59 protein-coding genes (2 of these 59 running past the window's edge) are annotated in these 55,978 nt (G+C 59.0%); 30 read left to right on the forward strand and 29 right to left on the reverse strand.

The window, feature by feature from the left end; genetic code table 11:
- Together Tel_02860 and Tel_02865 are read left to right on the forward strand one after the other, a co-directional pair.
- Positions 1-860: the 3' portion of an ADP-heptose--LPS heptosyltransferase gene (locus tag Tel_02860; GenBank protein ALP52170.1), read on the forward strand. 163 nt of this gene lie to the left of the window's left edge; the window shows 860 of its 1,023 coding nt (coding positions 164-1,023); its start codon lies beyond the left edge, outside the window; its stop codon occupies positions 858-860.
- Between the two features lie 26 nt (positions 861-886).
- Positions 887-2,122 (forward strand): hypothetical protein, encoded by a 1,236-nt coding sequence (locus tag Tel_02865; GenBank protein ALP52171.1) that lies wholly within the window; start codon positions 887-889, stop codon positions 2,120-2,122.
- Here Tel_02865 and Tel_02870 read toward each other — a convergent pair.
- Entirely contained in the window at positions 2,119-3,153 is a 1,035-nt protein-coding gene (locus tag Tel_02870) for a hypothetical protein (protein ID ALP54709.1), read from the reverse strand. The two genes, Tel_02865 and Tel_02870, sit on opposite strands and share 4 nt — an antisense overlap.
- A gap of 77 nt (positions 3,154-3,230) precedes the next feature.
- On the opposite strand from Tel_02870, the gene Tel_02875 reads away from it, so the two are divergent.
- From Tel_02875 to Tel_02895, 5 genes are read left to right on the forward strand one after another with little or no spacing between them, the layout of a single operon-like run.
- Positions 3,231-4,232, forward strand: coding sequence for a hypothetical protein (locus Tel_02875; GenBank protein ALP52172.1), 1,002 nt, complete (start codon positions 3,231-3,233; stop codon positions 4,230-4,232).
- A gap of 40 nt (positions 4,233-4,272) precedes the next feature.
- Positions 4,273-5,043, forward strand: a complete 771-nt coding sequence (locus tag Tel_02880; GenBank protein ID ALP52173.1) for a glycosyltransferase — start codon at positions 4,273-4,275, stop codon at positions 5,041-5,043.
- Positions 5,043-6,200, forward strand: coding sequence for a hypothetical protein (locus Tel_02885; protein ID ALP52174.1), 1,158 nt, complete (start codon positions 5,043-5,045; stop codon positions 6,198-6,200). Before Tel_02880 ends, Tel_02885 begins: the two co-directional genes overlap by 1 nt.
- A complete protein-coding gene (locus Tel_02890) occupies positions 6,197-7,309 on the forward strand; it encodes a hypothetical protein (protein ID ALP52175.1) in 1,113 nt (370 codons plus the stop codon). Before Tel_02885 ends, Tel_02890 begins: the two co-directional genes overlap by 4 nt.
- Positions 7,306-8,160: a hypothetical protein gene (locus Tel_02895; protein ID ALP52176.1), complete on the forward strand. Its 855-nt coding sequence runs from the start codon at positions 7,306-7,308 to the stop codon at positions 8,158-8,160. The genes Tel_02890 and Tel_02895 overlap by 4 nt, the downstream gene beginning before the upstream one ends.
- Before the next feature lie 37 nt (positions 8,161-8,197).
- Here Tel_02895 and Tel_02900 read toward each other — a convergent pair whose 3' ends face one another.
- Together Tel_02900 and Tel_02905 are read right to left on the reverse strand one after the other, a co-directional pair.
- Positions 8,198-9,106 (reverse strand): hypothetical protein, encoded by a 909-nt coding sequence (locus tag Tel_02900; GenBank protein ID ALP52177.1) that lies wholly within the window; start codon positions 9,104-9,106, stop codon positions 8,198-8,200.
- Positions 9,087-10,190: a glycosyl transferase gene (locus Tel_02905; GenBank protein ID ALP52178.1), complete on the reverse strand. Its 1,104-nt coding sequence runs from the start codon at positions 10,188-10,190 to the stop codon at positions 9,087-9,089. Before Tel_02905 ends, Tel_02900 begins: the two co-directional genes overlap by 20 nt.
- Before the next feature lie 102 nt (positions 10,191-10,292).
- Between Tel_02905 and Tel_02910 the strand changes: the two genes are divergently transcribed.
- Positions 10,293-11,318, forward strand: a complete 1,026-nt coding sequence (locus Tel_02910) for a hypothetical protein (protein ID ALP52179.1) — start codon at positions 10,293-10,295, stop codon at positions 11,316-11,318.
- Positions 11,319-11,347: 29 nt separating this feature from the next.
- On the opposite strand, the gene Tel_02915 is transcribed toward Tel_02910, so the two are convergent.
- From Tel_02915 to Tel_02940, 6 genes are all read right to left on the reverse strand, one after another.
- Positions 11,348-12,235: a dTDP-4-dehydrorhamnose reductase gene (locus Tel_02915; protein ID ALP52180.1), complete on the reverse strand. Its 888-nt coding sequence runs from the start codon at positions 12,233-12,235 to the stop codon at positions 11,348-11,350.
- Complete coding sequence (locus Tel_02920) at positions 12,232-12,777, reverse strand: dTDP-4-dehydrorhamnose 3,5-epimerase (protein ID ALP52181.1); 546 nt, start codon at positions 12,775-12,777, stop codon at positions 12,232-12,234. The genes Tel_02915 and Tel_02920 overlap by 4 nt, the downstream gene beginning before the upstream one ends.
- Positions 12,774-13,664: a glucose-1-phosphate thymidylyltransferase gene (locus tag Tel_02925; GenBank protein ID ALP52182.1), complete on the reverse strand. Its 891-nt coding sequence runs from the start codon at positions 13,662-13,664 to the stop codon at positions 12,774-12,776. Before Tel_02925 ends, Tel_02920 begins: the two co-directional genes overlap by 4 nt.
- Entirely contained in the window at positions 13,661-14,725 is a 1,065-nt protein-coding gene (locus Tel_02930) for a dTDP-glucose 4,6-dehydratase (GenBank protein ID ALP52183.1), read from the reverse strand. The genes Tel_02925 and Tel_02930 overlap by 4 nt, the downstream gene beginning before the upstream one ends.
- A 15-nt stretch (positions 14,726-14,740) precedes the next feature.
- Complete coding sequence (locus Tel_02935; GenBank protein ID ALP52184.1) at positions 14,741-15,142, reverse strand: hypothetical protein; 402 nt, start codon at positions 15,140-15,142, stop codon at positions 14,741-14,743.
- Positions 15,143-15,309: 167 nt separating this feature from the next.
- Positions 15,310-16,104, reverse strand: a complete 795-nt coding sequence (locus tag Tel_02940) for a glycosyl transferase (protein ALP52185.1) — start codon at positions 16,102-16,104, stop codon at positions 15,310-15,312.
- Positions 16,105-16,118: 14 nt separating this feature from the next.
- Between Tel_02940 and Tel_02945 the strand changes: the two genes are divergently transcribed.
- The gene (locus Tel_02945) at positions 16,119-16,901 is read left to right on the forward strand and encodes a hypothetical protein (GenBank protein ID ALP52186.1); all 783 of its coding nucleotides are present in this window, start codon (positions 16,119-16,121) and stop codon (positions 16,899-16,901) included.
- Positions 16,902-16,940: 39 nt separating this feature from the next.
- On the opposite strand, the gene Tel_02950 is transcribed toward Tel_02945, so the two are convergent.
- From Tel_02950 to Tel_02970, 5 genes are all read right to left on the reverse strand, one after another.
- Positions 16,941-18,227, reverse strand: coding sequence for a hypothetical protein (locus tag Tel_02950; GenBank protein ALP52187.1), 1,287 nt, complete (start codon positions 18,225-18,227; stop codon positions 16,941-16,943).
- Complete coding sequence (locus Tel_02955) at positions 18,211-19,143, reverse strand: hypothetical protein (protein ID ALP52188.1); 933 nt, start codon at positions 19,141-19,143, stop codon at positions 18,211-18,213. The genes Tel_02950 and Tel_02955 overlap by 17 nt, the downstream gene beginning before the upstream one ends.
- A gap of 91 nt (positions 19,144-19,234) precedes the next feature.
- Positions 19,235-20,572 carry a hypothetical protein gene (locus tag Tel_02960; GenBank protein ALP52189.1) on the reverse strand — a complete coding sequence of 446 codons (1,338 nt, stop codon included), beginning with the start codon at positions 20,570-20,572 and terminating at the stop codon, positions 19,235-19,237.
- Positions 20,573-20,577: 5 nt separating this feature from the next.
- Entirely contained in the window at positions 20,578-20,898 is a 321-nt protein-coding gene (locus Tel_02965) for a hypothetical protein (GenBank protein ALP52190.1), read from the reverse strand.
- A 49-nt stretch (positions 20,899-20,947) separates the two neighbouring features.
- Entirely contained in the window at positions 20,948-21,604 is a 657-nt protein-coding gene (locus Tel_02970) for a protein-L-isoaspartate O-methyltransferase (GenBank protein ID ALP52191.1), read from the reverse strand.
- A gap of 347 nt (positions 21,605-21,951) precedes the next feature.
- On the opposite strand from Tel_02970, the gene Tel_02975 reads away from it, so the two are divergent.
- Entirely contained in the window at positions 21,952-23,841 is a 1,890-nt protein-coding gene (locus tag Tel_02975) for a thiamine biosynthesis protein ThiC (GenBank protein ID ALP52192.1), read from the forward strand.
- 998 nt (positions 23,842-24,839) lie between these two features.
- On the opposite strand, the gene Tel_02980 is transcribed toward Tel_02975, so the two are convergent.
- Entirely contained in the window at positions 24,840-25,232 is a 393-nt protein-coding gene (locus Tel_02980; GenBank protein ID ALP52193.1) for a hypothetical protein, read from the reverse strand.
- Between the two features lie 168 nt (positions 25,233-25,400).
- Here Tel_02980 and Tel_02985 point away from each other — a divergent pair, with 168 nt between their 5' ends.
- Positions 25,401-26,000: a hypothetical protein gene (locus Tel_02985; protein ALP52194.1), complete on the forward strand. Its 600-nt coding sequence runs from the start codon at positions 25,401-25,403 to the stop codon at positions 25,998-26,000.
- Here the strand turns inward: Tel_02985 and Tel_02990 are convergent.
- Entirely contained in the window at positions 25,984-26,655 is a 672-nt protein-coding gene (locus Tel_02990; protein ID ALP54710.1) for a 3-methyladenine DNA glycosylase, read from the reverse strand. The genes Tel_02985 and Tel_02990 overlap by 17 nt on opposite strands.
- Before the next feature lie 39 nt (positions 26,656-26,694).
- Here Tel_02990 and Tel_02995 point away from each other — a divergent pair, with 39 nt between their 5' ends.
- The gene (locus tag Tel_02995) at positions 26,695-27,480 is read left to right on the forward strand and encodes a sulfur acceptor protein CsdL (GenBank protein ALP52195.1); all 786 of its coding nucleotides are present in this window, start codon (positions 26,695-26,697) and stop codon (positions 27,478-27,480) included.
- 68 nt (positions 27,481-27,548) lie between these two features.
- On the opposite strand, the gene Tel_03000 is transcribed toward Tel_02995, so the two are convergent.
- Both Tel_03000 and Tel_03005 read right to left on the reverse strand, forming a co-directional pair.
- Entirely contained in the window at positions 27,549-28,619 is a 1,071-nt protein-coding gene (locus Tel_03000) for a homoserine O-succinyltransferase (GenBank protein ID ALP52196.1), read from the reverse strand.
- Between the two features lie 5 nt (positions 28,620-28,624).
- On the reverse strand, positions 28,625-29,464 hold the full coding sequence (locus Tel_03005; protein ID ALP52197.1) for an ATPase: 840 nt from the start codon (positions 29,462-29,464) through the stop codon (positions 28,625-28,627).
- A gap of 65 nt (positions 29,465-29,529) precedes the next feature.
- Here Tel_03005 and Tel_03010 point away from each other — a divergent pair, with 65 nt between their 5' ends.
- From Tel_03010 to Tel_03020, 3 genes are all read left to right on the forward strand, one after another.
- Entirely contained in the window at positions 29,530-30,357 is an 828-nt protein-coding gene (locus Tel_03010; GenBank protein ID ALP52198.1) for a 3-mercaptopyruvate sulfurtransferase, read from the forward strand.
- Between the two features lie 277 nt (positions 30,358-30,634).
- Positions 30,635-31,081: a hypothetical protein gene (locus Tel_03015; protein ID ALP52199.1), complete on the forward strand. Its 447-nt coding sequence runs from the start codon at positions 30,635-30,637 to the stop codon at positions 31,079-31,081.
- A 365-nt stretch (positions 31,082-31,446) separates the two neighbouring features.
- Positions 31,447-32,373, forward strand: coding sequence for a hypothetical protein (locus Tel_03020; GenBank protein ID ALP52200.1), 927 nt, complete (start codon positions 31,447-31,449; stop codon positions 32,371-32,373).
- Between the two features lie 44 nt (positions 32,374-32,417).
- Here the strand turns inward: Tel_03020 and Tel_03025 are convergent, their stop codons facing one another.
- Genes Tel_03025 through Tel_03035 form a run of 3 tightly spaced genes read right to left on the reverse strand, consistent with a single transcriptional unit; the run spans position 32,418 to position 35,862 of the window.
- Positions 32,418-34,361 carry a hypothetical protein gene (locus Tel_03025; protein ID ALP52201.1) on the reverse strand — a complete coding sequence of 648 codons (1,944 nt, stop codon included), beginning with the start codon at positions 34,359-34,361 and terminating at the stop codon, positions 32,418-32,420.
- Positions 34,362-34,364: 3 nt separating this feature from the next.
- Positions 34,365-34,907: an NUDIX hydrolase gene (locus Tel_03030; GenBank protein ID ALP52202.1), complete on the reverse strand. Its 543-nt coding sequence runs from the start codon at positions 34,905-34,907 to the stop codon at positions 34,365-34,367.
- A 49-nt stretch (positions 34,908-34,956) separates the two neighbouring features.
- Complete coding sequence (locus Tel_03035; GenBank protein ID ALP52203.1) at positions 34,957-35,862, reverse strand: hypothetical protein; 906 nt, start codon at positions 35,860-35,862, stop codon at positions 34,957-34,959.
- A gap of 105 nt (positions 35,863-35,967) precedes the next feature.
- On the opposite strand from Tel_03035, the gene Tel_03040 reads away from it, so the two are divergent.
- From Tel_03040 to Tel_03065, 6 genes are all read left to right on the forward strand, one after another.
- The gene (locus Tel_03040; protein ID ALP52204.1) at positions 35,968-36,528 is read left to right on the forward strand and encodes a hypothetical protein; all 561 of its coding nucleotides are present in this window, start codon (positions 35,968-35,970) and stop codon (positions 36,526-36,528) included.
- Between the two features lie 41 nt (positions 36,529-36,569).
- Positions 36,570-36,980, forward strand: a complete 411-nt coding sequence (locus Tel_03045) for a hypothetical protein (GenBank protein ID ALP54711.1) — start codon at positions 36,570-36,572, stop codon at positions 36,978-36,980.
- Between the two features lie 262 nt (positions 36,981-37,242).
- Positions 37,243-37,944 (forward strand): hypothetical protein, encoded by a 702-nt coding sequence (locus Tel_03050; protein ALP52205.1) that lies wholly within the window; start codon positions 37,243-37,245, stop codon positions 37,942-37,944.
- Positions 37,945-37,982: 38 nt separating this feature from the next.
- The gene (locus Tel_03055) at positions 37,983-38,627 is read left to right on the forward strand and encodes a hypothetical protein (GenBank protein ID ALP52206.1); all 645 of its coding nucleotides are present in this window, start codon (positions 37,983-37,985) and stop codon (positions 38,625-38,627) included.
- Between the two features lie 40 nt (positions 38,628-38,667).
- A complete protein-coding gene (locus Tel_03060; GenBank protein ALP54712.1) occupies positions 38,668-38,970 on the forward strand; it encodes a hypothetical protein in 303 nt (100 codons plus the stop codon).
- Between the two features lie 32 nt (positions 38,971-39,002).
- Positions 39,003-40,319: a hypothetical protein gene (locus tag Tel_03065; GenBank protein ID ALP52207.1), complete on the forward strand. Its 1,317-nt coding sequence runs from the start codon at positions 39,003-39,005 to the stop codon at positions 40,317-40,319.
- 356 nt (positions 40,320-40,675) lie between these two features.
- Here Tel_03065 and Tel_03070 read toward each other — a convergent pair whose 3' ends face one another.
- Genes Tel_03070 through Tel_03080 form a run of 3 tightly spaced genes read right to left on the reverse strand, consistent with a single transcriptional unit; the run spans position 40,676 to position 42,978 of the window.
- Entirely contained in the window at positions 40,676-42,016 is a 1,341-nt protein-coding gene (locus tag Tel_03070) for a sodium:alanine symporter (GenBank protein ALP52208.1), read from the reverse strand.
- 19 nt (positions 42,017-42,035) lie between these two features.
- The gene (locus Tel_03075; GenBank protein ALP52209.1) at positions 42,036-42,740 is read right to left on the reverse strand and encodes a hypothetical protein; all 705 of its coding nucleotides are present in this window, start codon (positions 42,738-42,740) and stop codon (positions 42,036-42,038) included.
- Between the two features lie 25 nt (positions 42,741-42,765).
- Positions 42,766-42,978: a hypothetical protein gene (locus Tel_03080; protein ID ALP52210.1), complete on the reverse strand. Its 213-nt coding sequence runs from the start codon at positions 42,976-42,978 to the stop codon at positions 42,766-42,768.
- A 93-nt stretch (positions 42,979-43,071) separates the two neighbouring features.
- Here Tel_03080 and Tel_03085 point away from each other — a divergent pair, with 93 nt between their 5' ends.
- From Tel_03085 to Tel_03105, 5 genes are all read left to right on the forward strand, one after another.
- On the forward strand, positions 43,072-43,563 hold the full coding sequence (locus tag Tel_03085; GenBank protein ALP52211.1) for a hypothetical protein: 492 nt from the start codon (positions 43,072-43,074) through the stop codon (positions 43,561-43,563).
- Positions 43,560-43,889, forward strand: a complete 330-nt coding sequence (locus tag Tel_03090; GenBank protein ALP52212.1) for a hypothetical protein — start codon at positions 43,560-43,562, stop codon at positions 43,887-43,889. The genes Tel_03085 and Tel_03090 overlap by 4 nt, the downstream gene beginning before the upstream one ends.
- 253 nt (positions 43,890-44,142) lie before the next feature.
- Complete coding sequence (locus Tel_03095) at positions 44,143-45,159, forward strand: hypothetical protein (protein ID ALP52213.1); 1,017 nt, start codon at positions 44,143-44,145, stop codon at positions 45,157-45,159.
- A gap of 94 nt (positions 45,160-45,253) precedes the next feature.
- Positions 45,254-45,568 carry a hypothetical protein gene (locus tag Tel_03100; GenBank protein ID ALP52214.1) on the forward strand — a complete coding sequence of 105 codons (315 nt, stop codon included), beginning with the start codon at positions 45,254-45,256 and terminating at the stop codon, positions 45,566-45,568.
- 176 nt (positions 45,569-45,744) lie between these two features.
- Complete coding sequence (locus Tel_03105; GenBank protein ALP52215.1) at positions 45,745-45,951, forward strand: cold-shock protein; 207 nt, start codon at positions 45,745-45,747, stop codon at positions 45,949-45,951.
- Positions 45,952-45,999: 48 nt separating this feature from the next.
- On the opposite strand, the gene Tel_03110 is transcribed toward Tel_03105, so the two are convergent.
- The 5 genes from Tel_03110 to Tel_03130 form a co-directional block, all read right to left on the reverse strand.
- Positions 46,000-46,815, reverse strand: coding sequence for a hypothetical protein (locus Tel_03110; GenBank protein ALP52216.1), 816 nt, complete (start codon positions 46,813-46,815; stop codon positions 46,000-46,002).
- Positions 46,816-46,868: 53 nt separating this feature from the next.
- A complete protein-coding gene (locus Tel_03115; protein ALP52217.1) occupies positions 46,869-48,143 on the reverse strand; it encodes a hypothetical protein in 1,275 nt (424 codons plus the stop codon).
- Between the two features lie 95 nt (positions 48,144-48,238).
- Entirely contained in the window at positions 48,239-49,384 is a 1,146-nt protein-coding gene (locus Tel_03120) for a ribonuclease D (protein ID ALP52218.1), read from the reverse strand.
- Between the two features lie 180 nt (positions 49,385-49,564).
- Positions 49,565-50,683, reverse strand: coding sequence for a hypothetical protein (locus Tel_03125; GenBank protein ID ALP52219.1), 1,119 nt, complete (start codon positions 50,681-50,683; stop codon positions 49,565-49,567).
- A gap of 1 nt (position 50,684) precedes the next feature.
- The gene (locus tag Tel_03130; GenBank protein ID ALP52220.1) at positions 50,685-51,224 is read right to left on the reverse strand and encodes a hypothetical protein; all 540 of its coding nucleotides are present in this window, start codon (positions 51,222-51,224) and stop codon (positions 50,685-50,687) included.
- Positions 51,225-51,478: 254 nt separating this feature from the next.
- Between Tel_03130 and Tel_03135 the strand changes: the two genes are divergently transcribed.
- From Tel_03135 to Tel_03150, 4 genes are all read left to right on the forward strand, one after another.
- Positions 51,479-52,288 carry a UDP-2,3-diacylglucosamine hydrolase gene (locus tag Tel_03135; GenBank protein ALP52221.1) on the forward strand — a complete coding sequence of 270 codons (810 nt, stop codon included), beginning with the start codon at positions 51,479-51,481 and terminating at the stop codon, positions 52,286-52,288.
- Positions 52,276-53,466, forward strand: coding sequence for a glycosyl transferase family 1 (locus tag Tel_03140; GenBank protein ALP52222.1), 1,191 nt, complete (start codon positions 52,276-52,278; stop codon positions 53,464-53,466). The genes Tel_03135 and Tel_03140 overlap by 13 nt, the downstream gene beginning before the upstream one ends.
- Positions 53,467-53,533: 67 nt before the next feature.
- Positions 53,534-54,943: an MBL fold metallo-hydrolase gene (locus Tel_03145; GenBank protein ALP54713.1), complete on the forward strand. Its 1,410-nt coding sequence runs from the start codon at positions 53,534-53,536 to the stop codon at positions 54,941-54,943.
- On the forward strand, positions 54,943-55,978 hold the 5' portion of the coding sequence (locus Tel_03150; protein ALP52223.1) for a hypothetical protein. 374 nt of this gene lie beyond the right edge of the window; only the first 1,036 of its 1,410 coding nucleotides appear in the window; the start codon lies at positions 54,943-54,945; its stop codon lies off the right edge, out of view. Before Tel_03145 ends, Tel_03150 begins: the two co-directional genes overlap by 1 nt.

Here is a 55,978-nt window from a genome sequence, read left to right on the forward strand (position 1 = left end):
ATGTCGAGCTGCCGCTGGGGCATGGCCAATTCGGCCTGGGCGCGCGCGTTCGTCTCGGCCGGGCGCTGCGTGGTGAGCGTTACGATCAGGCCATTATCATCCCGCGCTCCTTCAAGACTGCGTTGCCTCCTTTCTTTGCCGCTATTCCCCGGCGCACCGGCTACAAGGGTGAGATGCGCTACGGCCTGATCAATGACATGCGGCCGCTGGATAAATCCGTGCTCACCCAAACCGTGCAGCGCTATGTGGCCTTGGGTATGGACGCGGATACCGAATTGCCGCCCGCGGAGATTCCGCAGCCTAGACTGGACGTCGATATTCAGAACCAGCAGCGTTTGATGGATGAATTTAAGTTGTCCCGCGACAGGCCGATTGTGGGGTTTATGCCGGGGGCGGAGTACGGTCCGGCCAAACGCTGGCCGCCGGAGAGCTTTGCCCGGCTGGCGCAGCGCATCATCGACAGCGGCAGACAGGTGTGGTTATTCGGTTCGGACAAAGATGAGGCGATCTGCGATGATATCGCCACCGAGGTGGATCGGGTCGAGGTGGTCAATCTGGCGGGTCGGACTCGCTTGGTAGATGCCATTGATCTAATTGCTGCGGTGGATATGGCGGTGACCAATGATTCTGGTTTGATGCATATCGCGGCGGCCACAGGGGTGGAGGTTATCGCCATCTATGGGTCGTCGTCGCCCGCCTATACGCCGCCGCTGACCGAACAGGCCCAAGTGGTCTATCTGAATCTGGACTGCAGTCCCTGTTTCGAGCGTGAATGCCCATTAGGCCATTACCGCTGCTTGCGGGACATTGCCGTGGAAAGGGTGTTTAGTCATTTAGAGGGGCGCAGGTGTCAGCAATAATGTCGGATGACGTTACGCCATCCAGGTTGGGGGTGTTCAAGGAACGTTTTATCCATGTCTTGATCTTTCTGTTTCCCATCGCCGGGGTCGGGGTGCGCCACTGGTTTAGCGGCATCTTTGTGATACTGGCGCTGATGTCGTTATGGGATTTATTTAAACGCAAGGGCCGCCCCGCCCTGTTTGAACCGGAAAAGATCTGGCTGTGGTTATGTGCCGGTTTTTTTATGAGTATCGTGGCGTCGGGTGTGGTCAACGGCTGGGGTGAAACACAAAGTAAATCGCTAGGCGTGGATATTCGCTACCTGCTGATTGTGCCCATGTACTTCATGCTGCGCCAATATCCCCATGCTTGGCGTTGGCTGTTGGCGGGATTGCTGCCGGCGGCGGTCTATGTCGCGGGACATGCCTATTACGAAGTGGTCGAGCTGAATAAGTTTCGCGCCGACGGGGTATACAGTCCAAATCTATTCGGCCCGGTCGCGGCGCTGATTGCCATTTGGTTGCTGGCCAGTTGGGGATTGTGGGGACGATTGAGATGGCTATTGCCGGTGCTGAGTGCGGCCGCCCTGTGGGCAGCCCTGATGTCAGGTTCGCGCGGGGCCTATATGGGGCTTGTCGCCATGACCTTGGTATGGATTCTGGCTCGTTTCCGGGGCTGGTCGCGGCTGTTGCTGGTTGGTCTGCTAATGTTGGTGGCGATGCTGTGCTATCAGGCCAGCGACCGGGTCGCTGAGCGGGTAAACACAGCGGTCACGGACGTCCAAATCTATTTCGAACGTTTAGAGCAGGGAGCTTCACAACAGACCTCCGGCACAGCCATTCGCTTCGAAATGTGGCGTGCCGGTTGGATGGTGTTCCAGGATAACCCGGTCTTTGGGGTCGGGTGGGGAAACTACAACAAGGCCGTGCAGCCATATATCGATGCTGAACGATTATCCAAAAACGTGGCTCGCCATGATCACGCTCACAATGCCTATGTCGAAGTATTGATGTCGTTGGGCTTGGTGGGATTCATGCTGTTTCTGGGGATGCTCTTCTACCCGATCTACCACTTCATCAAGACATACACCCTGTCGCCCGAGTCGGCGCTGTTCGGGCTATTGCATGTGACCGGCATCGCTGTCTTTTCTCTGACGGATGCCTCAATTCTGCTGAAAGGTAATTTTGTCGCTATATATCTGTTGTGCCTTTCGGTATTTTTGAGTTGGCACGCCGCGGCTATCTACAACCGGCAATCAGACGCGTCGACAAGTATAAGTTAACTGTGCAGAAAGCGCTCGCTGACCCGCATCGCTGCTGCAGACACGTCGATGCTGGACATGTCCTCCGCGTCGGCCCCCTGCGGCGGTGAAAAGGCAAGCCGTTTATCTTTACTATTGACGGTCTGCCAACGCAAGGCGGTGGCCGAGCGCCGCCGGGTATAAAAGGCCGCGGTATTGCAATTTAGTGCCCCAGCGATATGCAATGGGCCAGTGGAGCCGCTAATAAATACATCGGCGCAGGCGATATGGCGGGCGAAGCGTACCAAACCTTCTGTGGAGTGATAGATGCTGTGGGGGGTGTCGCACAAACTATCGGCGACCCCTGTGGCCTGTTCTAGTTCGCCGGGTCCGGCACTGACCACAATATGATGTCCCCCTTTCGAAGTCAGTTGCCTGCCTAGTAGGGCGTATTGTTCCGGCATGAGATTGTTGGCCGAGCCGCCGCTGCCGGGATGGATGAACACGAGCTTTTGTGCAGCCGGGATTTGGTAAGCTGCGCAGAATTCTTGGCGCAGTTGCTGCGTCTCCGTCGATTCAAAGTGCAGATAGGGCGGCTCCGGCTCCGCTATGTTGGTGATGCCGCTTTCGTGCAGGTAATGAACGACCAGGTCCCGGTTGTAGGCATGTTCGGGTTGTTCCGAGCGTGAGCGGCGTTGCTTGAGGCGCCTGTGATAAAATAGCTGCGCGATTTTGGTCGCCGGCGCCAGGCGGTAGGGGATGCCCGCCAACAACAGCAGCCAGCCGACGCGCGTAGTCGAGAACAGCGTAAGCGCGGCGTCATAGCCCGATTGTTTTAGCTGTTTGGCAAAGGCTAGCTGGCTGTCGAGAGCGGCGTCCGCGCCGATGTCGGGAATGACCCGGTCGATGTCGGGGCAGAGCCGCGCTATGTCGGCGGTATAGGGGTTGACCAGGGCGTGTATCTCGCAACTCGGCAGGGACTGTTTCAGGGTGGCCAGTGCAGGCCAGGTCAACATAAAGTCTCCCAGCTTGTCGTTGCGGACGACCAGGATTTTTTCGGGATTGATGTTCATTTGAAGCAGCATTATACGCGCCACACAGCGATTTTGTGCGCATCCATTACGTATGCGGCAGGCGAAAGAGAGTAAGTATGAAGCTTTGGTTTAAAAACGGTGCGTGGGCCAAGCGTAGAGCAACGATTGTAGCCGATCGCCTGGCGCCAGAAGATATCAAGCGCGTCGCGGTGATTCGCCATGCCGCCGTCGGGGATATGGTGCTGACTCGACCGTTCCTGGTGGAGTTGCGGCGCTTCTTTCCCAATGCCGAGATCACCCTCAGCCTGGTTACCAATTATACCCGCGGCGCGCCTTTGGATCTCGTGGATCATGTGCACATGGCCTATGGGCGTGATCAGCGCACAGTGCCTTTGAGCCAACAGATCAGGCGGGGCAGGGAATTGGGGCGCCATGACCTGCTATTCGATCTGGCTGCCACGGCACGTTCATTCTGGCTATGCAAACTGACGCCGGCGAGCTTGAAAATCGGTTTTCCCTATCATACCCTTCAACGCCCGGCATTCTATGATGTCGCCATTTTACGTTCCGATCTGCGTTTCGAGGCCGAAACCTTGTTGGATATGCTCAGTATATTGGGCCACGTCCACGAGCATCCGCTGCGTTTCGATATGGGTGTTACTCCGTTGCAACGTGACAGGCCCTATGTGGTCTATTTCCCCAGCGCCTCGACGCCGGATAAGTGCTGGCCCCATGCCCACTTTGCGGAATTAGTCGGGCGGATGGCCGAGGACTATCCCCAATATGAGCATGTGGTTCTGCAGGGCATAGCCGAATGGGAGCGTATCGACGAAATTATGGCCCCCCTGCAAGGACAGGGGAATGTCACCGGCTTGAGGCTGGATGATTTCGATGAGACGGTTTCGCTAGTCAAGGGCGCCGATTTGCTGGTCGGCAATGACACGGGTATCCGCAATATCGCCATCGCCTGTGAAACATCGACGGTAGGAATATTCTTCAGTACCGAGCCGTTTCGTTATTGGCCGCGTGACGGTGGACATGAGGCCGCCTTTTGTGTGGATGCCTCAGTACCCGCGGTGGATCAGGTTTATGCCTTATGCCGCAAGCTGCTTGCCTGAGCTATCGCAGTAATTTACACGGAATACTAAGGAATCCTAGATGCCAACGCTGTCCATTGTGATGATAGTCAAAGATGAGGCTGAGAATCTTCCCGACTGTTTGAATACGGTGGAATGGGCTGATGAGATCGTTATATTGGACGCGGGTAGCGAGGATTCCACCCTCGACATCGCAAGGCGTTACACCGACAAGGTGTATGTCGATGCGGATTGGCAAGGATTTGGTGTCCAGCGCCAGCGTGCCCAAGCCAAGGCAAGCGGAGACTGGATATTCATGCTCGATGCCGACGAGCGAGTGACGCAGGCGCTAAGGACCAGTATTGAAGCGACTGTTGCGGCTGATGAGCGCGACGTGGTGTATGCAGTGGCACGCCTGTCTTGGGTCTTTGGTCGCTTTATCCGCCATAGTGGTTGGTATCCGGATTATGTGCCGCGCCTGTATGCGCGTGAGCGTGCCGGTTATCGTGCCGACCGGGTCCACGAAAAGCTGGTCCTCTCCGAGGGGATGCAGGAATCCGTGCTCAGTGGTGATTTGTTGCATTACACTTATCGTGATCTGAATCATTATCTCATTAAGTCCGCCCATTATGCCGCGGCCTGGGCACAGCAGCGCCAGGAGCATGGCAAGCGGGCGAGCTTGTCTCAGGGCCTTTTCCATGGCATCGGCTGTTTCGTGAAGATGTATCTGCTGCGTGCCGGTTTTCTCGATGGGCGACAAGGACTGCTGCTGGCCCTGCTTTCGGCCCATTCCACCTTTGCCAAATACGCCGATCTGTGGGTACGCAGCCAGTCCACCGCGGAGGCCGATTGATGCGGGTTCTGGAACTCTGTACGTCGCCGGATAGCGGTGGCCTGGAGCTGTATATGGTGCGGACCAGCGCCGCGCTCAAGGCGGCGGGGGACGAAGTGTTGGCCATTGTCGGTCCGGCCAGTCGTATTGTTGAAGGTCTGCGCAGGCATGAGATCGACACGGAGGCGATTAAGGTGCTGTTCGCGCCATTGCCGCTAGCGGCCGCCAAGCGTCTCTCCAAGTTGATCGACACCAAGAGAATAGATGTCGTGCACGTACATTGGGGCAAGGATCTTGCCCTGGCGGCCTTGGCCAAGCGTTCCTCGACACGTGCACCGCGATTGGTCTATACCCGGCATATGCAGATTACGCGCGCCAAGAAAGATATTTATCATCGCTGGTTGTATGCCCAGATTGATCGCTTGCTGACCATTACCGATGCCATGAATGCCAAGGTACGTCAGTGTCTTGCGCCGAGGATGGCTGAGCGTGTACACACCCTATATCATGGCGTGGCGGGTGTTGATTCCCCTATTACGGCTGAGCAGCGTCACCGCTTGCGCAGCACTTGGTTTGTGCCGGATGCTGCGATCTTGGTTGGTGTGTTTTCACGTCTGGAACGACCTAAGGGCCAGCATTTGTTGCTTGAGGCGCTATGTCAGGCGCGTGATGAGGGTTTGCCGCTGTATGCCCTGGTGGTCGGTCACACCATGGATGCGCAGTATGTCGCCGAGCTGAAGTCCCGTGTGCGTGAATATGGGCTCGATGACCGAATTCATTTTGAGGGGTTTACAGATAATGTCCAGTGCTGGATGCAGGCCTGTGACATCGTGGCCTTGACCACCTGGGAAGAGACCTTTGGTTTGGTGCTGGTTGAGGCGATGCGGGCCGGTGTCGCCGTGATCGGCAGTGATCGGGGCGGCGTTCCCGAGATCGTTCATCATGATAAGAATGGTCTATTGTTTCGATCTTTTGATGCGGATGATTTCTATATTAAAGTTCGACGCTTGGCGGTGGATGCGGACCTGCGCAAGCGTCTGGCCTTGGCTGGAAAGCGGGATGCCGATGAGCGTTTCAATCAGGAAGGCCATTTTAATCTGTTACGTAAACACCTACACGGCCACCCTGAACCGGTCCCGGGGGCGTCTATAGGCTTCGGCACAAAGAGTGATGCATGAGCAATAAAACGTACTATGGCTATTCCATTGAACAATCTGAGTTGGCTTCGGTTCAGAGCATCTGTGTGCTTTGTTGGGGATTGCTCGGTGACGTATTCATGCGTGTTCCTGTCATTGAGGCGTTAAAGAGGCGTTTTCCGGCTGCGAATCTGGTGGTGGTCACTGATCCCGGCAGCACCAAGGTCTTTAACAACCATCCAGACATTGCCGAGGTTGTATCCTTTGATCGTAAAAAGAAACCGCTTTTCCGGTACCTCAGCTCGTTGAGACGGCAGGTGAGCTATCTGCGGCGAAAGCGTTTTGATCTGTGCGTGGATCTTTATGCCAGTGATTCCAGTGCCCGCATCAGCCGTTGGATAGGCGCCCGTATTCGGCTGGGATATGACCATCGGCCCGCGCTGCGTAAATGCAATAATCTTTTGGTTAGGTCGCCTAAGTTTTGTGGTTACTGGGTGCATGCTCTGGCCGAGATGTTGCTCCCTTTGGAGGTGAAAAAAGATCAGGTGCCTGCGGGGCCCAATTATTATGTGAGTGACGCGGCGCGAGCGGCGGCGAAGGACTATGCCGGAGATATTTCGTCGCTTAGCGTGATCTACAACTTGGGGGCGGGAGCCCCCGAGAAGATGTGGCCCGTGGATCGTTATGTCTCTCTGGCATGCGGTTTGAATAAACGCTATGGCGCGGTACCGGTTGTGCTGTCCAGTCCTGGTCATGAGGCGATTACAGAAGTCTTTATCGAGGGGTACAAAAAACATTCGGAAGCCTGTGTGCGAGTGCCGAGAGTGGATTTCGATGTCGAGGCCGCAGTGGTTGAAGGTGTGGATCTGATTATTACGCCCGATTCAGGTTTGAAGCACTTGGCGGCCGGGGTTCGAACACCAATCGCCGGACTGTATCTGGCGACACGACCGGAGTATACCGCGCCGCAGAATGTGCCGTTCGTCGCCTGTATGGTTGAAAGGCGGGAGACGGCCGATAGGTGTGGCTATCCGCTATTGGAGCGTGATTTGCCCGTCGGCTTGGTATTTAATAAGGTTTGTGGTTTTGTTGAGATAGTGCTTGGCTGGTCTCCACTGGAGAACACTGTAGCGCATAAGGAAATTATATGAAATTCTCAGGGACCCACAAGATCAGCGATTTCGTCGCGGCATTCATTAAGCACCATCAGGCGGAGATACGCAGTAAGACCGTGGTGGACCTGCCGGCGGGAGAGGGGGTTTCGTCCGGGCTCCTGCGCGATGCCGGTGCCGAAGTCCATGCCTATGATCTGTTCCCCGCGGTTTTTAAGGCACAAGGGGTGGAGTGCCAAAAGGCGGACCTGATGTCCGCCTTGCCTATTGGGGATGGCTTCGCCGACATGGTATTGTGCCAGGAGGGGATTGAGCATTTGCCCAACCAACACCTCGCTCTCAAAGAGTTGAGTCGTATACTGAAACCCGGTGGGCGACTGATCCTGACTACACCGAATTATTCCAATATGCGATCGCGCTTCAGTTACCTATTTTCCGAATCGGAGATGTACAAGCTCATGCCCCCCAATGAAATCGATTCTGTCTGGTTCTCCGATCCCAGGTCAGGGAGTAGTCAGATCTATTTTGGGCATGTCTTTTCCATTGGGATTCAGAGGCTCAGGCTGCTTGCTCTATTGGCGGGGTTGAAGATCCGCAAGATACACCACCACAGGGCCAATAATACTTCCGTCGTTTTGTTGCTGTTGACTTACCCGTTTGTGTTTTGGGTGAACTACGCGGCCTATCGGCGCGCTATGCGTAAGCGTAAGGATATCGAATATGAGAACAGGAAGCGGATCTTCGGAGAGGTGTTTCGCTTGGGGATAGACCCCAGAATACTGGTAGAAGCCGATCTGTTTGTGGAGTTTGAAAAGGTGACGGATGCAGACGCGGCATTAAAGGAGATTCAGTACTTCCACAAGCTCGGGGTGTCGTCCGCGAACGATTAATATACAGTGCCCACAACCTTGGACCGGCTAGGCCATGTTAGCTGGTGGCCTTGAGTGTGTTCGTCTTTTGCGCGACATCGACGGTGATTTCTGTAGCGTTGTGTTTGATCGTGTTGCAGAATGGCTCAACACATTCCGCAGGGCAAAAAATGTATTCCTGCTCGAATCCCGCGCCGAAGGCAGAGGCGGTGTCTACTTGCGTTAGCAGCGGTCGGTCTTTTCGAACTCCGAGCACGGCGTAATCCTTTGATGTGACCAGCTGATAGATCTCTTGGGTGCGCTGTTCTCTGGTTTTGTCGCCGTCAGGGGCGATGACTTCGCAGTATATATAAGGTCGATGTCTGTCGATGGTGGTGCTCAGTCCGCGCAATACGAACAGCTCCGCCTCTTCTACATCAATCTTGATGGCGCAGATGTCTTGAGGCTTCAAAAGATTCAGCATCTCATCGCCGGTATTGGTTACAACATCGAAAGAGTGATCCAGTGGTTCATGCGCCTTATGCTCATATACCAGGGAACCTGTCTTGTCTCCGATCTCCGTGGCGTAAAAGCGAGCCGTTCCAGTGTTGTCGGACAGAGCTACAGGGAAGATACGTGCCGCTTCAAATTGGTTCAGCCGAATGAGTTCTTGTGTATACAGATTGCAGGATGGGTTTGGTTCAAATCCGATGTATTCACGTTCAGTGGATAACTGTCGCAGCTTGACTAGGTAGACTCCCGCATTTACGCCGATGTCTATTACAGCCCCAGCTTTCGTTTCGAGAAAGGTCTTTAAGCATTGGCCCATCCATAGCTCCGCAGGGACGATGAAACCACTGTTCACTACTCCTTGCACAACCGGAACCCGCAGGGGCATGCCCAGATAGTCGGACTTGACCTGTCTCAAGCCGAGTTTGGCTAATCCCTTGACCAGCTCGCGTTTTAGTTTAATGGAAAGATTGCTCATTTTTTGAATTTTCCTGAGGTTGTTCATTAGGTCTGGTGCTTAGGTGCTGATCCAGCTTTGCGATGACATCCTCGCGCCTTATGCTGGCCATGGCGCTCGCGGCACGGGCGCGGGTGCCCCAAGGCATATCGGCCACGGATTTCCCGTATTGGTTTCGGATCGCCTCGGGGTATTTGTTCACCACCAGATCGGCACTGAGATAGGGGCGGGCGCGGTCCGGATTGGTGGCGGCGTAGAGGCCGATGACCGACGTGCCTACGGCGGTCGCCAGATGGGCGGGGCCGGAATCCGGGGCGAGCACGAGCTCAGCTTGCGCCAATAGGGCGACGAGTTGCTTGACGCTGGTTTGACCGATCAGGTTCAAGGGTCGGTGGCGACATAGCGCTGTAACCCTTTCGCCGTACTCCAGTTCAATGGGGCTGGGACCGCCGCACAGGATTACCTGCATATTATAAGTTTCGCTGGCATAATCGGCGACCGCGGCGTAACCCTCGGAACTCCAGTTGCGATAGCTCATGCTGGAGCAGGGGCTGATGATCAATGCCTTTCTGTCTGAATCCAGGGTCATTGTCGCATATTGGCGCGCGTCATTCGGTATAGGAATGTTCCATTCCAGGACGTGCTCTTTGATCCCCAGCGCCTCGGTAAAACCGAAAAAGCTGTCGATGACATGCTGTCTGGGTCTGTGTTCAATCTTGTGGTTGGTGAACATCCATTGTAGATCCTTGGCCCTTTGGCGGTCGAAGCCGAGTCGGATCCTAGTCGGGATCAGTAGGCTGGCCAGACTGGCACGAAGGGACATCTGCATGTGCAGTAAGGCATCAAAGTGACGAGCGCGCATTTGCTTGCGTAGTTTCTTGTAGGCAGCCAGGCCTTCGTTTTTATCGAAGATGATGAACTCGATTTCGGGAATGTCGCAGACCAATTGGTGTTCCAGCTTGCCGATTACCCAGGTAATTCGCGTTTCCGGCCAGTGTTTCTGAAGCGTGCGCAATACCGGCAGCATGTGGCTGATATCACCGAGCGCCGAGAGGCGCAGCAGGCATAGGTGTTGTGGCGGGCGGGTAAGGGGCAATTGCGTCATGGTGTATACTTTTCAGCAGCGAATTTTGCGGCATATTGGTTTATCTACGAATTATAACTGGAAAAATACGTGAGACCTCATCAATTAGGCAGGCTGCTCGATATGGGGCGGTATCGAACCTTACACAAGGATTTTAAAAACCCATTGCGCGCATTGTATGCGGCCTCAGGCGCACCGAGGGCACCGCAGACGCTTATCACCAAGGAGGGTAGTGAAATAAATGTGGACAGGGGGGATGTGCCGATTTGGGAGGCCTACTTTTCTTCGCGCACCTGTCGGGTGGAAATAGAGACGTCACTGTTTAAAATCATTCCGAATCACCCGGACCATCCTCCCTATTATATCCGAGGTTGCGCACAAGGGTTTACCCACGAGCCTGAACGATGGTGCAAGCGAGAGGCGCGCAGTCCGTTGATTGCCGCTCTGGAGGCGGCGGAGGCGAGTATTTATTCTCAGCACGGCGAAGACGGGGTGGTGCAACGTCTGCTTGAGCATATCCCGGCGCCACACAGGTGCGTTGTTGAATTTGGTGCTTATGACGGTATTTGCATGAGCAATAGCCGCCACTTGTTGTCCGATAAGGGGTGGGGCGGTTTTCTAATTGAGGCGGACAAGCGCTTTTTCGCGGATCTCTCCAAGCTCTATGGGGGAAACAACAAGGTAACGCTTCACAACGGTTTCGTAACCGAGGAAAATATTAATGATCTTTTTCGCCAGGCTGACGTGCCTGTTGATTTTGAGGTCCTGTCCATCGACATCGATAGCATCGACTACTACGTCTGGCGTGGCTTGACGGAATTCCGGCCCAAGATTGTCATCATAGAGTACAACTCAAGTATTCTCCCCGATAAGGAGTATGTCGTGCCCAAGGCGGACGCCGCCAGGTTGGGCGCCACCAGCAAAGAGGGGGCGAGTATTTTATCCCTGTATAAACTGGCCTTGGCGAAGGGGTATCGCCTCGTGTACGGCGAGTTGAGTGGTGCCAACCTTTTCTTTTTACACGAATCATGCACCGAGCATCTGGATTTGTCTGGAATCGAGTTGGTGGACACATATCAGCCGCCGCAGTTTGGAGTACTGGCCGGGGGGGAGGCGCCTAACGGGCGCGGTTATCCCGCTCCCAAGTGAGTCCGGCGTGAGCCTCTGGTGGTGAAATTTCAGGGGGATTCTGAAATAAGTTGCACGCCTAGCTCCCAAGATGGCATTTGTAGCTTGAAGGTGCCTAAAAGCTTTTCCGTCGACATGACGGAATAGGCGGGGCGCGTAGCCGGCGTGGGATAGTCGGCCGTGCCGATAGCCTTCAGTCTCTTTAGCGTCTGTTGTTCCCTGTTTGGATCGAGCTCGAGAAAACGTTTGGCAAAACCATGCCAACTGACCTGGCCGTTTGAGACCAAATTGTAGATGCCCCTACACTCGTCAAAGTAATCGCCACCGGCTTGGGTTAGTTGTTGCGCAATCAGTTGGGCCGTCGTCTCGGCGATGCTACGGCTCCAGGTGGGGCAGCCGATTTGATCATCGACAATGCCCAGCTCTTCGCGCTGGTGGGCCAGTCGCAGGATGGTGTTGTAGAAGTTTTTGCCGTGTTTGCCGTAGACCCAGCTGGTGCGCAGGATGAGGTGCGGCACGTCGACGGCCTGGATGGCCCGTTCGCCGGCCAGCTTGGTCTTGCCGTAGACGCTGACCGGATTGGGGGTGTCGATTTCCAGATAAGGTGTGGTCTTGCTGCCGTCGAAGACATAGTCGGTGGAGTAATGGATCACGGCCGCGCCGATGCGCTTCGCTTCTTCGGCGATAATGCCGGGGGCGATAGCGTTGATGCGCATGGCTGTTTCGGCATCGCTCTCGGCCTGGTCGACGGCGGTATAGGCGGCGGCGTTGACGATGAAGTCAGGCTTGATGGTTTGTATTTGTTGGCGAATCTGCTCGGGCTGGCCCAGGTCCAGCTCATGCCGGTCCACGGCGATGATCTCACCCAGGGTCACGAGGGTACGCCTCAGTTCATAGCCCACCTGGCCATTGCGCCCGGTGACCAGAATGCGGCTCACGGATAGACCTCGGCGGCGGTGAGCAACTGGCCGTCGCGATCCTTTGCCGCGAGGATCGGCGCGCCGTCCAGGGGCCAGTCGATACCGATGGCCGGGTCATCCCAGCGGATGCTGCGCTCGTATTCGGGGGCGTAGAAGTCAGTGGTCTTGTAGAGAAACTCGGCCATGTCGCTGACCACCAGAAAGCCATGGGCGAAGCCGGCCGGCACCCAGAGCTGGTGGAAATTGTCGCCGCTCAGCATGACGCCGACCCATTGGCCGAAAGTGGGCGAGCTGCGGCGGATGTCCACGGCCACATCGAAGACCTCGCCGCTGATGACGCGCACCAGCTTGCCCTGGGCCTGTTGGATCTGATAGTGCAGGCCGCGCAGGACGTTCTTGGCGGAACGCGAATGGTTGTCCTGGACGAAGCTTTCCGTGATACCGGCGGTCTCTGCGAGTATTCGTGCGTTATAGCTTTCATAGAAAAAACCGCGCTCGTCGCCGAAAATCTTCGGTTCGATGATCTTGACCTCGGGAATCTGGGTTTCGATGACTTTCATGAAAACACCGGCTCCGTCATCACGCGCATCAGATACTCGCCATAACCGCTGTTGAGCAGGGGCTTGGCCAAGGCCTCCAGCTGCTCGGCGCTGATGAAGTTCATGCGAAAGGCGATCTCTTCCGGGCAGGCGATCTTCAGGCCTTGGCGTTTTTCGATGGTCTCGATGAAGCTGGAAGCCTCCAGCAGCGAGGAGTGGGTGCCGGTATCGAGCCAGGCCATGCCGCGGCTCATGGGCTCCACCTGCAGTTGTCGCTTGTCCAGATAGAGCTTGTTGATGTCGGTGATTTCCAACTCGCCGCGGGCCGAGGGCTTGAGATGCTTGGCCATGTCCACCACCTGCTGGTCGTAAAAATAGAGCCCGGTGACGGCGTAGTGTGACTTGGGTTGTTTGGGTTTTTCCTCGATTGAGATCGCCTTGCCTTGCGGATCGAATTCCACCACGCCGTAGCGTTCAGGATCGCTCACCGGATAGGAAAACACACTCGCTCCGCCGGTACGGGCGTTGGCATTTTGCAGCAGCTCGGATAAATCGTGACCGTAAAAAATGTTGTCGCCCAGGATCAGGGTGCTGGGGTCATTGCCGACGAACTGCTCGCCGATGATGAAGGCCTGGGCCAGACCCTTTGGCTCGGGTTGCACCGCATACTGGATGTTGATGCCCCACTGACCGCCGTCCCCCAGCAGTTGTTCGAAGCGCGGTGTGTCCTGCGGCGTGGAGATGATCAGGATGTCGCGGATGCCGGCCAGTAACAATACCGAGATGGGGTAATAGATCATGGGCTTGTCGTAGACCGGCAGCAACTGCTTGGAGACCGCCTGGGTCACGGGGTACAAGCGCGTGCCTGAGCCGCCGGCCAGGATGATGCCTTTGCGTGATACGTTCATTTGATCAACCCCAGGCGTTCGCCCTGATAGTCGGCGGCGGTGACTTTCTTCCAGTTTTCCGCATTATCGATATACCAGTCGACGGTCTGTTTCAAACCGCTGTCGAAGCTCTCCTGCGGCGTCCAGCCCAGCTCACGCTGGATCTTGCCCGCGTCGATGGCATAGCGCTGGTCGTGGCCCGGACGGTCCTGCACGAAGTGGATCAGCTGCTCGTGCGGTGCGTGGGGCGAATCGGGGAAACGCTGATCCAGATAGGCGCAGATGGCCCTAACCACCTCCAGGTTGGTCTTTTCGTTGTGTCCGCCGATGTTGTAGCACGCGCCCACGTCGCCCCGCTCCAGCACCAGGCGCAGGGCCCGGGCGTGGTCCTCCACATACAGCCAATCACGCACATTGTCGCCGCGACCGTAGACCGGCAGCGGCTTACCCTCCAGGGCGTTGAAGATCATCAGGGGGATCAGCTTTTCGGGATACTGATAGGGGCCGTAGTTATTGGAACAATTGGTCAGCAGGGTCGGCAGGCCGTAGGTATGATGCCAGGCCCGCAGCAGATGGTCCGAAGACGCCTTGCTGGCCGAGTAGGGTGAGTTGGGGGCATAGGCGGTCTGCTCGGTGAACAGCCCCGTGTCGCCCAGGCTGCCGTAGACCTCGTCGGTGGAGATATGGTGAAAGCGGAAGCGCTCGTGCTTTGCGCCGCTCAGGCCCGACCAGTAGTCGCGCGCCGCCTCCAGCAGGGTGTAGGTGCCGACGATGTTGGTCTCGATAAAGGCCGCCGGCCCTTCGATGGAGCGGTCCACATGGGATTCGGCCGCCAGGTGCATCACCGCATCGGGCTGATATTTGTCGAACACTTGCTTGATGGCGGGCGCATCGCAGATGTCTATTTGCTCGAAATGATGGCGCGGGTGCTCCAGCGCCTCGCCCAGGGTGGCCAGGTTGCCGGCATAGGTCAGCTTGTCCACATTGACGACGGTGGTCTCGGTCTCGGCGATGAGCTGACGGATCAGCGCTGAGCCGATAAAGCCCGCGCCACCGGTGACCAAAAGCGTGTTGATCGACATGGAGCTGTCCTTTAATTAAGCGTCTGGGCGCCGGTAATCGGCGTAGGATTTCTCTTCCACCAACTCGGAACCGACCTTGAGATTGATCTTACGCTTTACCGCGGCGCGCTCGTCATTGGTGAAATAGACCGAGCGGGCCAGTTCGATGAACCGCGCGTCGAAGGCACCTTCGGCCTCCTTGTCACGGATGTAGTCCTCGATCTCCCACAGCTTCTCATTGATCTGTTTCAGTTCCGCGACCTCGGCGCTGATATCCTGCTGCGAAAACGGCGAGGCGTCCCAGCTGCGGCGCAGGGTGCTGAGTTCCTTGCGGATGTTGTCCAGCTTGGCCGTATCCTTGATGCGTTCCGACTTGATTTCGAGAATGGTGATCTTGTCGAGGAATTCACCCACTGAGATTTCTGCAGACAGGTTCATAGGCGTTCACCGAAGGTCATGTAGTTGTTTGATGTATAAGCGATATTGGGGCGCTAGTTTACTGGATGGGCAGTCAAAAGGCCACTTCCGCTGATGGCAGCGGGCGCCGCCCAAAGGTGGCCCGGTGGTTGGGTGTGCTGTGGCGGTGTTCCTCACGGCTTGTGAATCTATTTTCTGATGATGTCGATTTTGTGCTGGGCCTTGGTCCATTTGCCTTCGGGCTTGTCGACGTACTGAAAATATTCGTTGGTGAAATTGCCCTGGTTGCAGGTGTAGCGATAACTGGTGGTGTTGACCTTGCTGTTGTCCAACACTTGGTTGAAGACGCCGGGACCGGTGAGGTCATACACATTCTCCGAGCGGCGATGTTTGATGTTGTCCAACACCACGTCGATCATTTGCGCTAAATGTGGGTTGTCTTTCTTGCTGGCGATGAAATAGTTGCTGATGTCGCCGCGCTTGGTGGTGACGTACAGCTCGTCATAGTCGGGCTTGACGATCCCGCCCAGCGGCCAGACGAAATGGGCATCGATATCCAGGTAGACGCCGCCGTATTTCTGTAGCACCAGCAGGCGCCAAAAATCCGCCTGGGCCGCGCCGATTTGGAGCTTTGAATAGTTGTCATATATATCTGCCGCATAGTTCGATTGAATGAAATCCGCCCGCGCCTCGGTCACCATGAAGCGATATTCGAAACTGGGTGACAGCAGGCGGTTGAACAGATAATTCAGGTAGAGCGGCAGGGTGACGCGGTCGGTGTAATTGGTTTGCCAGATGATCCTGGAAATTACCGCAGGGCCGCGCTTGCTGAAGATCGGCGCGGCCCGTTGGGGCAGGGTGAATCTTTTGTTGGGAAACAGGAAATGAAAGACGTAACATAACAGCTTGGTAAGATTCGCGATGATTTTTATGATGCGACTAACAAAAAGAATCAAGAATTTTTTCACGTACTGCGTTCCCATGGCGCGTGGTTGGTATGCATAGTGTGAACCAGGCGCGACGCGGTCGCAATAACGGGGTGGGGCAGGTGAGCATACAGGCGCAGCAATTCAGCCGGCAGGGCGTGCATATTCTGTTTGACGCCGCCTGTATCGAGCGCCCTGCGGTCGAGTTTTTCGAGCCCGATCACTGGCGTGAGCAAGAGGCTCTGCTCGGCGTGGCGCAGGGGCGCGGCGCCGCCTGTATTTTTCGTTTTCGGGATCAGGTGTTTGTTTTGCGTCACTATCGCCGCGGCGGCTGGATGGCCAAGTTGAGCCATGATCGTTATCGATGGTCGGGGCTGGCCGACACACGCGCCTGGCGCGAATGGCATCTGCTCGCCGAGATGTATGAGCAGGGTCTGCCGGTGCCGCGGCCGGTGGCGGCGCGGGTGCGGCGTCACGGCCTGTTTTACAGCGCCGATCTGGTAAGCCTGTGCCTGCCCGGTGTCACGCCCCTGGCCGATGTGTTGCGGCAGCGGCCCTTGGCTGAGGCGCAGTGGCGCTCAATCGGGGCCACCATTAAACGTTTTCACCGGGCGGGTGTTTATCACGCCGATCTCAATGCCCGCAACATCCTTTTGGACCAAGACGGCCAGGTCTTCGTGATTGACTTCGACAAGGGAGCGCGGCGGGCGCCTGATTCGAGCTGGCAACAGGCCAACCTGGCGCGGCTGCGGCGCTCACTGGGCAAGTTCAAACAGCAACAGGGGCCGTTTCATTTCGAGGCACAGGCCTGGCAATGCGTGTTGACCGGTTATGCTGCTGTGTCCTCCCTTTGAGCCTGGCGCCAGCCGGCGAATTCCCTGCGGTCGCCCTATTCAAAGGGGCGTGTGGGGCGCGGTACCGCGTGGCGAGACCAGGTAAGACTCCAGCGCTTGCGCGTAGCGTTGTGCCACATCCGCTTTTGTGCCTACCAGTTGTTGCGCCCGTGCACCCATGGCCTTCAACTGCCCAGCTTGATGCAGTAGTGTTTCAATTTTTTCGATCAACGCCTCTGCATCGCTTACCTGCACCGCGGCCTGGTGTTGCAGCAGCAGATCACGTTCGTCGGCAAAATTTTCCATGTGCGGGCCAAATAGGGCCACCTTGCCCAGTCGTGCCGCCTCGATGAGGTTCTGGCCGCCGCGAGGGATGAGCGAGCCGCCCATGCACACCAATTCGGCCCCGGCGATAAAGCCCTGCAGCTCACCGAAGGTGTCGGCCAGGTAGATTTGCGTGGCGTTTGTGACCGTATCCTTGTCGCTGCGTATCGCCAATGCGTCGGTCAGGGGCCGCAGTTGCTGCAGAATCGCGGCCTTGCGTTTGGGGTGGCGTGGCGCGATGACGAGTAAATATGTCTGGCCCAGATCAGAGGCAAGCCAGGCGCGGCTGAGCTGCAACTCTTCATCGTCATGGGTGGAGGCCGCCAGGATATAGGGGCGCGGCAGCTCGATGGGGGCGATTGGCGGTTGCAGCGCTGGCGCGGCGAACTTGATGTTGTCGATCACCTGGATCTTGTCCGCCGCGGCGCCCAGTGTCTGAAAGCGCTCGGCATCGGTCTCGGAGCGGGCCAGGATGCGATCGACATTTTGCAGCGCCTGTCGGTAAACCGCGCGCATCCACCTCGGTTTATTCATGCTGCGCCGCGACAGGCGGCCATTGACGATGATCAGGGGAATGTCGTTGCGCCGGCATTGATAGAACAGCCGTGGCCAGATTTCGGTTTCCATGATCAGGGCGCAACGCGGTTTGATGTGCTCAAAAAAGCGGTGCACTGCGCGTTTGAAGTCCAGCGGCAGGTAGACGTGCTCAATGTCCGACCCCAACTTTGTTTGGGCTGTGGCGGCACCGCTGGGTGTGAAGGTGGAAACGATCAGGGGGAGCGCCGGGTAGCGTCGGCGCAGCTCCATCACCAGGGGATAGGCGGCATTGACCTCACCCACCGAGGCCATGTGAATCCACACCGGCCGGTCGTGACGCTCGGGTAGGTCCTTGCCCAGTTTCTGGCGCGCCATGCGCGGGTCTTCGGCCCGGCGGGCCTGGGCGATGCCGTGCCAGGCCAGTACGGGTGCCAGCAGCGTGAAAAGCACGCGATACCGCCAATCCGGCTTAACGGCGGTAGACATCTGCTTCCCCCTTGGGCCGGCTCTTGAAGCGGCGGTGCATCCATAGATACTGCGCCGGCGCCTTGCGCACTTCATTTTCGATCAGGGCATTGGTGCGCGTGGCGTCGGCCTGGTCGTCGCCGCTGGGGAAGTCCGTAAGCGCCGGCAACAGGGTGAGCTGATAGCCGCGGCCGTGGTCCAGGCGGCGTACGAAACAGGGCACCACGGCGGCGCCGGTAAGTTTGGCGAGGCGCGAAGTGGAGGTCAGGGTGGCGGCGGGAATGCCGAAGAAGGGCGCGAACACGGCATTGACCGTGCCGAAGTCCTGGTCCAGCGCATACCAGCAGACATGGCCCTGCTTTAGGGTTTTGAGCATGCTGCGCACGTCGCTGCGTTCGATGGCACCGAGAAAGCGGCGTTCGCGGCCGTCCTTCATCACCGCCTCGAACAGCGGATTGCGATGATATTTGTACATGACGTAAAAAGGCGCGTGCCGGGCCAGCAGCCGGCCGCCGATCTCCAGGCAGGTGAAGTGGGCGCTGAACAGGATTACACCCTTGCGCTGTTGGTGCGCGGCCTCCAGATGCTCCAGGCCGTCGATATGGCATAGCGGTGCCAATTTACGTTCACTGCCCCACCAGCACAGACCGATTTCAAACAATGAGATACCGGTGGAACGAAAACTCTCGTTGACGATGGCCTGCCGTTCGGCCTCGCGGAGATGGGGGAAACATAGTCGGATATTGGTTTCGGCGATGTGGCGGCGGCGTGGAATGGCCAGTTGCATCAGTCTGCCCAACAGGCCGCCCAGGCCCAGTTGCCAGCGATAGGGCAACAGGATAGCCAGTCTCAGCAGACCGAAGCCCAGCCACAGCGGCCAGTACCGCGGCGCGAGATACGGACGCGGATCAAGTCTGGCTCTGCTGCGGTTGCTCAAAAGAAAAATCGTGCTTGATTATGGTTGGGGCGCGTCGCAGCACACAAGACGGTGATTCCTGAGCCGGGGGCAATGCTGCGCACGGCGCCCCCTAAGAAGAGGTCTCTAACCAGGCGTTCACCTTTTGCACGTCTTCCGCACTCAGCATGCCGCCGGCCTGTTTCAGGCGCAGGCTGGCGAGGATGTAGTCGTAGCGTGAGCGCGCATAATCGCGTTGGGTGCGAAACAGTTCGCGGCGGGCGTCGAGCACATCGACCGTGGTGCGCGTACCCACTTCATAGCCGGCTTGTGTGGCCTGCAAGGCGCTTTCGGATGAAGCGACCGCCTGGCGCAGCGCCTTCACCTGGCTGATACCGGCCAGCACATTCAGGTAGGCCTCACTGGCTTCGCGCTGAACCGTGCGGCGTTGCTGTTCCAGCAGATCGCGGGCTTGCATGTGGCGGGCCGTGGCGCTGCGAATGCCGGCCGAAATGCCGCCGCCCTGATACAGCGGGACGCTGAGTTGCAGGCCGATGGAGTTGGTTTCGGTTTCGCGGCGGCCGAAACTGCCGCCGCCAACATCGTTGAAGTCATGGCCGGCCACCAGGTCGAGGCTCGGATGGCGGTCGGCGCTTTGTTGTGCCACGGCCTGGCGCGCCACTTCCACATTGGCTTCCGCGGCCAGCAGGGTGTAATTGTTTTGCAGGGCTGTTTCGACCCAAGCCTCGATATCGGTGGGGTCGGGCGTGGCCAGTTCCATGTCGTTACCGAGGCCCAGCAGGGGATGCTGCGGCAGGCGGCCGGTGAGTTCACGCAGGCCCTGACGGGTCACGGCGAGGTTGTTCTGAGCGAGGATCTCGGCGGCGATGGTCTGGTCATAGGCGGCCTGTGCCTCCTGCACGTCGGTAATGGCGATCAGGCCGACCTCGAAGCGCTGTTTGGCCTGTTCCAGTTGGCGCTCAACGGCGTTTTTTTCCGCCTGCGCGAATTCCAGACTGTCGCGTGCCGCCAGTACCTCGAAATAGGCCTGGGCGACGCGCAGAATGATTTCCTGATAGACCTGATTCAGCCGGGCCTCGGCCTGGCGCGTGGTGGCCTCGGCCTGGCGCAACTGAGTGACGTAATCGCGGCGATACAGCGGCTGACGCAAGTTCAGCGCATAGCCTTTGGCGGTATAGTTGTTCTCGCTCGACGGAATCAGGCCGCCGGAAGAGGTAACCTCTTCACGGACCCGACTGGCATCGGCGCTGAGGGTGATGTTGGGATAATAGAGAGCCTTGGTCTCACGTTGATCGTAGGCGGTGGCCTCGAAGCCGGCTTCTTCGGCGCTCAGCGTCGGGTCGCTGTCCAGCGCCGCTTGATAGATCTGCATCAGATCTTCGGCCTGGGCAGCCGGCGCGAGCATGGTGCAAGCGATGAATGTCGCGAATGTGCGTTGCAGCGTATTCATGTTGATTAGTAACGCTTCATCCCTGAGTCTACATTGCAGGCCCAGGCGTCGATGCCGCCGACCAGATTGATTAGATGTTCAAAGCCGTTGGCGGCCAAGATGACACCGGCGCGCTGACTGCGCATGCCATGGTGACAGATTAAGACATATTCCCGCTCCGCGTCCAGCTCGTCCACGGCTTCGGGGATTTGGTGGAGCGGAATATTGATCGAACCTTGTATGGCGCAGATCTCGACTTCAAACGGTTCCCTGACATCAAGCAGTACCGGTTTGGGCTCGTCTTGGTTAAGCAGTTCGAGAACCTGCTGGGGGCTCAATTGGCGCATGAAAACCTACCTTCGTGGCACATAAGCGCGTAATGGTATACGGTTTGCCCTAGAATACAAACCGTTGAGGTTTTATGGCATTTTCCAGGTGCTTGATATCGGTCTCGAACAGGGTCTCCTGACTCCATTCATTGATGCCGGTGCGGGTGATTAAGACGGCTTCCATCACCGGTGAGTCACCGACGATGGCCACCAGACGTCCGCCGCGGTTGAGTGATTTCTGGAATGCCTCGGGGAGTACCGGCAACGAGCCGGTGATGAAGATGGCGTCATAAGGGCCGTGCGCATCCCAGCCCTGGGCGGCGTCGCCCGTTTCCAGGGTGATGTTGGTGATGTCCAATGTCGCCAGGTTCTTGGCCGTGGTATCGACGAACGCCTGATGTATGTCGACGCTGTAGACTTCCCGGCAGGTCTTGGCCAGCAGGGCGGTGACATAACCGGTCCCACAACCCACTTCCAGCGCCACGTCACCCTCCTGAAGATTGAGCGCCTGCAGCATGCGGCCCACGTACTTGGGTGCCAGCATCACCTCGCCGTGGCCGATGGGGATGTCGATGTCGGCATAGGCCACGTTCTGATAGGCCTGCGGGACAAACGCCTCGCGCGGCATGGCCTCCATCAGTTCCAGTACCTGAGAGTCCAACACATCCCATGGGCGGACCTGCTGCTCCACCATATTGAAACGGGCAAGCTCTACATTTGTCATCTTCTGCTCCCTAGCTTAAGGACCGACACAATTCACAACCGCCTAAGGGTAAGCAGTTTGGCGTATCGAAGCAAGCGTTTATGTTTATGGAATTGCTAAGGTTTTGCCGTAACAACGGCGGAAATTATAAGCCTGTCCGGTACTTGCGCCTTGAAAAACGCAGGCCAATGGGCTAATTTGAACTCTCTGACGCTGGGGGTGCCCATACCTTAAATTCACGGGCTGAGATCACACCCTTTGAACCTGATCCGGTTAGTGCCGGTGTAGGGAAGGCAAATGTCCTCATCACGACGATTCTTCGTGCTCCCCGGCAGACTTGTCACCCTATCATCCATAGAGGCAAAGCTATGAGCGCGATACCAGAAGAGTTTTTGAAACAGACCGCCCGGATGTCGGATGAAGTTACCCGGCCGTTCACCAACTCAAAAAAGATATATATAGAAGGATCGCGTCCCGATATTCGTGTGCCCATGCGCGAGATCAGCCAGGCGGTGACCCATAGCGACAGCGGCGTGGAGGAGAATCCGCCCGTCACGGTTTATGACACCTCCGGTCCCTACACCGACCCGGCGGTCAAGATCGATCTGCTTAAAGGCATGCCCGATGTGCGCACGGCCTGGATCGAAGAGCGCAATGACACTGAAATCCTGAGCGGGCCGACCTCCGCCTTCGGTCGGCAACGCCAGAACGCCCCCGAGCTGGCCCGGCTGCGCTTTGAACACATCCGCACGCCGCGCCGTGCCCAGGCCGGCAAGAACGTCAGCCAGATGCACTACGCCCGCCAAGGTATCATCACGCCCGAGATGGAGTATGTCGCCATCCGCGAAAACTGCCGTCTGCAGGAGCTGCGTCAGGATCCGCGCTACACAAAACTACTGAAACAGCATCCGGGTGAGCCCTGGGGCGCCAACCTGCCGGACGAGATCACCCCCGAATTCGTCCGCGACGAGGTGGCTCGCGGCCGCGCCATCATCCCGGCCAACATCAACCATCCCGAGCTGGAGCCGATGATCATCGGCCGCAACTTCCGCGTCAAGATCAACACTAACATCGGCAACTCCGCCGTCACCTCGTCCATCGAAGAAGAGGTGGAAAAGATGGTCTGGTCAGCACGCTGGGGCGGCGACACCCTGATGGATCTCTCCACCGGCAAGAATATCCACGAAACGCGCGAATGGATTCTGCGCAACGCCCCCATGCCCATCGGCACCGTGCCCATCTATCAGGCCTTGGAAAAGGTCGACGGCAAGGCTGAGGAGCTGACCTGGGAGATCTTTAAAGATACCCTCATCGAACAGGCCGAGCAGGGCGTGGACTACTTCACCATCCACGCCGGTGTGCTGCTGCGCTACGTGCCGCTGACCGCCGAGCGCCTCACCGGCATCGTCTCGCGCGGCGGTTCCATCATGGCCAAGTGGTGCCTGGCGCATCATCAGGAGAACTTCCTTTACACCCACTTCGACGAAATCTGCGCGATCATGAAGGCCTACGATGTCTCCTTCTCGCTGGGTGACGGTCTGCGCCCCGGTTGCCTGGCCGATGCCAACGACGCCGCCCAGTTCGGCGAGTTGGAGACGCTGGGTGAGTTGACCCAAATCGCCTGGCGGCACGACGTGCAGGTGATGATAGAAGGCCCCGGCCACGTGCCGCTGCAGATGGTGAAAGAGAATGTGGACAAAGAGCTGGACGACTGTTTCGAAGCACCGTTCTATACTTTGGGCCCCTTGGTCACCGATATCGCCCCCGGCTACGACCACATCACCTCCGGCATCGGCGCCGCCAACATCGGCTGGTACGGCACCGCCATGCTCTGCTATGTCACGCCCAAGGAGCATCTCGGCCTACCCAACAAGCAGGACGTGCGCGACGGCATCATCACCTACAAGATCGCCGCCCATGCCGCCGACCTGGCCAAAGGCTTTCCGGGTGTGCAGTTGCGTGACAACGCCTTGAGTAAAGCGCGTTTCGAATTCCGTTGGGAGGACCAATTCAATCTCGGTTTCGATCCGGAAAAGGCGCGTGAATTTCACGATCAGACCATGCCCAAGGAGTCGCACAAAGTGGCACACTTTTGTTCCATGTGCGGGCCGAATTTTTGCTCAATGAAGATTACCCAGGACGTGCGTGATTTTGCCGCCAAGCAGGGTGTTTCTGAGCAGGAGGCTTTGCAGAAGGGGATGGAAGAGAAGGCGGTTGAGTTTAAGAAAACCGGGGCGGAGATATACCAGAAGGCTTGATTGCTGCGCTGGTATTCCTTCTCTCTTCTAAGCACCCGCAGGGCATATAGGGGGTACTCGCGGAGCATAAAAGGGTTAGGGGTTAAAATTCCTGCGTTTGTCGCAGGTTTTTTGTTTGTATCGCTCCGCGATGATTGATTTCGATGCGGTTCCCGGACCGCGGCCGGGTTCATTTCTTTTGCGCGGCCAAAAGAAACGAACCAAAGAAAAGGCCGCCCGGATGACTTGCCGGATTGGCCAACCCCGCCAATCCGGTGCCCTGCGCTCCTCGCCCATAGCGGCGCGCTCTAGAACTCGCCCGCTCGCTATCGCTCCCGGGCTCAGACAAAGAGCGCTTGTTTCCGCTATGGGCTGCGGTGCTCGGCGGCGTCATACGGGATCTTCCAACCCACCTTAGCCCCACCGGTTGGAAGAAATCATTATGTGGTTTGGAAAACTGTCCTATTCCAACCTTGAGGGGCCACCGTCGTTGAACCTTGCCCGCCAATCCCATCCGACGCCGCCGAGCATCGCAGGCCGAGACGGGTTAAGCGCGCAACTGAAGCGTAGTTTGCGCCTTTGCGCGCGCCGTCTCGGGCGAGAAGCAAAGGGGTGAGACGGAAACAGGCGATCATCCAGTGAATGATCGCCCCGTCGAACGGGTGCGCCGCTTTTAGCGCACCCTGGGCACCATTCAAGGGTCTGGCTGATGGGGCAAGTCGCCGGGAGCATTTCTTTGGTTACTTTCTTGTTGCCACAAGAAAGTAACTCGCCTTGCGGGGCGAAATCCCGCATCAAAATTAATCATCGCGGTAGCGATACAAACAACAAAACCTGAGACAAACGCAGACTTAGTTAATGAACCCCTCACCCTCGCCCTTTTATGCTCCGCGAGTACCCCCTATATGCCCTGCGGGTGCTTGAAGGGGAGAGGGGACAATAAACCAAAGGTAGGAGAAATAAAAAAGCCCATGCATCACTACGCAAGCTTTTCCAATCAACGAGCTGAACCCCAGGCCTTAATCCTCATCATCCCCGTCATCAAAAAAATCATCATCCACATCCCCGATCCCGATCTCCTCCAGCGCTTCTTCCTTCGGTTTTTTCTTGGGTGCGGTCGTGACAGCGGGGGGTGCTTCCAAAACAGCCGATGGCTTGCCGCGCGGGGTGAATTCCTTGACGATCTTTTTGAAGGCCTTTTTCAGCTCTTTGGTGATGTCGGCCTCATTGCCGTTGAGCGGCCTCAGCTTGGGTTCAACAATGTCGCGCTTGTATTCGATAATGGCGTTGCGCTGTAGATTGAACAGATAGAGGGTGTCGGTCTTGCCGGTGGAGAGTTTCGGGTCCTGCGCTACGGGACTGCTTTTGTCTCCGATTTCCAAATAACCAAACCAGAGTGATTCTTTGCTCATTGCGACTCGTCCTCTTCGAGTTGTCCGGGGTCGTAAGGTCCTGTTGGAGTTGCCTCAGGCGAAATATATATCCATTTTTTCGGATTTGTCTTCCTTTTTTTTAGGGCTCGGTGCGGTCGTGGCCAGGCCTCCCGGGCCGCTGTCGGAAGGCGTGTTAAAATTCCAGTTATGACAGCTAGTTACCCAACCCCCACCGAGACTGTGGAGGCGGAGATCGAAATCAAGAAGAGCCGCTTTATCGCGCGCGCCGCCAAGGTGACTGAGCGCGCGGCGGCGCTAGCGTTTGTGGAGCAGGCCAAGCGCGATTTCCCCGACGCCCGGCATCATTGCTGGGCCTATCTGCTGGGTGATCCGGACTCGGCCGCCAGTGCGGCGATGAATGACGCCGGTGAACCGTCGGGCACGGCGGGTAAGCCGATCCTGAACGTGATCCAGCATAAGGGGGTGGGGGATGTGGTTGTGGTGGTGATCCGTTATTTCGGCGGTATAAAGCTGGGAGCGGGTGGTCTGGTGCGGGCCTACAGCGGCGCGGCGCAGGCGGCCATGTCTATCCTGCCGCTGGCGCAGGCGCGGCCGGTGGAGGCGGTTGAGCTGAGCCTGGATTTTGCCAAGGAGCAGTTGCTGCGTCATTGGGCCGAGCAGCATGAGGCGGAATTGTTGCAGGTGGATTATGGTGAGCAGGTGCAACTGCGCCTGAGTGTGCCGCAAGATGCGCTGGATGAATTGGGGGTCTTTTGCGCCGCCCAGGGGGTTACGCGCCGATCGTGAATGCCAATACCTTGCTGACGTGGGCCAGCGGTCGGCCGCTTTCTTTGCACCATTGATTGAAGGCCTGTTGCACCAAGCGTAGATCGCGTTGCGATTTCGGATCGGTCGTGACGACCCCTTCCCGTTTCAGTGCTGCAATCACGTCACCGCTGAGAATGAATGAGTCTTTACCCATAAAGCGCAGAAAGTATTGCGCCGAGTTGCCGCCCAGGCGACTGGCCCGTTTTTTCAGCAGGATTAACAGCTCTGCATAATCCTTCGCTGGCCAATCGGCAAAGAAGCGCGCGGCGCTGCCGTGCGCTTCGGCCAGGTCGCAGAGCAAGGTGGCGTTGTCGCGTACGGCGAGGATCTTTTGGGCGTGACGGATAATGCGCGTGTCTTTGAGTAGATGCTCGAAATCCGCGTCGGACATGAATTTCCAGCGCAGCGGATGAAAGCCGGCGAAGGCGGCCTCGAAACCGGGCCATTTTTTGTCCACCACACTCCAGTTGAAACCGGCGTTGAAGATGCACTTCGACATCATGGCGAGCCAACGGTCGTCGGGAATGGCGGCCAGCTCTGCGGCTGACAGTGGTGTGGGCAGCAGCGCCTCCAGCGCCGCTGCGCCACCCTTGCGCCGGGCGGCCTGTTCATACAGGGATGCAAAGCTTGTCATGATAAAATGCCGTGTTTTTTCCAAGGCGGATTGAATGGGATGAGTGACGATTATAGCCGACGCTTCGGCGGGATTGAGCGCCTCTACGGCAGTGCCGCCGTGCCGGTGCTGCGTGACATGCATGTCTTCGTCGCCGGTGTGGGCGGGGTCGGCTCCTGGGTGGTGGAGGCGCTGGCGCGTAGCGGCATTGGCAGGCTGACTTTTATCGACGGCGATACGGTGGATATCGGCAATGCCAATCGTCAGCTGCATACGCTCAGCGCGACCTTCGACCGGCCCAAGGTTGAGGTGATGGCCGAGCGGGTGCGACAGATCAGTCCCGATTGTCAGGTGGCCGCCGTTCACCAGTATTTGAATATGGAAAATATGCAGGCCTATCTGGAGAATGATTACGACTATGTCATCGATGCCCTGGATAGCATCAAGTTCAAGTCCAATATCATTGCCTATTGCAGGCGTAACAAGGTCCCCATCGTCGCCACCGGCGGGGCGGGCGGTCTCACCGATCCGACCATGATCCATGTGGCCGACCTGAGTAAGACTTATAACGATCCACTGGCGGCCAAGGTGCGTGGCCGCTTGCGCGGCGAGTTTGGTTTCAGTCGTAACCCAAAACGTTCATTCGGGGTGGAATGCGTATTCTCATCGCAGCAGCAGGTCTACCCCAAGGAGGACGGTAGGGTGAGCCATGAAAAGCCGGGCATTCACGGGGTGTCGCTGGATTGCCGATTCGGCTACGGTTCGGCCAGTTTCGTCACCGCCGCGTTTGGTTTTGTGGCGGCCTCGCGGGCAATCAACAAAACGCTAAAGAAAAAACTCGCTTAGCTCGCCTTCCTCAGCGGGATCGCGGGATACGCCTTCCTAGGCGCCGCGCTGAAGCGCGAGCATACGGGCTAGCCCTTCAGCCCCAGCGGGTCGTTGGGGTCGATGTGATCCTGGAAGGGGTAACGCCGGTCCATGTTGGTGATCTGATAGACCTTGCCGAGCCAGTTGTTGAGGACGGCCTCGGCGGTGTCATGCCAGGTATTGTCCAGGCGCATCGTTACCAGCACTTCCGGCAGCTCCGGCGGGGTTTTGCCAGTTTTTACCGCCTTCATGACCTGCAGTTTGTGTTCCTCCAGAATGGCGGCCGACTGCAGGCTGAAATAATTTTCCGGCATGGGCGGATACTCGGCGCGTTCGCCCTTGATGTAGTGCATTACATCGCGCTTGTATTCCTTGAGCAGGCTGATGATGTCGTACTCCGGATGGCCCTGGAAAAACACCAGTCGGAACCGGTCTTCGCTGACCGCCAGGTGCACACCGGCCTCCTTGCTTTCCACCAAGACTTTGAGCCCGGCCGCCTCAAATTGCTGACGGCAGATATTGTTGTAGCGCGAATGGGGAATGTCGAAACGCGTATTGACGCCGGCCACCAGCGGGTGCTCGCGGTCCACCAGGTAGTGGGGATAGACGCCCCAGCGTTTGAAGCCCAGGTGCTTGCGTTTCTGGCTGTAGCGCATTTGCATGACGGCGTGGGTGGCCAGGCAGGAGCACAGCGTCGAGGTGACGTTGTCATAGGCCCAGTCGATGACCTCTTGCAGGGGGTGCCAAAAGGGCTCCATGGCCAGGTCGGGCTGGGTGACATTGGCGCCGGTGATGATCAGCGCGTCCAGGCCGCTGGCCTGGATTTCGTCGAAGCTTTCGTAGTATTTGGCCAGGTGTTGTCGCGCCTTATCGCTGCGCGGCAGTTGTGGCAGGGTAAAGGGATGCATGTAGAACTGGGCGATTTGGTTGGATTCGCCCACCAGGCGAAAGAACTGGCGCTCGGTGGCCTCCAGTGCGGCATCGGGCATCATGTTGAGCAGGCCGATATGCAGTTCGCGGATATCCTGATGCACGGCGGCATCGCTTTGCAGGATGGTCTCGCCTTCGACCTTCAGGCGTTTGAATGCAGGCAGGTCCGAGTTGGCGACCAAGGGCATGGCGATTATGCCTGTAAAGCTCGTTCGACCAGGGCGAGGAAATCCTGCTCGCATTCCACCATGGCCAGGTCGGTTGTGCTGATGGTGTAACCGTATTGCCGGGCGATCGCTTCATAGCGCGGGATGCGGCTGTAAAACAGGTGCGGGAAGACCCAGCGCACGAAATCATCCGGATCGATTTGGGCGACATAATCCAGTGCATGCTGCCCCATGTACTTGGCCAGCTGCTCGTCGAGAAAGGCCTCGCGGTAATACAGCGGTTTGGGCGCGATTTCGGCGCGGCGGATCAGTTCTTTTTCATCCTGCTCGGTGGCCTTTAGGTATAGAATCAAGGTGTGATCGGCCAGGGTCTGCAGCGTCTCCTCGTCATCCAGTTCGCAGACGCTGCCGCCGGCATCGTTGATGAAATGGCTGTAGCCATAGATCTCGTGGGCCTTTTGGATAAATTCCGGTACATCGCACATGGCGGCGATTTCGGCCTGATGGTGCAGGGCCTGGCGGCGCTTGAATTCGGGCAGCGACAGGCCATCCTGTTCCGGATTGCCGAGTTTGCCGAGGAAGCTGGACACTGGACTGAGATCGTCAAAGGTGAGGTTGTTGGCGATGTAAATGGAATCGGTGCGCAGCAGGTCGCGCAGAAACGGAATCTGCATGGCCTGCTGCTTGATGTTGTCCAGAATCGGTTCGTCCAGATAACGGCTGCCGATGCGGTAATCGCCGGAATAGTGAAACCAATTGCCCTTGCGCAGCATGGCGGACAGGCGCGTCTTGCCCACCCCGGACATGCCCAGCAGGGTGATGCTCTTATGTTGCCAGTTTCTGAATTCTTGCGGGCTTAGACGCACGGTCCTACCTCATGACTGACGAATTGCTATAGTGTACCAAAGCCGTAAATGTTTCAGGATCTCTTATGCGTTATCAGACCATCGTCAGCGATGAAGCACTGCTCAATCACCTGCCCGACCCGCACTGGGTCATCGTCGATTGCCGTTTCTCCCTGGCGGATACGGAAGTCGGCAGGCGGGCCTGGCTCAGCAGCCATATCCGCGGCGCGCATTACGCCCACTTGAACGAAGCCCTGTCAGGCCCGGTGACACAACACGGTGGTCGCCATCCGTTACCCAACCGGGAGGAACTCCGGCGCCGGGTGGGCAGCTGGGGCGTGACGCCGAAGAGCCAGGTGGTGGCCTATGACGCCGCCGGCGGTGCCATGGCGGCGCGGCTGTGGTGGTTGCTGCGCTGGCTGGGGCATCGTGACGTGGCCGTGCTCGACGGTGGTTGGCAGCGCTGGCAGGCGTCGGGCCTACCCGTTTCACGCGATCAGCCGATCGAGCTGCCCAGTTGCTATCCCGATACAGAAGAAAGTCAACCCTGGCTGAGCACAGAGGGCGTGGTTCAGGCGCTGGAAGAGAATGCCATCCTGCTCATCGACGCACGCGCCGCCGAGCGCTTCAGCGGCCAGGTCGAGCCCATCGACCCGGTGGCCGGCCACATTCCCGGCGCCGTCAACCGGCCGCAGCAGGAGAATCTGGATAAAAGCGGTCGCTTCAAGCCGGCCTTGCTGCTGCGTGATGAGTTCGAGGCCTTGCTGCATGGCCGTAATCCGTCAGAAGTGGTGCACATGTGCGGCTCCGGTGTCACCGCCTGTCACAACCTGTTGGCCATGGAATATGCCGGACTCAGTGGTTCGCGCCTGTATCCCGGCTCTTGGAGTGAATGGTCTCGGGCTTTAAAATAAATATATAATAAAACAATTAATTACTTAATTTATTTCATGTTATGAATCAAAATATGGCGCCAAACCGGGGTTGTCTAAAATCAATAAGTTATTGAAAGTGCTTGTTAAAATAGCCTAAGGGCGCTTGGAATCGGGCGGCTGGCATTGTATACTGCCAGCCGCGTTGTCAGAACAACAATAAAATTGGGGGTCATGAATGAGACTTAGAATCTCAGCTTTACTATCGCTTTTCCTTGCTCAGCCGTTCGCCGCTCAGGCCAATGATTACTACTATGGCTTGTCGCTGGGCAGCACCACCTATGAAGAACCCGGCTTTGAGTTCAAGCTTGCCACCCTGGGCGGCAAACTCGGCTATCGCTTCAATAACATTCTCAGCGCCGAAGTGCATGCCGGGATAGGGGATTCTGATGACGCCAACGGCGTCTCCATGGATATGACCTACCTTACCGGCGCTTTTCTGCGCGCCGATTGGTCGCCTGTTGCCGACGGTCGTATCAAGCTCTACATTCTGGGCGGTTTCAGCGCCGCCGACCTAGAATTTAAAACCGCGAGTACCACAGCCAGCTCAACCGAGAGCGGCGTTTCTTACGCGGTCGGCATGGAGCTGTACGCCAATCGCGAGCATGGCATCGCGGCGCAGTGGAGTCGCTATCTGGATGACACCCTGAGGGGTGTCGACTATACCTTGGACGGCCTGAGTCTGGGCTATTTCCGCTATTTTTAGCGCCTGCGGGCGAATCAATGAATTTGTTTGTTGAGGGTCATACGGTTATGTATAAACGAAAACTTCTGGCCGCCATGTTTGGTGCGGCAATCTCGCTCGGTTTGGGGGCTTGTGGGAGTGATAGTGATTCTTCCTCCAATAGTGGCTTGAGTGATTTAAGTGGTGGTAGCTCCTCTAGAAGTGATGAATCCGGGACCGGGACGACGGTCACCGGATCTGAGTCAAACCCTGCCCGTGCCATAGAGATTACATATCCGAGAAGTAACGCAATTGTTGATGAGGGGGGCGGGGTTTATAGCAAGAGAGGTAGTGCGGTGGTTACCGACGCGGAAGGAAATCCGGTGCCGGATGGAACGAAAGTTTATATGAATCTCATTGATTCCATCTTGGCGCGCGGGACAATCGATAACGGTGACAGCTTAAACGGATCAACACTGACTGATATGGCACCTTTGTCAGGTGCTACTACTGATACCGCTACTACGTTTGATCAAGCTTATGTATATAGAAATTATGCATATCGTTTTATCGAGCCGGGTGACCACGTGGTTCTGTTTGATGCCGATGAGACGGACAAAAACAGACTTGTTGACGATGCGACAGGAAACATCACAGCAAATATTCTAACTATGAGCACGGCTTATACAAATGCTTATCCAAGTACCGTCTATCCGGCAGATGGTACCACCCAATATTATGTCGGCGCTTCTACGTTGGGGGCGCAAATTATCGGGCAAGATGCTGAAGGTAATACAGTAAATGGCTATTCCGTTACAAAAGATGGCGTCGCTGAATTTAATATAGTCTATCCCTCTGATGTGAACTCCATCCACTCCGGCTGTTTAGGCGAGAATGATCTGCGCTCTTTTCCTTACGGGTCTGCAGAGGTTTTTGTGATAGCCAGTGCGGGTGAGCACGCTACGACCATTGATAATTCGGCATGTTTTTCATCTATTTCACCTTGGTCGTTGGCTGCGATTCCGACTTCATTGGGGACAAGCGGAGGTGAGATTGAATTTAATTTGCAGGATGGTGGTGACGGAGTCTCATTGCCTTTTACCGAGATTAAGTCAAAGGTTGTTTTAAGCGGGACAATCACTGTGTCGGTTGATTTTTACGATTCGAATGATGTGCTAACCGGGTTGAGTTCTGGAAGGACATACGCTAACGGTACGGCAAAGGTATTGGTGTCTGTGACTAATCCCGGCGCATCGGGGGATGAGGCGAGGATCACCTTCTATACGAATGATCCTGCTGGAAGCACGTTGGAATATACGATTACGACACCATAGATTCTGACGTATTCAATCTAAGGTCGGTTCTATTCGGAACCGGCCTATTTTTGTTTTCGCAATTGGCGAATCAGGCCTCTCGCGGCATGAGTTGTGAGATGTGCGTCGTGAGAACAGTTAGTAAAATACTCTTCTAATTGGTATGCGATAAGTTGAGCAGCGAATGGACACGACGCCAATCCGCGCGACCCATGCCCGCTACTGATAAATAACCCGGGCATGTATTCCGCCTTTTTATACTTATGCACGGGCTTGCCATGCCGCAGGTCGGTGTATTCCCGCCGGTAAAATTCCACATCCGGTACCGGCCCGATCACCGGTAGGTGGTCTTGGGTTGAGGTGCGAAACGCGACCCGGCCCGAGCGCGATGTTAATGCGCCAAGGCCGAGTTTTTCGCTCAAGGCTGTTAGCACCTTCTGTTCGCTTTCCGGACGCAACTCTGTACTGTCGTCATCCGGATCGTAGCTGGCGCCGACACAGTGCAGGCCGTTGTAGGCCGGAATGATATAGCCGTCGTAACAAAGGGGTGTCTTCAGTGCGGCGCTGTTACTGCCGGGTTCTAGATATACCAGCTGTCCGCGTACTTTCTGCAGTTTGAAAATGTCGGTTCCTAGTAGCCGCTCGGCATCATGACCGTTGGCGATAATGACGGTTTCCGCGCGTGCGACCTCACCGTGCGCGTCGCCGATGCGCCATTCTCCGTTTTCGCGTTTCAAATCGAGTGCTGATTGGTGCAATAGGGTTGTAATGTTGCGGTCTTCATCTTCGAGCAGCCAGTGGCACAAGGCCGGCGGATCCAGCCAGCCACCGCCGGGATAGAACAGCCCGCCGCATGGAACCTGGACGCCGCAGCGGTCACTGGCGTCCTCTGCGTCACAGATCTCCAGTACCTCGGGCGGTAATCCCAGCGCCTGCATGCGCCGCTGTTGTGTGTCATCACATAGTTGCAGCACGCCGCTTTGAAACCAGGGCAGTGCCGGATTGCGCTTTTTTATTTGATTGAGCCAATGCGCGGTGTGCAGAAAGGCGCTGAGATAAAAACGGCCGGCGGCGCTCATGTCGGCGGTGAGGCGTGGCATGACGACGCCGGCCAGGTTGCCGGAGGCCTCCTGCGCCACCTGGGCGTGGCGCTCGATAATCGTGATGCGCCAGCCGCACTGCGCCAGGGAATGGGCGACGCTGCAGCCGGCCAGGCCGGCGCCGATGACTACGGCGTGCTTGCTGGTGATGGTTGCTTCAGGATATTGGAACCACGGTTGTCGGCCATGCATTTCGGGGGCGTCGACCAGCCGCCCGCTGAGCATGTCGCGCTTGCGGCCGAAGCCGGGGCGGGTGCTGACCTCGAAACCGGCCTCTTGAAGTCCACGCCTGACGGCCCCTGCGGCGCTGAAGGTGGCGAAGCTGGCGCCGGGCCTGCTCAACCGCGCGATGTGTTGAAACAGGGTCGGGGTCCACATATCCGGATTCTTGCTCGGGGCGAAGCCGTCCAGATACCAGGCCTCGACATAACGCCCTTCGAGGTCGGCGAACATCTCGGCGGCGTCGCCGAACAGCAGCGTCAATGTCACGCGACCGTTCATGAGCCGACGCTGGTGCAGACCGTGGACCAGGGGCGGATACTGTTCCAGTAGCTCCGCGCCCGGCTTGGCCAGGGACGGCCAGTAGCCGATGGCCCGTCGCAGGTCCGTTCGGGTGAGCGGGTGTTTCTCCACGGCGAGATAGTCGAGACGGGCGTCGGCGGCGGCACTGCGCAGCCATTCACTCACGCTGCAGAGAAAATTGAGCCCGGTGCCGAAGCCGGTCTCGGCGATGCAGAATCGGCTATGTCCTTGCCAACGTTGCGGCAGTTGATTGCCCTGCAGAAAGACGTGGCGGGTTTCGTCCAAGGCGCCGTCTTGGGAAAAATAGATGTCTTGATGGTGGCGACAGCGGGGCGTCGCCCTATCCCAGTCGATTTGGGCCGGCACCAGGGGGTGGTAACGGCTCATTGCCTAGTCGAGTACGCGGCTCTTGGCCACCATGCGTTGGATGGAGGGCTCGGGCGCCAGCCGTTGGGCGTCGTCCAGGCTGACCCAGGCCAGGTCTTTGGACTCGCCGCTGAGCGTGAGCGGGGCGCGACGGTCGGCCTCGAGCAGGAAGCGCACGTCGTAATGATAATGGGCCGCTTCGTCTTTGCGCGCCGGGATGAGATGCACGTCGACATCAAAGATCGCATCGCGCAGCGGCTGCAATTGCGCCAGGCCGGACTCCTCCCGTCCCTCGCGCAGGGCGACGTTGAGGGTGTGGCCGTCGCCGTCGGAATGGCCGCCGAGCTGCAGCCAGCGGTCCAGCTTGCGATGATGGGTGAGCAGCACATGGGTGCGTTCATGGTCGACGATCCAGGCCGAACCGGTGACGTGGCCGATGCTCAGGCTGCGTTCAAAACAGCCCTCGTGGCGGGCGACAAATTCGATGATTTGTTGCAGCATGTCGGCTTCGGCGGCGTCAAAGGGGCAGTGCCGATTGAGCTTGTCCTGCAGGAAATTTCTGTGCATAACGACTCCGTTTTGTGCGGCGTCAGTTTACCACAGGGAAGGCGTGTGCTTAGGGCGCCATCTGCTTCAGACCTTTGACGACCTCTTCGGTCAACAGATCAGGTTCGAACTTGGTCAGGGTCTCGTCGGCGCCGGCGTCCCGGGCATGCTCGGCGTTTACCTTGCCGTCCAGGGAAGTGTGCAGCAGGATGTACATAGCCTGATAACGCGGATTGGCGCGGATCTCGCGCGTCAGTTGGTAGCCGTCCATTTCCGGCATTTCGATGTCGGAGATGACGATGGGCACGCAGTCGGTGGCCTTGTCGCAATCGCGCGTCAGGGTGTCGATCAGCGCCATGGCCTCTTTGCCGTCGCGGGCGGTGATGTGATGGATGCCCAGTTGGTCCAGGATGCGGCAGGTCTGGTTGCGCGCCACGGTGGAATCGTCCACCACCAGGATATTGCGGTCTTTCAGTTTGGCGATCAGGGCCGGGTCCAGCTGGTCTTGGGGGGCGACGTCGCTATCCGAGACCTGGTGCATCACCTGCTCTACGTCCACCAGTTGCACCAGCTGGTTTTCCATGCGGATCACGCCGGTGATGAAACTGCTGGCGGCGCCGCTGGGGGGCGGCAGCACTTCATTCCAATCGCGCACCACGATGCGATCCACCCCCGAGACCAGAAAGCCTTGGGTGGAGCGACTGAACTCGGCGATGATCACCTTCTGTTCCGCATTGGTTTCGGCCCTGATGCCGGACCGGCCGATGGCCAGCGCCAGGTCGATGATCGGCACCGTTTTGCCGCGCAACTCCGCCACGCCCACCACGGTGGGGCTGGAATGGGGGATTTGGGTGAGCGCAGGCCTGGGAATTATCTCCTTTACTTTCAGCACGTTAATACCAAAGTTCTGCTTCGTGTTGAGCCGGAACAGCAATAGCTCAAGGCGAGTGGTGGATGGTTTGATACTGGACTGCATGGTTTTTCCCTGCGTTGCGCTATAGCTATTTTCGGTATTTGGGGCGGAATCTTTACCTTGTCGGGCCCATGGACATGGCCGGGAAGCGGCGCGAATCATTCTGATTTGATTGGAAAAAGCGCTACAATAAGGCATACCTCAAATTGCCGGCCAGCAGGCCGGAGCAAGGAGTCCTATATGGTGGTTTTTTCTACACGTCTGGGTGATATCAAGATCGAGCTGTTGCCGGAGCAGGCCCCCCTGACGGTGGAGAATTTTCTCCGCTACGTCGATGACGGCTTTTTCGACGGCACCGTTTTTCACCGGATAGTGCCGGGGTTTGTGATCCAAGGGGGCGGATTCAACGCCGCCATGGAGCAGCAGGCGACCCGCGCGCCGATCAAGAACGAGGCCGACAACGGCCTGAAGAACAGCCGCGGCACCTTATCCATGGCGCGCACGCAGGCGGTGGACAGCGCCACCTCGCAATTCTTTATCAATCTGGCGGACAACGCCTTCCTGGATCACGGCGAGCGCGACTTCGGCTATGCCGTATTCGGGCGCGTGGTCGAGGGTATGGACGTGGTCGACCGCATCGCCGCCGAGCCCACGGCCGATCATGGCATGCACCAGAACGTACCGCGCGAACCGGTGGTGGTGACGGCGGCGACACGCGTGGCCGACTAAGGCCTTAAGCTGTCGTGGGCGCCGGGCAAGACAGCAATCCCATCTCGGCCGGTGTGGTCATCCTGCGCTGCATCGACGGCGAATGGCATTACCTGCTGCTGCGCGCCTACCAATATTGGGATTTCCCCAAGGGCCTGGTGGAGCCGGGCGAGGACGAGTTCGCCGCCGCGCTGCGTGAGGTGGAGGAGGAAACCACCCTGGTCGAGCTCGATTTCTGCTGGGGACACGTCTTCTTTCAGACGCCGCCCTACGGCAAGTTCCGCAAGATTGCGCGCTATTACATCGCCCGCTGCGATCACGGCGCGGTAGACCTGCCGGTGGCCGAGGCGCTGGGCCGGGCCGAGCATGAAGAGTTCCGCTGGGTGACTATGGAACAGGCGCACCGGCTGGTCTCCCCCCGGGTCCAGCAAGTGCTGGGTTGGGCCGAGAACATCATCATCGCGACCCCCTAATGATGACCGCCGCATCCGTGCGGCAGCGACCAATCCCAAGGTCTTGCGACCACAATCATGGCGGGCATTTAGCGCGGGCTCAGCTGCCGCGCAGACTTTTGTTAAACTTCATCGGACGGGTAACAATCGTTTACAATTCCTACGCTGGGGTCTGGAGGCGGCATAGGAATTCGACGCCAGGGGAGCGGTATTTTTATGCCGCGTTATTCTAGCCCGCATGTCTCACCGGGCTAGTCAGAAGTTAAGGACGATGTAACGAATCATGCGGATTGCCATCGTGGAGGACGACCCTGATCAGGCGGCGCTGCTGCAGGCCTGGCTGAGCGCCGAGGATTTCGATTGCCATATTTTCGAGGACGGGATCAAGGCCATCAAGGGCCTGCAGAAAGACAATTATGATCTGGTGCTGTTGGACTGGTATCTGCCCCAGATGACGGGCACCGAAGTGTTGGAATGGATTCGCAACGAGCTCGATTGGAAGATGCCGGTGATCTTCGTCACCCAGCGCGACAATGAAGAAGACCTGGCCTACGCCTTGGAGAACGGCGCCGACGATTATGTGGCCAAACCCATCAAGCCGGTGGTGCTCATGGCGCGGATCCATGCCTTGCTGCGCCGCGTGCGAGGGGGTGGGGGTGAATCGGAGTCCGACAGGGTTCAATCTTTCGGCCAGTTTCGCTTCGATCCCCAATCTAGCCAGCTGTTTATCCAAGACACCCCGATTGTACTGACTCAGAAGGAATTCGAGCTGGCCCTGTTCATGTTCCGCAACGCCGGGCGCTTGATGTCGCGTTCCTATCTGCTGGAAAACGTCTGGGGCCATAGCGCCGAACTCAACACCCGTACCCTGGACACGCATATCAGCCGCCTGCGTAAAAAACTGCAATTGGGCGAAGACTCCGGTTGGCGCCTGAACTCAGTGTATCACCAGGGCTATCGCCTTGAGTCAGTCGCGGGGCATTGACCGGGGCGGGTGACAGCTTGGTGCCGGAAGGCTAGCGCGTGGCCGGATTATCCCTCCCGCTGCGCCGCGCGTTGGCCTGGGCCTATCTGGTTCTGGCGCTGGCAGCACCGCTCATGGTGGTGTTGCTGCCCGGCGCAGCGCCCTTGTCCGTCAATGAAAAATTGCTCACTGTGGCAAATGGTCGCTTCGTCGATCATCAGGCGGCCCTGGGCCAGGGGGCGGACAATTACAGCGTCGATGTGCTCAATGACTTGGCCGGGGTGAGCGCCAGTGCCGCCGCAGATTATCCCGACGGCAGCAACGCCCTGCTGGCCCGTTTTGATTCGCCAAGTGCCGCCGCTGCCGCGCTCAACACCCTGAAGCAAATGATTCCACACCGGCAAGAAGTGCATGACCTCTGGGCTATCCACTTCACCGCGGACAGCGGCGAATACGTCATGCTGGCCGCCGTGGATGCGGTGTTGGCGATGGTCATCACCGAGCGCGAGGCCATGGCCCGCAGCCGTCTGGCCGCCTTGCCCGCCTTGAATTACCACCCCCATCCCGGCCTCGGGGCCGTGCTGCGGCAGCAATCCCCCTGGATCGGCTTCGCCGCCCTGGCGTTCTACGCCATGGCGCAGTGGTTGTTGCTGCGCTTCTTGTTTGCCTGGGCCGGTATGCCGCGACTGCCGTCCAAGGCCTAGGCTTGTATACTGCACCCCGCGCGTACTTGAGGAACAAATGATGGATGAATCAGAGATCGACTTACGCACCCGGCTCAATGCCGAGACCGGCAAACTGGTCTGGCCCGAACTGGAGCGCCATTTCGCCCGCGGCGTGGTGATCCGGGTGGACCCCGCGCTCGACCTGATCGACGTGGCCGTGGCCGTGGCCGAGGACGACAAGGCCAAGGTTGAGGCGTGGATGCAGGCCGGGCGGGTCGCCCACCCCTCTATGGAAGACGCCCGCGCGTGGGTCGAGCGCCAGCCCGATTTCTGGGCCGTGGTGGTGGCGCCCTGGGTGCTGGTCCAGGACGTCACTGAATAACCCATACACCGTGAGGCCTTTGCGCCGCCGCGATGGCGTATAATGCCCGCCAGGTTTTGCTTAAAGTAATCCACATTCAAGCGTTTAAGGTGATGGTTTTGGCTAAGAAGATGATCGATTTTGCAGTGGCGTACTACGCCGGCGACCGTAAGACCGGCACGATTACCGTGGTGCGCCGCCGTAACGGCGAGGTGCACAGCAAACAACTTCCCAACGCCCCGGAGAGCGGCAAGGAGAAGGCGCGCAAACCCATCTTCGTCGGCCTGGCCGAGGAGGATCGGGTCATCACCCTCGATCCCGACACCAAGCAGATCCATGTTGACGAGCGCTTCGTGCCCGATGCCTTTCCGGCCCATCTCTATTCCGACCCCCATAGCGCCCGCGACTGGTTCATGAACGACGGCGACAAGGAGACCGGCAACGATACCCTCAACTGTGGCGAGCGCGGCTCCTCGGTCACGGTGGTGGAAAACAGTGGCAACGTTCAGGCCAGATATCTCAAGACCGTGTGTGTCGGCCGCGGCCATCATCAGTGCCACTTCAGCTATCCCTCGACCGAGATGCCGGAGGTACCCTATCAGGCCTATGTCAGCAACCTGAAGGACGGCACCATCTCGGTGATCGGCAATAACGCCGACCGTCCCGACAGCTTTCTCCAGCTTATGGCCACCATCAACCTGTGTGAGCCGGAAAAGGAAGATTTTGATGTGCCCCAGGTGCCCAATAACGCCTTTCCCCACGGCCTGGTCTACTCCAAGGTCTCCGGCAAGGTCTACAACCTGAACAACGGCTACGGCACCATCGCCGTGATCGATCCGGTGAGTCACCAGATTGAACAGCGCATCCCCTTTAAGGGCTTCAGTAATCTGTTCATCAGCCCTTGTGGCCGCTATGTGATCGGCCGCGGCGCCGACCGCAAATCCGATCCCGATCATGTTGTCGCCAAGATGGCGGTGCTGGACGTCAGCAATCACGAAGTACTGGACCGGATCGATTTGCCCGATGTTTATATCAGTAAGTACTTTTTTAATCCCGAGGGCGACAAGCTCTATCTCACCACCTCATCCTCCGGCAGTGAGCAGCAGCAGGCCAATCTCAAGACCGATGCCGTGCTGGTCTTCGATCTGAGCGCCCTGCCCAAGCTCAGGCTGGCGGCGGAGCTGCGCCTGGGCGCCCCGGCCGGCACGCTGGACTTTCTGGCCCCAAGCGGCACGACCGAGCTGGTGTTCGCCTCTACCGCCGCCGACGGCGCGGTCACCCTGATCGACCCCAGCGCGCACGAGGTGCTGGAAACCCTGCCGATGGTCGAGCCCCAGCCCCACTCGCGGCTGTGGCTGCTGCCCGGCTGAGGCCACGTTAGTCGTCGGCACGAAAGTTGCGCCTGGCTGAAAGATTTATTACCTTAGAGCGGCGGTGGGGAACTCCGGAGGGAAGCCCCGCCGTATTCCAATAACAGTGAATTGGGCGTCGGCATTGGCCGGCGACCCGCTTTCGGGAGAGAAAAAAACGATGATTTCAGCTAAAAAGAAACCCAATCCTTACCTGGCCCTGGGCTCAGGCATCGTCGGTGTGGCCGCCGTGCCCGTGGTGATGATGAATCCCGCTCTCGGTATCGCCATGCTGTTTCTATGCATGCTGATGATCTATCACGCCAGCTAAGACCTGCCGCGCTGGCCGGCGCGTGCGTCGGCCAGTCTTTCTCTCCTCATTTCGGCGCGAAATACGCGCGCGTCAGCTTGAACACCACTGGGCTCAACAGGATCAAGGCGATCAGGTTGGGCAGGGCCATGAGCCCGTTCATTACATCGGCCAGCAGCCAGACCAGCCCCAGTTTACCCATGGCGCCCAACGGAATCGCGATCAGCCACAGTACCCGATAGGGCAGGATGACTTTGATCCCGAACAGAAACTCGGCGCAGCGCTCGCCGTAATAGCTCCAGCCCAGAATGGTGGTGAAGGCGAATATAATCAGGCCGACACTGACGATGTAATCGCCCACCCCGGGCAGGGCGCTGGCAAAGGCTAAGGCCGACAGGGCGGCACCGTTTTCGCCCGTGCTCCAAACCCCGGTGAGGACGATCACCAGCGCCGTCATGGTGCAGACGATAATGGTGTCGATGAAGGTGCCCAGCATGCCGATCATGCCCTGATGGATGGGGTTATCGGTCTTGGCGGCGGCATGGGCGATGGGGGCGCTGCCCAGGCCGGCCTCGTTGGAGAAGATGCCGCGCGCCACACCGAAGCGGATCGCCGCCCACACCGCGGCCCCGGCGAAGCCGCCGCTGGCGGCGGTGCCGCTGAAGGCGTGGCTGACGATGGTGGCCAGGGCCGCCGGCACCTCGGCCAGGTTGGCCAAAATGACCAGCAGCGCAGCGCCGATGTAGGCCACGGCCATGAGGGGCACCAGCTTGGCGGCCACCCGGGCGATGCGGTCGATGCCGCCCAGGATGACGGCGCCGGCGGCCACGGCGATGAGCAGGCCGGTGAGCCAGGCGGGCAGGTTAAAGGTCGTTTGCAAGGCATCGGCCACGGAATTGGCCTGCACCATGTTGCCGATGCCGAAGGCGGCCAGCATGCCGAACAGGGCGAAGGCGATGCCCAGCCAGTGCCACTTCGCGCCCAGGCCGTTCTTGATGTAATACATGGGCCCGCCCACGTACTTGCCGCGCTCGTCCACCTCGCGATAGCGCACCGCCAGCACCGCCTCGCTGTATTTGGTGGCCATGCCCACCAGGGCAGTGATCCACATCCAGAACACCGCCCCGGGTCCGCCCAGGGCGATGGCGGTGGCGACGCCGGCGATATTGCCGGTGCCGATGGTGGCCGACAGCGCGGTCATCAAGGCCTGGAAAGGGGTGATATCGCCCGCGCCCGCGCCTTTGCGTCCGCGCCACAACAGGCGGAAGGCGGTGCCGGTCTTACGCCAGGGCACAGCGCGCAGACCGAGGGTAAGATACAGGCCGGTGCCCAGCAGCAGCACCAGGGTCACCGGCCCCCAGATAATGCCGCTGGCCTGGTTCAGGAATTGCTGAATGGCATCGAGCATGGGTGTGTCCGTATTTTTCTTATTGAAACAGTTGGTCGGTACTGATGACCGTCAGGCCGGCGGCGTCCTCGTCGCGCAGGAAGGCGCCGGTCTCGATGAACCAGACATTGCCCTTGATCACGATCTTACGGTTCGGGGTCACGCTATGGCCACAGACGACGCGGTCGATGCCCTTTACCGGGCTGCTCAGCAGGCGGCGGATGCGGCTGCGGCCCCACAGGGCGGTGCTGCGTGTCTCCAGATCGCCCATCTCCAGCAGGCGCAGGAAGGCCGGCCAGCTCATGCCCTTGGGGATATCGGCGTGCACCAGGCCGACGCGGCCGTGGACGGTCTCGAGTTCGATGGCCAGGGGGAGTTGGGCGAAGGCGGCCATGATGGCCCCGCGCGCCTCTTCGTCCAGGCGTAGCCACCAGTCGCCGCCATAACTCTGATACCAGCTGAGGCCCTCTTCACTGTCCGGGCTGAGGGTCAGGATCATCTCTTCGTGATTGCCAAGGCAGGAGTGAAACCAGGGTTGGTTGAGCCAGCTCAACACCTTCTCCGACCCCGGGCCGCGATCGATTAAATCGCCGACGGCGAACAAACGATCGCCTGCGGGATCGAAATTTAAACGCGAGAGTTCGGTATTCAGTTCATCGAAACAGCCGTGGATGTCGCCGACGATAAAGTCGCGACCCTGGCGGTTGATGGAAAAACCTTGACTGGCGGTGAGCTGTCCTTGCACTGGGGTATTGTAGCGCGTTAAGGGCCTAGGATGTCTGCGCGTAAGGCGTCTCGTCCAGATAGGCCAGCGAGACAAAGATCGCCAACACGATCAGTGGCACCTGTATACCCGGCGGCAAGGGGAGTGTGGCGAGCAGGCCCACGCTCCAGTAGTCGCGCAGCCGACGCTTGCGCTGTCGGTATTCCGCCGTGTCTCGGTGATCGATCCAGCGATTGTGTTTTTCGTCATAAATCTGCATGTTTATTCCCCCTGGTCGGTCTGCGGTGAGACAGCTTAGCGACGTGCCTGTCTATATCATAGAGTATGAAAAATTCGACCAGGGTTGAAGTCAATGGTGGCACACAAATTTGTCTGTGATGAAATGCTGCAAGGCCTGGGGCGCTGGTTGCGCGCCGCCGGTTACGACACGCTGATCGCCAGTAACGGCGAACATGATGCGGCGTTGCTGCGGCTGGCGCGCCGGGAAGGACGGTTGTTTGTGACCCGTGATCGCGCACTGCTGGCAACACATCGCCACTTGGCTGATCTTATTATCCTGCTGGCGGCCAATGACATGCCCGCCTGTGCGGCGGAACTGACGCGGCGTTGTGACCTGGATTGGTGCAAGGCGCCGTTCTCGCGCTGTCTGCTCTGCAATACGCCTCTGCAGGTGTTGAGGGCCGGGCAGCGTGAATTGGTCGACGACCAAGTGCCGGACGATGTGGGGAGCACCGGTCGCCCCGTGTTGTATTGTCCCGCCTGTCGCAAGGCCTATTGGGAGGGCGGCCATGTGCGCCGCATGCGGGCGCGTTTGCAAGGCTTTCAACGCGGGGAGTGGCAATGAACCGTGCGCCCCAGCACTGCCAGTTGTGTCGCAGGCGCATCGCGAATTTGACCAAGCATCATCTCATCCCGCGGATGCGCCACCGTAATAAGAAGACGCGCAAACAATTTGCGCGCCAGGAGATGACCACGCGTATCGCCTGGCTTTGCCGCCCCTGCCACACGCAGGTCCATGCCTTGTTCAGCGAAAAGCAACTGGCAGCGTCATATCACAGCATTGCGGCCTTACGCCAGCATCCGGATATGGGAAAATTCATCGAGTGGATATCGGGAAAGGCGGAAAATTTTATCCCGCGTACCTTGACGAGCACCTCTAAATATTCGTGAGCACGCCTCTTGAAACGCGCGCATGCGCGCGCTTGGCGTTGCAGATCTTCGTCATAGCCTGCTACAAGGTGAATCGCGCTGGCGCGAGATAGGGTACCCTGGGGCGTTGCCTGCGCTCTGCACCTTCAGGGCGAACACCTTGATAGCACACCTGTGAGGGCCCGGTCTGATGCACCCGGAACAATCAGAGGTGCCGATAAGAAACAGGGCTGAACGCATTTAAAATTTACCCAGTCAGGTCGATATTATGGAAATGTTGGGGCGACATCGTTTAATCAAATTCACCGTTCTGGTTTGGGGCCTGTTGCTTACGGCTATGGTCCAGGCCGAGGTGTTCCAATGCCGTGATACGGCGGGCGGTGTTCGCTTTCAGGACCGGCCCTGTGCCGGTGATCGTGTTGCGGCGATCGATCAACGCCCATCCCCGGTTCCCTCGCATGCCCAGCCGCAGGCGGATTCGGGCAATCACTTTTTCTGGCGCGCCGAGTCCGATCAGGGCACGCTTTATTTACTTGGCTCCATCCATTTCGGCATACCGCAAATGTATCCCCTGCCCAGGGTGATGACGTCCGCGTTTAAACAATCCGACGCCCTGGTGGTGGAAGCGGATGTGTTTAACGCCGATCCGCAACAGACCGCTGAGCTGGTGGCGAGCAAGGCCTTTTATCAAGATGGCAGCCGCTTGCACGATCACCTGTCGGCGCAGACCTGGCAGCATCTCGAACAGGTGGCGGGAGCGCTGGGTATGCCGGTGGCGATGCTCGATATGCAGAAACCCTGGTTCGTCTCCATGACGCTGACCGCTGTAGCGCTGAAGCAACTGGGCTTTTCCGAAGACAAGGGGATCGATGCCCATTTTCTCAGCCTGGCGCGCGGCAAGAAGAAGGTCGTCGAACTGGAGAGTATGGCCATGCAGCTTTCCCTGTTCGAGCGCATGAGCATGGCGGAGCAAGTGGCGATGTTGGAGGAAACTCTGCGCGAGGTCGAGCACGGCAAGGCGTTCTTTGACAAGATGTTGGGCTATTGGCAACGCGGCGACGTGGACGGTGTCCAGAGTCTGTTCGACGAAGGCATGATGAATTCGCCGGCCGGTGAACGGCTCAACCAGATCATCATCATCGACCGCAACCGGCAGATGTCCGAAAAACTGCATGCCCTGGCGCAGCAGGGCGGTCGTTATTTTGTCGTGGTGGGTGCCGGCCACCTGACCGGGCCGGAGGGGATTGTCGCCCTGTTGCGGCAGCGCGGTTACCGATTGAGCCAATATTAGAAGCTGGTTAAGAGTTGATCTTCGCGGCGCTTAAATAGCCATATGATGACAGTTTAATTAAAATCAAATTCAAGACTAAGTATGAGGAACGAATATGACTGATTCTAAGCAGACCCCTGACGTCGATGTGCCCGCCTGGGATGTGGCCCTGGCTAATTTGGCGAAAGAGGAATTCGACAAGAAGGGCGCGCCCTTGACCCTGGACGATTTCACCGATCTGGCCAAGGAATATACCATCCGCCTCGACGACATCATGGTGACCATGTTCGAAATGGTCATCGCAGGTGAATGGCAATACGAAGGCGAACAGCGGATAGAGCGCAACACCTTGAACGAGCTTTACGTCGGCGGACGCCTGCATGCCAAGGACCTGGAACCCTTTAGCGGTGGCTGGCGTCCACAAGATTAAGGGCGCGTTTTGTCATAAATCGTTCACCAAATAAAACTTGTACTGCGGCGAAATTAGTGGCTATACTGGCCAAATCGCAGATATTGATTGTGCTTTTTATGGCGATCGGCAGTACTATAAATCACCTTCAGTACCTGTGAGTTAACACGCAATTTGTAATTTGAGGTAATAGAAATATGGCAACAGGTACAGTAAAGTGGTTTAACGACAGCAAGGGTTTCGGCTTCATTACACCTGCTGATGGCGGCGACGATGTGTTCGTGCATTTCTCAGCCATTCAGGGAGACGGATTCAAATCCCTGGCTGAAGGTCAGAAGGTCTCTTTTGAAACCGAGAAAGGTGCCAAAGGCATTCAGGCCACCAACGTAACCCCGGCTGAATAAGCACAACACTCCGGTGTAAAAAGAAAGCCCGCTTCGTGCGGGCTTTTTCTATGGCTGGCCGGCGGCTGCCATGGCGCTGGCGGCGCGATCGGCGGCCTGGTTCAAGGCCGAGATCATGGCGTTGCCGAGCAGTTGAATGGCCCAGCGATAGGACTCCGATTCGCACATTTCGATATAGGCCTTTAGTTTTTCGTCACTGACGTCGCGAAAGGCATAGAGATAAGACAGGCGCGTGTTGGTGCGCAGGCTTTCGTCCAGCGAGGTGCGCACTTCATCCACCATCTTTTCCAGTTCACCGTCCCCGAGGCGCAGGTCCGCCGCCATGACCGGTTCGATGGCGACGAAAATGGCCTTGAACATGGCGGTCTGCATATCGACGCTGAACTCGGTGGTGCGGTTGGCTTCATCCAGGCGCTGAATCAATTGTCTGCGCGCCGCAGGGGGCGGAGACTCTTGCAGTGAGGCGGCGAAGGCCTTGAAGTCATCCATGTTGGCCGGGTCGCTGGTGTTGCGTTCCAGCTCGGCCATGCGCAGCGACAACGGGCTGCGCAGTTGTTCGATATATGTGTCGGCGTGCCGGGCGTCGTAGTGGGCGTTGACCACTGTGACAACGTCGCGTTTCACCACCGGCGTGGCAAAGGCATCGGCAAAGGCGCTGCTCAAAGCGGAGTTCACTTCGGGTTCCAAGGCGCCGCTGCTCTGTTTCAGCACCGACTGGGCGAAGTTGGGCACATACTGCAACAGCTTGTTGAATCCCGTCTGTTCCAGAATGGTGTCGATCTGCTGGTGTTTGTCAGCGGCATGGACTTGAAGGGTCAAGAGGCAGAGCAAGACTCCGCCCAGCAGGGTTTTGACTGATTGCATGTGAATCTCTGAGTTAATATGCGGCCCGGTATGGGCCGCAAGCTGTTACTGACTTAGGCACCGTAAATGCTGCGATCGTTCCAAAAGGAAAAACTGAATTCCTTAATCTCGCCGGCGCCGATGTCGATGGTCTCCGATACTGCGTCGCTGTCGCCGTCGATGACGGCCAGGCTGCCCTGGGTGGGATTGGGGATGAAGACGATGGGCGCCTGCTCACCGCGCTCGAGAAAGGCGATGGGGCGGCGGCCTGAGGTGCAGGGTTCCAGTTTGATCTCTTTGATCAGGGTGAGTTCGGGCAACTTGCTGCTGTCATAGACCTGGACCATGTCGGTGCGCAGGTTGTCGAACTGGGCACCCTTGCCGGTGGCCGCGGCGGTGACATAGAGCTTGTCGCCCTTGGGATTGAAGCGGTAGACGCTGGGATAAACGTCCTGAATGTCCAGCACCGTGCTGATCTGTTCCTGGCGCGCGTCCAGCACACTCAAGCGACCCATGACGTGCTCCGCATCGGCCTTGCGGTCGGCACCCTTGCCGATGAGGAAGTTGCCGCAGCGGCTCAGCAATAGATTACTGCTGACCTCCATGGGGATAGTGTTTTCCACTTCGTGGCTGAGCGGGTCGATGACCGCCACGGTGTGGTAGCCGTTGTTGAGGTTGTAGAGCTTGCCGGTGGCCGGCGAGAATTCCATGCCGTGGGGAAAGGCATTGTTGGGCACGTCGGCGGCGCCGTTGTCCTCAAAGCGCGGATCGCAGAGATTGATGGTGGCGATGGTCTTGAGAAAACTGACCGCGTCATTGGGATCATTGCCGATGACATGGAGGGTGCCGTCCTTCAGATTGCTGACGAAGGCGCGGTAGGGAATATTGCCCTGGGTCTGGGTGGGGCCGACGAAGGTGGTGACGTGGTGGCCGCGGCCGACGCACAGGGTGTCCACCAGCTCCGCCTTGCCATTGGTCTTGGCGGCGATGGTGACGGAAGAGGCCGTGTCGCCGCAGGCCAGGGTGTCGTTGCCGTCCTTGTCGCCGTCGTTCATGAACCAGACCCGCACCGAGTCGGGATCGCGGTAGGCGTAGGCGAAGCGGGTGTCGGCGGCGACCACGTCCTGGCGCTCGATCTCTTTGCTGACCGGGTCGTAGACCTGCGCCTCATTGCGCTCGTTAATACCCCAGAAGGCCGGCACTGAATTGATGTCCTTGCCCGTGGCGGCGCGCTTTTCCAGCCGGGTCACGGTGCTTTTGCCGCCCTTGTGTTCCACGATCACCACTTCGTTGCGGTCGTCGTATTCCAGGTGGGCTGCGATGGTCCAATCAACTGTCGATGTGTTCATGGTCATTCCTGTCGTGTTTGAGGGAACGTAATGGGACCGTATGATAACAAGCTTTGGCGGCGCTTTCCCCAGGTGAATGTTGGGGCCTTGGCGGCTCAGGGGGTGAGGTTCAGGCGTCCGGCCTGCACCGCCAGTCGGCCGTCACCGCTAAGGAAATCCAGCAGCTGCTGACCGCCGTGACGGCGCCGCCAGCCCGTCAAAATGGGCAGCTCGCGCTCGCCGCGCACCAGCGCCTCCAGCGCCTTGCGCCCGGCCAGGGTGGCGGGGCTGATGCGGTGCTCGGCGGCGCTGAGTTTGACGATGGCGGAGAGGACGTCCACCAGGGCGTCGTCGGCGTCGGTCAGCCGTTTGGGACGCGCCTGGGTGGGCCATTCATCCTTGGGCAGGGCCTCGCCCTCGCGTACGCACTGCAGCAGCCGCTGGCCGTTGCGCTGTACCAGCCCGGTCGGGATGCCGCGGATCTTTTCCAGGGCTTTCAGGTCCTTGGGGCGCAGCCGGGCGATATCAAGGACGACATTATCGGCCGCGATCCAGCGCCGCGGCTTGTCCTTGTCCATGGCCAGTTGTTCGCGCCAGGCGCACAGTTGTTGCAGGATGGCCAGTTGCACACCACGCAGCTTATTACTGCCCTTGACCCGTTGCCAGGTCCCTTGCGGGTCGACCTGGTAGCGAGTCGGGTCGATGAGGGCGGCGAAGTCCTCGTCCAGCCAGTCGGCTCTGCCCTGGCGCTGCAGTGCCTCCAACTGCAGGGGATAGAGCCGCGCCAGGTGGCGCACATCGTCTTCGGCATAGCTGATCTGTTTGGCGTCCAGCGGCCGCTGCAGCCAGTCGGTGCGGGTATGGCTCTTGTCCAGCTCGATGTCCAGCACATCTTTCACCAGGGCGGCGTAGCCGATCTGCTCGCCCTGGCCCAGCACGGTGGCGGCCACCTGGGTATCGAACAGGGGCTGGGGCAGCTCGCCGAACAGCAGGTAGAAGATTTCCAGGTCCTGGTCGGCGGCGTGGAACACCTTGGTCACCGCCGGATTGGCGAACAGTGCCTTGAGCGGACTCAGATCCTCGATGGCCAGGGGGTCGATGCAGGCGATGCGTGTGTCATCGGCGATCTGGATCAGGGCCAGCTGGGGGTAATAGGTCTGCTCGCGCACGAACTCGGTGTCCACCGCGACGAAGCTGCTGTGGGCGAGTTCTCGACACAGGTGTTCCAGGTCGGCGGGTTGATTGATAAAGCGGGTTTCCATGGCTCAGGCCTTTCTGGCAAAGGCCGCCATTGTACCCGAGTTCATCAGGCCAGGCTGTCGTCGGCGACGGGGCTGGGACGGGGTCGAACATGGAAAATCCTATAACGGCCACCTGACAGGGTGCCGATTTTTCCCAGATCGGGCGCGCCAACCAAGGCTAAGGATGGATTTGAAAAGCGTTTAATTATTTGCCGCGTAGCGGCGGCCCAGGCCGTACACCGCCAGCAGCCACAGCAGTATGTCGGCCGGGCCGCCGCCCGAGTCCGGCGCGGCGCTCGACTGAGCGCTGTTGACTGTATCGCTCTGCATCTCCAGATAGCCGATGGCCTGGCGGTAGATCGGGGTGGCGGCGGCGCCGTCTTCCACCAGGGCCAGGCTGAGGCTGTGCAGGCCTGCCGGCGGCGGGGTGTAGGCAGTGCTCAACCAGCCCAGACTGCGTTGTTGGCCGGCATCCAGGCGACTCAGCTCGATGCGCCCGAGCAGGTAATAATCATCACCGGCGCCGGCCGTGCTGGCACGGATTTCCAGCGTCAGCGCACCGCTTTCCCGGGCGCGCCGGTTGCGCAGGGTGTCCAGGCCGACGCTGATCCTGCCGGCGCCGATCTGGTAGCCGTTGACGCCCTCGAAGACGATGTCCAGGCTGCCTCGGGCACCGGCATAGAGGCGGTGCAGGCCCTGAATGTCGTCGCCCTGCAGGTGGTCCAGGTTGAGGCTGCGACTGCCGCTGTTCATGATGGCGTCGACCTGCTGGCCGGCCTCGTTGGGATGCAGCAGCCCGGCGGCGTGGCCGAACTCGTGCAGGGCGACGCGGATGAAATCGTATACGGGGCGGCCGTCGGCATCGTAGCGCTGCGGCCCGGCGTAGCGCGCGTATTGCAGGCTTGAATTGAACAGTATGTCGGTGTCGTTGATATACCAGGTGCCGCCGACCCGGGTCATGGTAACCCGGGTGCTGGCGATGATGCTGCCCCAGTCGCCGCTGCAACTGCGCTCCGACCAGCCGGTGCTGTTGATGCCGTCGTTGACGCAGGGGGTGGCGCTATTGCTGTCGGCATGCCAGTTGAAGTCGGCACCGGCCTCGTTCCATTGGCGCAGGGCCAGACGCGCGGCGTCGTTCCACTGGGCGCCGAAGTTCAGCCCCATCGACACGTCGCGCTGATGCCAGGCGATGGGCTCGCCGCTGTCGGTGGCGCCGGTGTTGACCCCGGCCTGTTGGCCGCGATAGGCGAAGGCCCCGGCTTCGTTGAGGCACAGCCCCAGGGTTAGGCTCAGCAGCAGGGCAATGAGGCGGCGGCCCATGTTATTCACCACGCACCATGCTGGCGCGAATGTCGCTGATCAGGCCTTGCAGTGGGCGGCCCCGGCCTTGATCGGCGTGGCCGTGCAGGCTGCGGCCCAGCGCTACGCTGCCGCCGCCGTTCGCCGGGACGGCCAGCAGCCGCTCTGCGCGGCTGTCCCATTGCACCCGATAAAAGCCCTGGGTGACGCCGGTAATGGGGAACATGGCGCGCCGGTTGCCGCGAATGAACAGCAGATAACGTTGGCCGCTCTGGAACTGGGGCAGGCCGGGGTAGAACTGGGCCTGGTCGCCCACCACGCCGCCGATCACCTTGAGGGTGTAGGCACCGTCCGGCGCCGGGCCTTTAATGGTTTCGATTGCGTTCAGACGGATGGTGGAAAAGATGGTGCCGGCCTCGCGGCCCTGGCCCCAGGCGCTGGCGATGTCGGTGACCGTGCCCACCAGGATTTGTTCCGACAGGGCCACCAGCTCGTCGAAGGAATGTTCCGCCGTCGTCAGGGCGCGGGCCGGGGCGGCGCACAGTATCAAGACAAAGGCCATCAGCCCTGCCATTCGCTTACTGCCGGCGCCACGATGATTGTGTCTACGCATGTCTACCCACCCCTTTGCTTACGCTCTATAGAAGGGGTCGTCCCGGCGGCGGGCTTATTGAACGGTGATGGGGGGATCTGTGACGTGCGTCGCAGTTTTTGACCGACGTCGGCCCGGTCACAGAACTGTCTTTAAAGTTTCATCGGGCTGTCATGAACGATTGTCATAGTGGCGCCAGTGAATAACCCGCTGGAGCAGCGCGAGTGTCGCCCATCCATGTCATCCGTCCGCTGAAATACCGCGCCATCTGGATCTCGGATGTGCATCTCGGTTCCAAATACAGCCGCGCGGAGTTCCTGCTCGACTTCCTCAAGTCCACCGAATGCGAGTATCTCTATCTGGTCGGCGATATCGTCGACCTGTGGGCCATGCGTAAGGCGGTGTACTGGCCGCAGAGCCGCAACAACGTCATTCGCAGCATTCTCGGCAAGGCCAAGCGCGGCACCAAGATTATCTATATCCCCGGCAATCACGACGCCATGGTGCGCGATTTCGCCGGGGCGCGCTTCGGCGAGGTTGAAATCAGGGACCACGCCATTCACACCACCGTCGACGGCAAAAAGCTGTTGGTCTTGCACGGCGACGAATTCGACAGCGTCATCCGCTGCAACGGGCTGATGAGTCTGGTGGGCTGCTGGGGCTACGATGTGTTGATGTGGTTCAACCGTGCCCACAACGGCCTGCGCCGGCTCTTGAACCTGCCTTACTGGTCGTTGGCCTCGTATCTCAAGCAGCGGGTCAAAAACGCGCGGGACTATATCGAGCGTTTCGAGACCATCGTGGCCAGGGAGGCCAAACGCCGCGGCGTGGACGGTCTGGTGTGTGGCCATCTGCACCGCCCTGAGCTGACCTATATCGACGAGGTGCTGTACTGCAACGACGGCGACTGGGTGGAGACCTGCACCGCCCTGGTGGAGCGTCACGACGGCAGCCTGCAGCTGCTGCACTGGGCCGACGAGAAACATACGCTCAAGGATGTGCAGGCCGAGGGAAGACTTTCATGCGCATCCTGATGCTGTCGGATGTCTATTTCCCGCGCGTCAACGGTGTCTCCACTTCCATCCAGAGCTTTGCCCGCGAGCTGCAACGCCAGGGGCATTCGGTCACCCTGATCGCCCCGGATTACGGCGCCGACCACAGCGACGAGCTGGAGCTGCTGCGAGTGCCCTCGCGCAAGGTGATCGTCGACCCGGAAGACCGCATGCTGAAGATGGACTGGGTGCTGCAACGGGTCGATCTGCTGGCCAAATGCGAATACGACCTGATCCATGTCCAGACCCCCTTCGTGGCCCATTACCTTGGCCTGAAACTGGCGCGCCAGCTCGGGCTGCCGCTGGCGGAGACCTATCACACCTATTTCGAGGAGTATCTCTACAACTACATTTCCTACCTGCCCCGCAGCTGGCTGCGTTTTGCCGCGCGGCGTTTTTCCACCGCGCAGTGCAACAGCGTCGACCACGTGGTGGTGCCGTCGGCGCCCATCGAGCAGGCGCTGCGCCGTTATGGCGTGAAGACGCCCATCACCATCGTGCCCACCGGCCTGGAGCTGGACAGATTCAGCGGCGGCGACGGCGCGCGCTTTCGCGATGCCCACGGCATCGACCGCGACCGGCCGCTGGCGCTCTATGTCGGCCGCATGGCCCACGAGAAGAATATCGCCTTCCTGTTGCGCGCCATGAAACAGGCCATCCGCGCCATGCCCGAACTGCTCTTCGTCATGGCCGGCGAAGGCCCGGCTGAGCACTGGGCCTGGCAGTGGGTGGAGCGCGAGGGCTTGAGCGACAATGTGGTCTTCGTCGGTTACCTGGACCGCGCCACCCAGCTGCTGGACTGCTACCGCGCCGCCGACCTGTTCGTGTTCGCCTCGCGCACCGAGACCCAGGGACTGGTGCTGCTGGAGGCCATGGCCCTGGGGACGCCGGTGGTCTCCACCGCGGTGCTGGGGACGAAGACGGTATTGTGCGACGGCCGCGGCGTGCTCATCGCAAAGGAGAACGAGGACGACTTCAGCGCCAAGGTATTGCAGCTGATGCGCGACGACACGGCACGCCAGACACTGTCGCAGGCGGCGCTGGACTACGTGCAGGATTGGTCCATCGGCCGCATGGTGGAGCGCAAGCTCGAGGTCTACGCCCGACTGTTGGCAACCCAGCCGAACGGGCGCGCCGCGATCGGCGATTCCGCCGGCTGATGCCCGGCAAGACGCATTCATACAAATTGCATATACTCGAGGCAGGCATTTGTATGAGGAGGCGGTCTTGCTACAACTTCAGTTTCTCGGCGCGGCGCAGGAGGTTACCGGTTCCTGTTTTCTGCTGCGTGTCGGAGATAAAACGGTACTGGTGGAGTGCGGCCTGATCCAGGGCTCTTTCGAAGACGAAGCGCGTAACCGCAATCCCTTTGCCTTTGATGCCGCCGCCCTGGACGCGGTGGTGCTGACCCACTCCCATCTCGATCACTCCGGCCGTCTGCCCCTGCTCGCCAAGGCCGGTTATAGCGGACCGATCTACACCCAGCATGCCAGCGCCGATCTGTGCCGTATCCTGCTGAAGGATTCCGGCTACCTCAACGAAAAAGAGGTGGAGTGGGAGAACCGCAAGCGTCAGCGCAAACGCAAACCGCTGCTGGAGCCGCTCTATACCTTGAAGGAGGCCGAGGCGGTGCTGGATCAGTTTGTGCCCTTGGATTACGGCGTGGAGATGGAGATCCTGCCCGGTGTGCGGATTCGACTCAATGATGCCGGTCACATTCTCGGTTCCAGCATTGTCGAGCTGTGGGCCAGTCATAAGGGCGTGACGCGCAAGCTGGTCTTCAGCGGCGACCTGGGCCATCGCGGCGCGCCCATCCTTAAGGATCCGACCCTGATTGAGGAGGCCGACCTGGTGCTGATGGAAAGCACCTACGGCGACCGCGCCCATCGACCCTGGGACCAGACCTGGGCCGAGCTGGAGCAGGTGCTGCTCAACGCCCGTCACGACAAGGGCATCGTCATGATTCCCGCCTTCGCCGTGGGGCGCACCCAGGAGCTGCTCTACGCCTTCAATCTCAATTACGACAAATGGCAGCTGGATCGTTGGTCCATCTTTCTCGACAGTCCCATGGCCATCGAGGCCACCGAGGCCTATGCCCGCCACCGTAATCTCTACGATCGTGAAACCCGGGCGCTGCAAAAGCAGAACGGCAATCCCTTCATGCTGCCCAATCTGCATCTCAGTCGCACGGCGGAAGACTCCATGGCCATCAACCGCATCCGCAGCGGCGCGATCGTCATTGCCGGCAGCGGCATGTGCACGGGCGGGCGCATCAAACACCATTTCAAACACAACATCTGGCGCCAGAACTGCCATGTGCTTATCGTCGGCTTTCAGGCGCGCGGCACCCTGGGGCGTAAGCTGGTGGACGGCGCCAAGGAGATCAGCCTGTGGGGCGAAACGGTCAGTGTCGCCGCCCGGGTACATACCATCGGCGGCTTCTCGGCCCATGCCGATTGTCACGGCCTGCTCGATTGGTATGGTGGCTTCGAGGGGCGTCCGCCCATCGCCCTGGTACATGGTGAGCCGGACCCCATGAACGCATTGGCGCAGCAGGTGCGCGAGCTGGGTGCCACTAAAGTTTTCATCCCCGAGTCCGGCCAGACACTCGACCTGGTGCATATGAAACCGCTCTGATGGATGCGGTTAAACGGCAGTACGAGCGCTTCCCGTATCCCCCCGTCAGTGCCCTGGCCCTGCCCCGTTCCGGGCAAGGACGGGGCCTGCGATACGAGCGTGCCGTGGAGCTGGCGCGGGACCGGCACCTGGATGAAATTGCACCGCCGAGTCACCGCAGCATCCGCATCCTGGTAGCCGGCTGTGGCACCTTGGAGGCGCTGGTGGTAGCCCGCGCCCATCCCTATGCCGAGGAAATCGTCGCCCTGGATTTGAGCGGGCGCGCCCTTGCCATCTTGCAGCGCCGCCTGCGTTGGGCGCGCATCCGCGATCTGTTCTATTTGGCGCCGCTGCGCGGGCGACCCACCGCGCCGGTGCGCACCGTGGCCGCGGATGTGCGCAGTTGGCACGATGCGCGGGGCTTTGATTACATCCTTGCCAATAACCTGCTGCACCACACCGAGCAGCCCGGCGCTACTTTGCAACACCTGGCCGGTTTGTTGAAGCCGGGCGGGGTGTTGCGCCTGGTCACCTATCCGGCCATGAGCCGTTTCTGGCTGCGTCAGACCAGTGCCTGGCTGCGCTGGCACGGACTCAGCGCCGACACGCCGGGGCTGAAACGGCGCGCCGGCGAGGTGATGGCTGAACTGCCCCGGTCCCACCCGCTGCGCAGTTGTTTCCAGGCCCACAGCGAGACCGCCACCACCGATGGCTTGGTGGACGCCTTCTTCCATGCCTGCGAACGGCCGTTGTCACCGCTGCAGTGGCAGCAGGCCAGTGAGGCCGCCGGCTTGGAGTGGCTGGGTGAGACCCAGTCGGCCTACGCCCGGGCCGAATTTCTCAGCGAGATCTTGCCCGCGACGGCCGCTCTGTCGGCCTGGCAACGCTTACAGGTGCTGGATGACATGCTGGAATTGAACAGCAATCCGGTGTGGTGGTTCCGCAGGCGCGGCGCGACCACGCCGCCGGCCGCCGCGCAGGGCTCAGGTGAAGTGGATGCCGCGCGCGGCGCTACCAGCGTTGCCGGGCTTATGTCGCAATCGGATCAAGAATGGT

Origin of the sequence: Candidatus Tenderia electrophaga (assembly GCA_001447805.1) — a bacterium.
In the GTDB taxonomy this organism is placed as follows: Bacteria; Pseudomonadota; Gammaproteobacteria; order Tenderiales; family Tenderiaceae; genus Tenderia; species Tenderia electrophaga.

Excerpts from the sequence above, each read along its gene's own strand:
- Tel_02895 (ALP52176.1), top strand. The coding sequence starts at position 7,306 with ATGAAATTCTCAGGGACCCACAAGATCAGCGATTTCGTCGCGGCATTC.
- Tel_03120 (ALP52218.1), bottom strand. The coding sequence starts at position 49,384 with ATGGAAACCCGCTTTATCAATCAACCCGCCGACCTGGAACACCTGTGT.
- Tel_02925 (ALP52182.1), bottom strand. The coding sequence starts at position 13,664 with ATGAACGTATCACGCAAAGGCATCATCCTGGCCGGCGGCTCAGGCACG.
- Tel_03115 (ALP52217.1), bottom strand. The coding sequence starts at position 48,143 with ATGAACACATCGACAGTTGATTGGACCATCGCAGCCCACCTGGAATAC.
- Tel_02880 (ALP52173.1), top strand. The coding sequence starts at position 4,273 with ATGCCAACGCTGTCCATTGTGATGATAGTCAAAGATGAGGCTGAGAAT.
- Tel_02980 (ALP52193.1), bottom strand. The coding sequence starts at position 25,232 with ATGAGCAAAGAATCACTCTGGTTTGGTTATTTGGAAATCGGAGACAAA.
- Tel_03140 (ALP52222.1), top strand. The coding sequence starts at position 52,276 with ATGCGCATCCTGATGCTGTCGGATGTCTATTTCCCGCGCGTCAACGGT.
- Tel_02930 (ALP52183.1), bottom strand. The coding sequence starts at position 14,725 with ATGTCGATCAACACGCTTTTGGTCACCGGTGGCGCGGGCTTTATCGGC.
- Tel_03110 (ALP52216.1), bottom strand. The coding sequence starts at position 46,815 with ATGCAATCAGTCAAAACCCTGCTGGGCGGAGTCTTGCTCTGCCTCTTG.
- Tel_03085 (ALP52211.1), top strand. The coding sequence starts at position 43,072 with ATGGTGGCACACAAATTTGTCTGTGATGAAATGCTGCAAGGCCTGGGG.
- Tel_03095 (ALP52213.1), top strand. The coding sequence starts at position 44,143 with ATGTTGGGGCGACATCGTTTAATCAAATTCACCGTTCTGGTTTGGGGC.
- Tel_03000 (ALP52196.1), bottom strand. The coding sequence starts at position 28,619 with ATGCCCTTGGTCGCCAACTCGGACCTGCCTGCATTCAAACGCCTGAAG.
- Tel_03030 (ALP52202.1), bottom strand. The coding sequence starts at position 34,907 with ATGCACAGAAATTTCCTGCAGGACAAGCTCAATCGGCACTGCCCCTTT.
- Tel_03025 (ALP52201.1), bottom strand. The coding sequence starts at position 34,361 with ATGAGCCGTTACCACCCCCTGGTGCCGGCCCAAATCGACTGGGATAGG.
- Tel_02995 (ALP52195.1), top strand. The coding sequence starts at position 26,695 with ATGAGTGACGATTATAGCCGACGCTTCGGCGGGATTGAGCGCCTCTAC.
- Tel_03080 (ALP52210.1), bottom strand. The coding sequence starts at position 42,978 with ATGCAGATTTATGACGAAAAACACAATCGCTGGATCGATCACCGAGAC.
- Tel_02885 (ALP52174.1), top strand. The coding sequence starts at position 5,043 with ATGCGGGTTCTGGAACTCTGTACGTCGCCGGATAGCGGTGGCCTGGAG.
- Tel_03020 (ALP52200.1), top strand. The coding sequence starts at position 31,447 with ATGAATCTCATTGATTCCATCTTGGCGCGCGGGACAATCGATAACGGT.
- Tel_02935 (ALP52184.1), bottom strand. The coding sequence starts at position 15,142 with ATGAACCTGTCTGCAGAAATCTCAGTGGGTGAATTCCTCGACAAGATC.
- Tel_02875 (ALP52172.1), top strand. The coding sequence starts at position 3,231 with ATGAAGCTTTGGTTTAAAAACGGTGCGTGGGCCAAGCGTAGAGCAACG.
- Tel_02945 (ALP52186.1), top strand. The coding sequence starts at position 16,119 with ATGCATAGTGTGAACCAGGCGCGACGCGGTCGCAATAACGGGGTGGGG.
- Tel_03035 (ALP52203.1), bottom strand. The coding sequence starts at position 35,862 with ATGCAGTCCAGTATCAAACCATCCACCACTCGCCTTGAGCTATTGCTG.
- Tel_02975 (ALP52192.1), top strand. The coding sequence starts at position 21,952 with ATGAGCGCGATACCAGAAGAGTTTTTGAAACAGACCGCCCGGATGTCG.
- Tel_03065 (ALP52207.1), top strand. The coding sequence starts at position 39,003 with ATGGCGTATAATGCCCGCCAGGTTTTGCTTAAAGTAATCCACATTCAA.
- Tel_02870 (ALP54709.1), bottom strand. The coding sequence starts at position 3,153 with ATGAACATCAATCCCGAAAAAATCCTGGTCGTCCGCAACGACAAGCTG.
- Tel_02990 (ALP54710.1), bottom strand. The coding sequence starts at position 26,655 with ATGACAAGCTTTGCATCCCTGTATGAACAGGCCGCCCGGCGCAAGGGT.
- Tel_02970 (ALP52191.1), bottom strand. The coding sequence starts at position 21,604 with ATGACAAATGTAGAGCTTGCCCGTTTCAATATGGTGGAGCAGCAGGTC.
- Tel_02960 (ALP52189.1), bottom strand. The coding sequence starts at position 20,572 with ATGAATACGCTGCAACGCACATTCGCGACATTCATCGCTTGCACCATG.
- Tel_03050 (ALP52205.1), top strand. The coding sequence starts at position 37,243 with ATGCGGATTGCCATCGTGGAGGACGACCCTGATCAGGCGGCGCTGCTG.
- Tel_03010 (ALP52198.1), top strand. The coding sequence starts at position 29,530 with ATGCGTTATCAGACCATCGTCAGCGATGAAGCACTGCTCAATCACCTG.
- Tel_02965 (ALP52190.1), bottom strand. The coding sequence starts at position 20,898 with ATGCGCCAATTGAGCCCCCAGCAGGTTCTCGAACTGCTTAACCAAGAC.
- Tel_03090 (ALP52212.1), top strand. The coding sequence starts at position 43,560 with ATGAACCGTGCGCCCCAGCACTGCCAGTTGTGTCGCAGGCGCATCGCG.
- Tel_02910 (ALP52179.1), top strand. The coding sequence starts at position 10,293 with ATGGGGCGGTATCGAACCTTACACAAGGATTTTAAAAACCCATTGCGC.
- Tel_02900 (ALP52177.1), bottom strand. The coding sequence starts at position 9,106 with ATGAGCAATCTTTCCATTAAACTAAAACGCGAGCTGGTCAAGGGATTA.
- Tel_03125 (ALP52219.1), bottom strand. The coding sequence starts at position 50,683 with ATGGGCCGCCGCCTCATTGCCCTGCTGCTGAGCCTAACCCTGGGGCTG.
- Tel_02905 (ALP52178.1), bottom strand. The coding sequence starts at position 10,190 with ATGACGCAATTGCCCCTTACCCGCCCGCCACAACACCTATGCCTGCTG.
- Tel_02950 (ALP52187.1), bottom strand. The coding sequence starts at position 18,227 with ATGTCTACCGCCGTTAAGCCGGATTGGCGGTATCGCGTGCTTTTCACG.
- Tel_03100 (ALP52214.1), top strand. The coding sequence starts at position 45,254 with ATGACTGATTCTAAGCAGACCCCTGACGTCGATGTGCCCGCCTGGGAT.
- Tel_03105 (ALP52215.1), top strand. The coding sequence starts at position 45,745 with ATGGCAACAGGTACAGTAAAGTGGTTTAACGACAGCAAGGGTTTCGGC.
- Tel_02940 (ALP52185.1), bottom strand. The coding sequence starts at position 16,104 with ATGGGAACGCAGTACGTGAAAAAATTCTTGATTCTTTTTGTTAGTCGC.
- Tel_02920 (ALP52181.1), bottom strand. The coding sequence starts at position 12,777 with ATGAAAGTCATCGAAACCCAGATTCCCGAGGTCAAGATCATCGAACCG.
- Tel_03070 (ALP52208.1), bottom strand. The coding sequence starts at position 42,016 with ATGCTCGATGCCATTCAGCAATTCCTGAACCAGGCCAGCGGCATTATC.
- Tel_03130 (ALP52220.1), bottom strand. The coding sequence starts at position 51,224 with ATGGCCTTTGTCTTGATACTGTGCGCCGCCCCGGCCCGCGCCCTGACG.
- Tel_02890 (ALP52175.1), top strand. The coding sequence starts at position 6,197 with ATGAGCAATAAAACGTACTATGGCTATTCCATTGAACAATCTGAGTTG.
- Tel_02985 (ALP52194.1), top strand. The coding sequence starts at position 25,401 with ATGACAGCTAGTTACCCAACCCCCACCGAGACTGTGGAGGCGGAGATC.
- Tel_03060 (ALP54712.1), top strand. The coding sequence starts at position 38,668 with ATGGATGAATCAGAGATCGACTTACGCACCCGGCTCAATGCCGAGACC.